At 68.4% G+C, this 55,968-nt stretch carries 53 protein-coding genes and 3 pseudogenes; 15 read left to right on the forward strand and 41 right to left on the reverse strand.

The window, feature by feature from the left end:
- Positions 1-116: 116 nt before the first annotated feature.
- From ACFY2Q_RS27705 to ACFY2Q_RS27715, 3 genes are all read right to left on the reverse strand, one after another.
- On the reverse strand, positions 117-1,241 hold the full coding sequence (locus ACFY2Q_RS27705) for a DUF4407 domain-containing protein (RefSeq protein ID WP_387135219.1): 1,125 nt from the start codon (positions 1,239-1,241) through the stop codon (positions 117-119).
- The gene (locus ACFY2Q_RS27710) at positions 1,234-1,986 is read right to left on the reverse strand and encodes a hypothetical protein (protein WP_387135221.1); all 753 of its coding nucleotides are present in this window, start codon (positions 1,984-1,986) and stop codon (positions 1,234-1,236) included. Before ACFY2Q_RS27710 ends, ACFY2Q_RS27705 begins: the two co-directional genes overlap by 8 nt.
- 334 nt (positions 1,987-2,320) lie before the next feature.
- On the reverse strand, positions 2,321-3,850 hold the full coding sequence (locus tag ACFY2Q_RS27715; RefSeq protein ID WP_387135223.1) for a hypothetical protein: 1,530 nt from the start codon (positions 3,848-3,850) through the stop codon (positions 2,321-2,323).
- Between the two features lie 694 nt (positions 3,851-4,544).
- Here ACFY2Q_RS27715 and ACFY2Q_RS27720 point away from each other — a divergent pair.
- Positions 4,545-5,045 (forward strand): GNAT family N-acetyltransferase, encoded by a 501-nt coding sequence (locus ACFY2Q_RS27720; protein ID WP_387135226.1) that lies wholly within the window; start codon positions 4,545-4,547, stop codon positions 5,043-5,045.
- Positions 5,046-5,053: 8 nt separating this feature from the next.
- Here ACFY2Q_RS27720 and ACFY2Q_RS27725 read toward each other — a convergent pair whose 3' ends face one another.
- From ACFY2Q_RS27725 to ACFY2Q_RS27750, 6 genes are all read right to left on the reverse strand, one after another.
- The gene (locus tag ACFY2Q_RS27725) at positions 5,054-6,049 is read right to left on the reverse strand and encodes a JmjC domain-containing protein (protein WP_387135228.1); all 996 of its coding nucleotides are present in this window, start codon (positions 6,047-6,049) and stop codon (positions 5,054-5,056) included.
- Positions 6,046-8,229 (reverse strand): asparagine synthetase B family protein, encoded by a 2,184-nt coding sequence (locus ACFY2Q_RS27730; RefSeq protein ID WP_387135230.1) that lies wholly within the window; start codon positions 8,227-8,229, stop codon positions 6,046-6,048. Before ACFY2Q_RS27730 ends, ACFY2Q_RS27725 begins: the two co-directional genes overlap by 4 nt.
- 62 nt (positions 8,230-8,291) lie before the next feature.
- The gene (locus ACFY2Q_RS27735) at positions 8,292-9,749 is read right to left on the reverse strand and encodes an MFS transporter (protein ID WP_387135232.1); all 1,458 of its coding nucleotides are present in this window, start codon (positions 9,747-9,749) and stop codon (positions 8,292-8,294) included.
- A gap of 9 nt (positions 9,750-9,758) precedes the next feature.
- A complete protein-coding gene (locus ACFY2Q_RS27740; RefSeq protein ID WP_387135234.1) occupies positions 9,759-10,232 on the reverse strand; it encodes a hypothetical protein in 474 nt (157 codons plus the stop codon).
- Positions 10,229-10,510, reverse strand: a complete 282-nt coding sequence (locus ACFY2Q_RS27745) for a PqqD family protein (RefSeq protein ID WP_387135236.1) — start codon at positions 10,508-10,510, stop codon at positions 10,229-10,231. The genes ACFY2Q_RS27740 and ACFY2Q_RS27745 overlap by 4 nt, the downstream gene beginning before the upstream one ends.
- 12 nt (positions 10,511-10,522) lie before the next feature.
- Complete coding sequence (locus ACFY2Q_RS27750) at positions 10,523-11,218, reverse strand: class I SAM-dependent methyltransferase (RefSeq protein ID WP_387135239.1); 696 nt, start codon at positions 11,216-11,218, stop codon at positions 10,523-10,525.
- Positions 11,219-11,966: 748 nt separating this feature from the next.
- On the opposite strand from ACFY2Q_RS27750, the gene ACFY2Q_RS27755 reads away from it, so the two are divergent.
- The 3 genes from ACFY2Q_RS27755 (at position 11,967) to ACFY2Q_RS27765 (ending at position 14,491) form a co-directional block, all read left to right on the forward strand.
- Positions 11,967-12,356: a transposase gene (locus ACFY2Q_RS27755; RefSeq protein WP_387135242.1), complete on the forward strand. Its 390-nt coding sequence runs from the start codon at positions 11,967-11,969 to the stop codon at positions 12,354-12,356.
- A 163-nt stretch (positions 12,357-12,519) separates the two neighbouring features.
- The gene (locus tag ACFY2Q_RS27760; RefSeq protein ID WP_387135245.1) at positions 12,520-13,086 is read left to right on the forward strand and encodes a hypothetical protein; all 567 of its coding nucleotides are present in this window, start codon (positions 12,520-12,522) and stop codon (positions 13,084-13,086) included.
- Positions 13,087-13,228: 142 nt separating this feature from the next.
- Positions 13,229-14,491 (forward strand): ATP-binding protein, encoded by a 1,263-nt coding sequence (locus ACFY2Q_RS27765; RefSeq protein WP_387135248.1) that lies wholly within the window; start codon positions 13,229-13,231, stop codon positions 14,489-14,491.
- A gap of 48 nt (positions 14,492-14,539) precedes the next feature.
- On the opposite strand, the gene ACFY2Q_RS27770 is transcribed toward ACFY2Q_RS27765, so the two are convergent.
- The 3 genes from ACFY2Q_RS27770 to ACFY2Q_RS27780 form a co-directional block, all read right to left on the reverse strand.
- Positions 14,540-14,800, reverse strand: a complete 261-nt coding sequence (locus ACFY2Q_RS27770; RefSeq protein WP_387135250.1) for a superoxide dismutase — start codon at positions 14,798-14,800, stop codon at positions 14,540-14,542.
- A gap of 5 nt (positions 14,801-14,805) precedes the next feature.
- Positions 14,806-15,420, reverse strand: coding sequence for a superoxide dismutase (locus ACFY2Q_RS27775; RefSeq protein ID WP_387135251.1), 615 nt, complete (start codon positions 15,418-15,420; stop codon positions 14,806-14,808).
- 522 nt (positions 15,421-15,942) lie between these two features.
- Positions 15,943-17,190 (reverse strand): IS110 family transposase, encoded by a 1,248-nt coding sequence (locus tag ACFY2Q_RS27780; protein WP_387135253.1) that lies wholly within the window; start codon positions 17,188-17,190, stop codon positions 15,943-15,945.
- 709 nt (positions 17,191-17,899) lie between these two features.
- Between ACFY2Q_RS27780 and ACFY2Q_RS27785 the strand changes: the two genes are divergently transcribed.
- The gene (locus tag ACFY2Q_RS27785) at positions 17,900-18,286 is read left to right on the forward strand and encodes a hypothetical protein (protein WP_387135255.1); all 387 of its coding nucleotides are present in this window, start codon (positions 17,900-17,902) and stop codon (positions 18,284-18,286) included.
- 57 nt (positions 18,287-18,343) lie between these two features.
- Here ACFY2Q_RS27785 and ACFY2Q_RS27790 read toward each other — a convergent pair whose 3' ends face one another.
- Positions 18,344-19,495, reverse strand: a complete 1,152-nt coding sequence (locus ACFY2Q_RS27790; protein ID WP_387135258.1) for a hypothetical protein — start codon at positions 19,493-19,495, stop codon at positions 18,344-18,346.
- A gap of 6 nt (positions 19,496-19,501) precedes the next feature.
- Positions 19,502-19,813, reverse strand: a complete 312-nt coding sequence (locus tag ACFY2Q_RS27795) for a hypothetical protein (protein ID WP_387135261.1) — start codon at positions 19,811-19,813, stop codon at positions 19,502-19,504.
- Positions 19,814-19,875: 62 nt separating this feature from the next.
- On the opposite strand from ACFY2Q_RS27795, the gene ACFY2Q_RS27800 reads away from it, so the two are divergent.
- The 4 genes and pseudogenes from ACFY2Q_RS27800 (at position 19,876) to ACFY2Q_RS27815 (ending at position 25,415) form a co-directional block, all read left to right on the forward strand.
- A complete protein-coding gene (locus ACFY2Q_RS27800; protein WP_387135263.1) occupies positions 19,876-22,224 on the forward strand; it encodes a DEAD/DEAH box helicase family protein in 2,349 nt (782 codons plus the stop codon).
- 97 nt (positions 22,225-22,321) lie between these two features.
- Positions 22,322-22,888, forward strand: a complete 567-nt coding sequence (locus ACFY2Q_RS27805; RefSeq protein ID WP_387135266.1) for a hypothetical protein — start codon at positions 22,322-22,324, stop codon at positions 22,886-22,888.
- A 2-nt stretch (positions 22,889-22,890) separates the two neighbouring features.
- A pseudogene (locus ACFY2Q_RS27810) lies at positions 22,891-23,561 on the forward strand (nucleotidyl transferase AbiEii/AbiGii toxin family protein).
- An 891-nt stretch (positions 23,562-24,452) separates the two neighbouring features.
- On the forward strand, positions 24,453-25,415 hold the full coding sequence (locus tag ACFY2Q_RS27815) for an alpha/beta hydrolase (protein WP_387135269.1): 963 nt from the start codon (positions 24,453-24,455) through the stop codon (positions 25,413-25,415).
- Between the two features lie 251 nt (positions 25,416-25,666).
- On the opposite strand, the gene ACFY2Q_RS27820 is transcribed toward ACFY2Q_RS27815, so the two are convergent.
- A complete protein-coding gene (locus tag ACFY2Q_RS27820) occupies positions 25,667-26,233 on the reverse strand; it encodes a nucleotidyltransferase family protein (RefSeq protein ID WP_387135272.1) in 567 nt (188 codons plus the stop codon).
- 315 nt (positions 26,234-26,548) lie between these two features.
- Between ACFY2Q_RS27820 and ACFY2Q_RS27825 the strand changes: the two genes are divergently transcribed.
- Positions 26,549-27,883, forward strand: a complete 1,335-nt coding sequence (locus ACFY2Q_RS27825; RefSeq protein WP_387135276.1) for an SMI1/KNR4 family protein — start codon at positions 26,549-26,551, stop codon at positions 27,881-27,883.
- Positions 27,884-28,309: 426 nt separating this feature from the next.
- Here the strand turns inward: ACFY2Q_RS27825 and ACFY2Q_RS27830 are convergent, their stop codons facing one another.
- The 8 genes and pseudogenes from ACFY2Q_RS27830 to ACFY2Q_RS27865 form a co-directional block, all read right to left on the reverse strand.
- Positions 28,310-29,221, reverse strand: coding sequence for a GNAT family N-acetyltransferase (locus ACFY2Q_RS27830; RefSeq protein WP_387135278.1), 912 nt, complete (start codon positions 29,219-29,221; stop codon positions 28,310-28,312).
- Positions 29,222-29,297: 76 nt separating this feature from the next.
- A pseudogene (locus ACFY2Q_RS27835) lies at positions 29,298-29,432 on the reverse strand (NUDIX hydrolase); the annotation flags it as partial.
- Positions 29,429-29,710, reverse strand: coding sequence for a hypothetical protein (locus tag ACFY2Q_RS27840; protein WP_387135280.1), 282 nt, complete (start codon positions 29,708-29,710; stop codon positions 29,429-29,431). The gene ACFY2Q_RS27840 and the pseudogene ACFY2Q_RS27835, both read right to left, overlap by 4 nt.
- 256 nt (positions 29,711-29,966) lie before the next feature.
- On the reverse strand, positions 29,967-30,170 hold the full coding sequence (locus ACFY2Q_RS27845; protein WP_282758621.1) for a cold-shock protein: 204 nt from the start codon (positions 30,168-30,170) through the stop codon (positions 29,967-29,969).
- 405 nt (positions 30,171-30,575) lie between these two features.
- Positions 30,576-30,872: a helix-turn-helix domain-containing protein gene (locus ACFY2Q_RS27850; protein ID WP_387135283.1), complete on the reverse strand. Its 297-nt coding sequence runs from the start codon at positions 30,870-30,872 to the stop codon at positions 30,576-30,578.
- A gap of 901 nt (positions 30,873-31,773) precedes the next feature.
- The gene (locus tag ACFY2Q_RS27855; protein WP_387135286.1) at positions 31,774-32,343 is read right to left on the reverse strand and encodes a nucleotidyltransferase family protein; all 570 of its coding nucleotides are present in this window, start codon (positions 32,341-32,343) and stop codon (positions 31,774-31,776) included.
- Between the two features lie 151 nt (positions 32,344-32,494).
- Complete coding sequence (locus ACFY2Q_RS27860; protein WP_387135289.1) at positions 32,495-33,568, reverse strand: XRE family transcriptional regulator; 1,074 nt, start codon at positions 33,566-33,568, stop codon at positions 32,495-32,497.
- A 35-nt stretch (positions 33,569-33,603) separates the two neighbouring features.
- On the reverse strand, positions 33,604-34,305 hold the full coding sequence (locus ACFY2Q_RS27865; protein ID WP_387135291.1) for a hypothetical protein: 702 nt from the start codon (positions 34,303-34,305) through the stop codon (positions 33,604-33,606).
- A gap of 314 nt (positions 34,306-34,619) precedes the next feature.
- Here ACFY2Q_RS27865 and ACFY2Q_RS27870 point away from each other — a divergent pair.
- A pseudogene (locus ACFY2Q_RS27870) lies at positions 34,620-35,330 on the forward strand (NADPH-dependent F420 reductase); the annotation flags it as partial.
- A gap of 105 nt (positions 35,331-35,435) precedes the next feature.
- On the opposite strand, the gene ACFY2Q_RS27875 reads toward ACFY2Q_RS27870, so the two are convergent.
- On the reverse strand, positions 35,436-35,903 hold the full coding sequence (locus ACFY2Q_RS27875; RefSeq protein ID WP_387135293.1) for a hypothetical protein: 468 nt from the start codon (positions 35,901-35,903) through the stop codon (positions 35,436-35,438).
- 238 nt (positions 35,904-36,141) lie between these two features.
- On the opposite strand from ACFY2Q_RS27875, the gene ACFY2Q_RS27880 reads away from it, so the two are divergent.
- Positions 36,142-36,570 (forward strand): hypothetical protein, encoded by a 429-nt coding sequence (locus tag ACFY2Q_RS27880; RefSeq protein ID WP_387135295.1) that lies wholly within the window; start codon positions 36,142-36,144, stop codon positions 36,568-36,570.
- A gap of 66 nt (positions 36,571-36,636) precedes the next feature.
- Positions 36,637-37,119 carry a hypothetical protein gene (locus tag ACFY2Q_RS27885; protein ID WP_387135296.1) on the forward strand — a complete coding sequence of 161 codons (483 nt, stop codon included), beginning with the start codon at positions 36,637-36,639 and terminating at the stop codon, positions 37,117-37,119.
- A gap of 287 nt (positions 37,120-37,406) precedes the next feature.
- Here ACFY2Q_RS27885 and ACFY2Q_RS27890 read toward each other — a convergent pair whose 3' ends face one another.
- The 12 genes from ACFY2Q_RS27890 to ACFY2Q_RS27945 all read right to left on the reverse strand — a co-directional run bounded on the left by ACFY2Q_RS27890 (position 37,407) and on the right by ACFY2Q_RS27945 (position 48,103).
- Entirely contained in the window at positions 37,407-38,798 is a 1,392-nt protein-coding gene (locus ACFY2Q_RS27890; protein WP_387135300.1) for a glycoside hydrolase family 6 protein, read from the reverse strand.
- 136 nt (positions 38,799-38,934) lie between these two features.
- Positions 38,935-39,561 carry a 4Fe-4S single cluster domain-containing protein gene (locus tag ACFY2Q_RS27895; RefSeq protein ID WP_387135302.1) on the reverse strand — a complete coding sequence of 209 codons (627 nt, stop codon included), beginning with the start codon at positions 39,559-39,561 and terminating at the stop codon, positions 38,935-38,937.
- 43 nt (positions 39,562-39,604) lie between these two features.
- Positions 39,605-40,444, reverse strand: a complete 840-nt coding sequence (locus ACFY2Q_RS27900; protein WP_387135304.1) for a ComEA family DNA-binding protein — start codon at positions 40,442-40,444, stop codon at positions 39,605-39,607.
- Positions 40,428-40,646, reverse strand: a complete 219-nt coding sequence (locus tag ACFY2Q_RS27905; RefSeq protein ID WP_387135306.1) for a DUF2997 domain-containing protein — start codon at positions 40,644-40,646, stop codon at positions 40,428-40,430. The genes ACFY2Q_RS27900 and ACFY2Q_RS27905 overlap by 17 nt, the downstream gene beginning before the upstream one ends.
- A complete protein-coding gene (locus ACFY2Q_RS27910; RefSeq protein WP_387135309.1) occupies positions 40,643-41,098 on the reverse strand; it encodes a hypothetical protein in 456 nt (151 codons plus the stop codon). Before ACFY2Q_RS27910 ends, ACFY2Q_RS27905 begins: the two co-directional genes overlap by 4 nt.
- Before the next feature lie 31 nt (positions 41,099-41,129).
- Positions 41,130-42,797 carry an AAA family ATPase gene (locus tag ACFY2Q_RS27915; protein WP_387135311.1) on the reverse strand — a complete coding sequence of 556 codons (1,668 nt, stop codon included), beginning with the start codon at positions 42,795-42,797 and terminating at the stop codon, positions 41,130-41,132.
- A 218-nt stretch (positions 42,798-43,015) separates the two neighbouring features.
- Positions 43,016-43,705 (reverse strand): LysE family translocator, encoded by a 690-nt coding sequence (locus ACFY2Q_RS27920; RefSeq protein ID WP_387135314.1) that lies wholly within the window; start codon positions 43,703-43,705, stop codon positions 43,016-43,018.
- Positions 43,698-44,078 carry a hypothetical protein gene (locus tag ACFY2Q_RS27925; protein WP_387135317.1) on the reverse strand — a complete coding sequence of 127 codons (381 nt, stop codon included), beginning with the start codon at positions 44,076-44,078 and terminating at the stop codon, positions 43,698-43,700. The genes ACFY2Q_RS27920 and ACFY2Q_RS27925 overlap by 8 nt, the downstream gene beginning before the upstream one ends.
- Before the next feature lie 5 nt (positions 44,079-44,083).
- Positions 44,084-45,343 carry a lysine N(6)-hydroxylase/L-ornithine N(5)-oxygenase family protein gene (locus ACFY2Q_RS27930; RefSeq protein WP_387135319.1) on the reverse strand — a complete coding sequence of 420 codons (1,260 nt, stop codon included), beginning with the start codon at positions 45,341-45,343 and terminating at the stop codon, positions 44,084-44,086.
- 13 nt (positions 45,344-45,356) lie between these two features.
- Complete coding sequence (locus ACFY2Q_RS27935; protein WP_387135322.1) at positions 45,357-46,400, reverse strand: NAD(P)/FAD-dependent oxidoreductase; 1,044 nt, start codon at positions 46,398-46,400, stop codon at positions 45,357-45,359.
- Positions 46,393-47,742, reverse strand: coding sequence for a class I tRNA ligase family protein (locus ACFY2Q_RS27940; protein ID WP_387135324.1), 1,350 nt, complete (start codon positions 47,740-47,742; stop codon positions 46,393-46,395). Before ACFY2Q_RS27940 ends, ACFY2Q_RS27935 begins: the two co-directional genes overlap by 8 nt.
- Positions 47,735-48,103 (reverse strand): cupin domain-containing protein, encoded by a 369-nt coding sequence (locus tag ACFY2Q_RS27945; protein WP_387135326.1) that lies wholly within the window; start codon positions 48,101-48,103, stop codon positions 47,735-47,737. Before ACFY2Q_RS27945 ends, ACFY2Q_RS27940 begins: the two co-directional genes overlap by 8 nt.
- Positions 48,104-48,416: 313 nt before the next feature.
- Here ACFY2Q_RS27945 and ACFY2Q_RS27950 point away from each other — a divergent pair, with 313 nt between their 5' ends.
- Positions 48,417-49,337, forward strand: a complete 921-nt coding sequence (locus tag ACFY2Q_RS27950) for an NB-ARC domain-containing protein (RefSeq protein ID WP_387135329.1) — start codon at positions 48,417-48,419, stop codon at positions 49,335-49,337.
- A gap of 4 nt (positions 49,338-49,341) precedes the next feature.
- On the opposite strand, the gene ACFY2Q_RS27955 is transcribed toward ACFY2Q_RS27950, so the two are convergent.
- From ACFY2Q_RS27955 to ACFY2Q_RS27965, 3 genes are all read right to left on the reverse strand, one after another.
- Positions 49,342-50,019: a pyridoxamine 5'-phosphate oxidase family protein gene (locus tag ACFY2Q_RS27955; protein WP_387135331.1), complete on the reverse strand. Its 678-nt coding sequence runs from the start codon at positions 50,017-50,019 to the stop codon at positions 49,342-49,344.
- 229 nt (positions 50,020-50,248) lie between these two features.
- Entirely contained in the window at positions 50,249-51,532 is a 1,284-nt protein-coding gene (locus ACFY2Q_RS27960; RefSeq protein ID WP_387135333.1) for a hypothetical protein, read from the reverse strand.
- Positions 51,533-51,783: 251 nt separating this feature from the next.
- Positions 51,784-52,461: a Crp/Fnr family transcriptional regulator gene (locus ACFY2Q_RS27965; RefSeq protein WP_387135335.1), complete on the reverse strand. Its 678-nt coding sequence runs from the start codon at positions 52,459-52,461 to the stop codon at positions 51,784-51,786.
- A gap of 235 nt (positions 52,462-52,696) precedes the next feature.
- Here ACFY2Q_RS27965 and ACFY2Q_RS27970 point away from each other — a divergent pair, with 235 nt between their 5' ends.
- A complete protein-coding gene (locus ACFY2Q_RS27970; RefSeq protein ID WP_387135337.1) occupies positions 52,697-53,737 on the forward strand; it encodes an LLM class F420-dependent oxidoreductase in 1,041 nt (346 codons plus the stop codon).
- Between the two features lie 28 nt (positions 53,738-53,765).
- On the opposite strand, the gene ACFY2Q_RS27975 is transcribed toward ACFY2Q_RS27970, so the two are convergent.
- Together ACFY2Q_RS27975 and ACFY2Q_RS27980 are read right to left on the reverse strand one after the other, a co-directional pair.
- Positions 53,766-54,374: a monooxygenase family protein gene (locus tag ACFY2Q_RS27975; RefSeq protein ID WP_387135340.1), complete on the reverse strand. Its 609-nt coding sequence runs from the start codon at positions 54,372-54,374 to the stop codon at positions 53,766-53,768.
- Between the two features lie 120 nt (positions 54,375-54,494).
- A complete protein-coding gene (locus tag ACFY2Q_RS27980; protein ID WP_387135343.1) occupies positions 54,495-55,823 on the reverse strand; it encodes an LLM class flavin-dependent oxidoreductase in 1,329 nt (442 codons plus the stop codon).
- Between the last annotated feature and the right edge of the window lie 145 nt (positions 55,824-55,968).

The raw sequence follows: 55,968 nt of genomic DNA on the forward strand, positions 1-55,968 counted from the left end.
CCAGTCAGGGTTGGCTGCGGTGATCACCTGCACCCAGGGATCCTGACCGACCGTCCTGACTAGACAGACACCGGGGTTACGAGACGTCCCTTAGGTTGAGCATTTCCGCGCCGTGGTCAGCTGGCCCGGCGGCGGCTCGCGATGTCGATTACTTCGGCGAACTCACGTTCCTGCTGTCTCGCGAGGCTCTCGACCAGGGCGTCCAGCCTTTCGTGAAGTGCGTCGATCTTCTGCTCCACGGTGGCCGGGTCAGCTGTGACCGCCTCCTCCGTGCCGGATTTTTCGGTGTTGGTTTCCTTCTCGAAGCTAGCTGTCCCAGTGCCAGTCGTCTCGACGTCGCATTCCTCGGTGCCCGATTCCTCGACGCCGGCGTTCCTGGTGCGAGAACGGGCGCCCGGAGCCCACTTGCGGATCTCGCTGACCTCCTCGTCGACGACGACGTAGCGCTCTTTGACCTCAAGGACCATTTCATAGGGCTGCGCTGGTCTCAGCCGGGCCAAGAGGACGAACACACTGGGCATGACCTCGATCATGAGCAACAGACCCGACACCAGCCACACCGCGAGCTGCAAGAAGTTGCTCTGCTTGCCCAGTTGATCGAGCGCCACCAGCCGATCGAGAATGCCGATCTGCTGCCCGGCGAGGTCGGGTCGAGTGAGCCCGATCTGTGCCTGGATCTCGGTTTCGAAGACACTGAGCACGAGCGGGGTTGCCGTGACCGCCCCGAGCGCGATGTTCATGAAGAGCCGCGGCAATAGCACCCAGAACCGGGAGATCGCCCGGCTGCGCTCGATCGCCGATACGACCAGGCTGCGATCGAGAGTGAGCACGAGAACACCCCAGAAAGCGGCCACTGGGATCGCCAAAGCGATCGACCCTGTCGCGAGGTGGAGGGCTACTCCCATGGACAACGCTGCGAACAACGACGTGGTAATCAGAACCAAGCCAAGCGTCTGAAATCGAGGGCGTTCGCTCGGCAGGCGCGACAGGAGTTCCTGATCAGCGCCGGCAAGGCGGGTGAGTAGCGCGCCGATACCGGTTCGGGGAGCCCGCTGACCGGTGTCGGCGACGGGGGTCTCGGATGTAGAGATCACCTGACGGTCAGGGTCTGCAGTCTTCTCGCGCGCGACCTGCACCAAGCGGGGTGAGGCACCGTATTTCATCAGGAGTGCGGCGAAGCCGGGAGAGACCTGTCCGGTGTAGGTGACGCGGCGGCGGATGCCAACCGGGTTATCAGGCATGTACACTCCACCATCCCGCCGGTGGCGGCCCTACCTGATCGAGCGTGGTCGCCAAACTGTCGATGATTTGGCCCATTTCGTCGCTGACCAGGTCGGCCTCCTTCAATGGGCCACTGATCATGATGCAACCGTTCGGTCGGCCGTTCTCGGCGAACGTCGGGCTTGCTACGGCTCCGTCGTGGCCGCCGGAGCGGCGGAGTTGGCCCCAGCTAAGCCCGTAGCGCTGCTGGTGTGCACGCTGTTTCCACGCCTGCGGGCCCTGCCGGGTCGCGGTTTGGAAGAAGTCACGCCACTGCTCGGCGATCAGCACTTGCTCGGCGAAGGCGGTGCCGACCAGGCCGACGCCGGGCCGGAAGGAGCGCCCAGCGTCGGTGAGGCGCGCGCCCGCACGCACGCCGGTCACCCGGACGAGTGTGGGTCGCAGCAGCAGACGGCGGCTGCGGTAGTACTGCACCGACACCTCGTCCCAGCGCACACCGAGGGCATCGACGATGGACGTCACCGTACTGCTGATCGCCGCGCGCAGGTCCGCGTCGTATTCGCGCATCTGACGTGCTCGAACCGCCTGGTTGGCGGCCCAGAAGGCGTCATACAGCAGGAAGAGCGTGACGACGATGACGCTGACCCACTGCACGGCCTCGAGTCGTGCCCAAAGTTCCTTGTTCGGGAGGTTGAGCTGTGCCAGTGTGACGACCGCCCCTGCGGCCGCGGTGATCGCGGCGCGCACCAGGCGGACAACGTGCATGCCAGCCATTGTGGAATGCCCGCAGCCCGAGACGCCACCGGCCATTGGGTGACTGAGCACCAGCAGTCGGCTGACATCGATGTCGCTGTAGCTCGTTGAGATCGCCCGCGAGAGTCAGCGATCCTCAGCGCAGAAGGGTCGACCGTCCCCTCGTGGACAGCAGACCGACGGTGAAGCGGGAGGGGTCGATTCTCATCCAGCCGTCCTTCGGGTAAGCGTCGCTTGTTGCGTGGTACCGGGTCGTGCTGGCGGTTCGCGCCGCGATGGCGGCAGGTCCCGGCAGGCTCGTGCGCATCCGGCCGGAGTGTGGTGACGGTTGAGGTGTCGCCGCGCTTCAGGCGCCGCGGTCGAGCAGCCCGTGTTGCCACGGTTCGGCCTGTCGGAGGATGCCGGCGTGGGCCTGCGGGTCGTGATCAGGGCGGTGCTCCTTGCGTGGTCCGTGGGGGCTCCAGTCACCGAGGAACGGGCGCAGGTCGTCGGGTCCGGGTTCGCGGTTGTAATCGATGTCGGCCAGCACACGGGGACTGCGGGTGGGGTCGATACGGTCGGCGACGGCCCTGCCCCACACGACCCAGCTGGCGAGGTACCCGCCGGCGGCCCTTCCCTCGGCCGCTTGTTCAAGGGCGGTGCAGAACGCGCGGATGTCAGCTGCGGTGGTCCACGCCTGGTAGGCGTTGCGGAAGGTTTCCGCGCGGATCTTTTCGGCGGCCCGGACGCGGGCGTCGGCCATCGCGGCGTGCCATTGCGCGAGGGTGGCCTCCTCCTGCCGTCTGCGCTCGGCCGCGGCTTCCTCCTGCCGCCGCCGGTGCTCGGCCTCGGCTGTTTCCCGCGCGGCTTCGGCTGCCCGCCGTTGCTGTTCGTCGGCGGTGACGCCAGCCTCGAACCCTTGAATGATCTGCGCGACGCGTTGTTCCAGACGTACGCGTGGGGTGTCGGTCCAGGTGTCCCGGTTGTCGTGTCCGGCCCGGGCGATCTCCAAGCGGAGTCTGCCGGAGTCGACGACGTCGAACTCCGCGGGTTTCATCCACGGCCGCAGGCGCATCACCTTCAGCTCCTCGGCGGTGGGTTCGTGCGGGACCTGGTCGCGTTCCTCGGTCAGGGTGACCGTGCGTCGGACCTGACCGGCCTGGAGGAACACCCGCGGGTGTTTCGCCTTGGTGTTGACCCCGAGCCGGTGCCCACGCCGAGCCGCCTCGCCGGCGAGCTGCCGGATCAGCAGCAACGCCCGGGGCAGTAGGTCAGGGCTGACGGCGAGGTTGGTCGGATTGGCTTCGGAAGCGCTGAACGCCAGATGCGGGTCGGTGGTGACACGTCGAGTGTTGAGCCGGATCCGATTCCAGTCGGTCTCGTCCGGACCGGCATCGTCGTAGAGGCCGATGACGATGTCCCCGGCGTCACGGCCAGTGTGGCGCAGATGGTGACCAGATGGCACAAGTCCCTGCTGCTTGACCGCGTGAATGATCCGGCGGTACCGGGCCCGCGTTCCACTGTCGGGACTCTCGATACGAACCATGCCGCCCTCGTGCTGCAGGCGGTCGAGCAGTTCACGAGCCGACCGCAGCAGCTCCGCCGACGAAGCGCCGCCGGCGATGCCGCCGGATGCCGGCGTCTCCCACCGCGGGAGGGAAGCACGGTGGTCGGGATGATCGGGATGGTGGCCATGCTCAAGGTAGAAGCGACCGGCATCGGTCGAGCACGCCCTCCACACCCCTGCCTTGCGTGTCACCGTCACCAGGTTCCGGTCCTGAAGCGCACGCGCCGACCGGCGGTACTCGACGCCGTCCGGGCCGCTGAGGTCATCGCCGCCGTGGATCCGGCGAAGCAGGTCGAGCTGCCGCTCATTTAGCGAATCCCATCGCTGCACCACCCGACAGTAAGGGGCACCGCGTACTCGATCGAGCTGGACACGGCTGTATATGGCAGCCCCGGTCCGAAGAACGGACCGAACTGTTGGCTCCGCCTGAAACTGACCCGTGGTTTCGGAGCCCGCTTGAGCAGAGGGGTCAAGGTTGAACCCGCGTTGACCACCGAATAGGATCCGGCCGTCTGCGAACTACGAGCCTGTAGGCGGATGGCCCCGCGAGTTTCTTGGCCGGGAGAAGCGGCGCGCTCGTCGTGCGCGATCAGGCTGTGGAGGGTGACGAGCGGTGCAACGCTGGTTGCGAGTGCGGCGCCAGGAAACCAACGCTCCGGCAAACCGGGGGAACCTCAGCTGCGGGGACCCGCGTTGGCACGGGTTGACCCGGGCTGGCATCCGCTGAAGAACACACCGCGCACATCATCGAAGATCGGCGACGTTGCGTCCGCTTACCGTCGGCGCCGTCACCGGAGAACCATGGGGCACTCACCGGGTTGGGGGCACCCGCCGGGAACCATGCCCAGGTGTGCCACGACCGCCGGCCTCGACCGCGACACGGACTTGGCCCGGGCCGGGCACGTCGTCAAGGACAAGGTTGGCGGCCGGTCCGCATTCGTGGAGCCGAATAGCGCTTTTCGAATGTCAGCGGCGTACCCGGCCCGAGCGAGCCGGGAAGAAGCGAGTAGGCCAGGATTTCCGCATGGACGCACCCGCACCGGACGCTCACATCACCGTCCGAGATGCCGTGACCGAGGACGCACCGTTCCTTCGCGAGGTTCTGGCCGACATGTTCGGCAGCACCATGATGGCGGTCCACGACGAACTCCTGGACGCCACCGGCGATGCTGCCGCCGTGGCCGAGCGAGACGGCCGCCGCGTCGGTCTGATCACCTACCGCCGCGACGGCACGGAGACCTGGGAAATCATCTCGCTCGCTGTCATCGAGCCAGGGATCGGCGCGGGCACCGCCCTCCTCGGCTGGCTGCGGGCTGCAGCGGTCCGTCAGAGCGTCACCCTCCTGTGGCTGGTGACCACTAACGAGAACCTCGCAGCGTTACGCTTCTATCAGCGCCGCGGCTTCGACCTGGTACGCGTCGACCGGGACGCCGTGACCCGTGCCAGACAGCTCAAGCCCAGCATCCCGCTAGAGGACGACGGCATCCCCATCCGGCATGAACTGGTGCTCGAACTGCGCCTCTAACTCGGGCGTCAACCGATTAGCCGGCGCAAAGCCAGTGACTGGCGCATACCGCCCTGCACCTCCTGGTTCTGGTCCAAGCCCCGGTTCCACTCCAACGCCAGGTCAGCGGGCGCGAGGGCACCGAGCTCCGCGCTCGCGGCAGCCAGCGCCCGGCCGAGGGTTTCCGCGACCTCAGGCGAGAACGAGCCAGACTCGTCGAGCTGCACCAGGCCTCGCCATTCGGGCAACGCGGCCAGCTTGCGACGGACGGCCCACTGCAGGAGGTCGAGCCAGGTGGGCTGACCGAGGGTGATGTTCATCGACAGCGTCTCCTCGCCCGACCGCGTGCAGTGCCATAGGCCCCTGGGCAGGAAGAGCATCGAGCCTGGCCGTAGCACGACCTGACGTCCGTCCGGCAGACCAGCCGCGGGTGGCTCCCCCCTCCAGACCGTGGTCAGGTCCTCCGGAAGGTACGGATACTGAGCGAGGTCGTAGTGCTGGATCGGCAGGTCAACGTTGGCATTGTCCTGTAACCGCCAGACCTTTTCGCCACCGAGCTGGAAGACGAAATTGACATACGCGTCGAAGTGGACCGGGAAACCGCCTCCGCTCTTGGCGGCGTAGATAATCCCCTTCGCGAGCGCGCCCGGCGGCAGGCGGAACTCCTCCCGGGCGCGTCCGACCAGGCGGGCAAGTGCGGGGATGAACTGGTGCGCGAAGTCGAACTCCAGAGCCGCACCCCGGTCGTACCAGTCCATTGCCTCGTCGCGGTCGACGAGCATCCGGTCGATGATGCCGCCACTCGCGTCGATCACCGCCTCGCCGACCACCATGACCGGGTTGTCGTAGAGCTTGATGACGTCCTCGACGGTCTCGACCTTCTGGCCGCCAGTAAGCACACTCAGCCGGTCCAGGGCTCCGTCTACCGCTACAAACCGGCCGGGCCAGTAGTCGTCGCGGAACGCGGCAAGACCCCCGAACGGCTGGAACAGGGCGTCGAAAGCATCAGTCGTGCTGCTGGTCATGCGACTTCTCCTTCGTTCTTCGCAGGTGGTGCGACGGACATCCCAGAGGCGCCCACCGGTTCGACGACGGCGAACTGGGACAGGGTCCGCACGGCGCCGCGAACGGACTCGATGCCAAGCGATGACAGCCGGCCGAGCTCAACGATCGACCGGGGCTCGCTGAACAGTCCCAGCACCTGGTGGAGGGCGGGCTCGTCCTCGTATGCGACCTCGTATGCGACGGTGCCGTCGCGGGCGACGAGGACGACCTCGGCGTCGTCGTGCGCGGGGCGCAGCACCGCGATGTCGGGCCGGAGCCCGAGGAGCACGTCGTCGTCGGGAGGGAGGCCGACACCTTCGATCCGCCGGCGTGCGTGCTGCTCCGGGTCGTCCAAAGGGCCGGAGGCCACGACGATCCGCTCCGCGGTGGATCCGGCCGGTGGCGGAGCAGCAGCGAGCAGGGTCTCCAGTGTGCCGAGCGACAGCAACCGCAGCACCTGCTCGATGCCGGTGTGCTCGGGATCGGCGGTGATCCGGGCCACTGCGGATCGAAGCGCCTCGGCGTCCAGGACCTTGGCTGACACGGGGCCGGCGGTGGCGAGGTTGATGAGTGCATCGCTGTCGTGCCGCAGGAGGTTCGCCATCGAGCGCAGGCCGATGCTGCGATCAGCAGCGTAAAAGAACGGAGCTTTGGGCCGACGTACCAACTCAGGGGGCAGAAGGCCCCTCACGGCGTCGCGAAGGATGCGCTTGTCGTCAAGCAGCCGCGCCCGCAGTGATCGCGGCACCGACAAGCAATGGTTCACCAGGTCGACATCAAGGAACACCGGGCGGCTCTCGGTACTGAAGTACGCCGTGGTTCGATCCTCATGCCAGCAGTTGAAGCGCTGAAGATCGCTTCGCTTGACCGCGATGTAGTCCCGGTAAGACTGATCGGCCGGACCATCGTCGCCGCTGATCCAGGTGGTGCGGACGCACCCTTCCGGCAGAAGATCGTCGAGCGCGGACAGTGCTCCAGGTAGCCGGTCCAGGGCCGTGCGCCGCCGACGAGCCCGTAGTGCCGCTTCGAACCCGCTCCACCCACCGTCGTCGCTGAGGTTCAGCACCGAGCTGTATCCGCCGTTGAACTCGTCGCTGCCCTGCCCGGTCAGCACGACCTTGAACCGGTCGCCGCGGGCGCGTGCCGCTTGCAGCATAAGCATCTTGTAGTACTGCTCGGGGCCGGCCAGGGGGGTTTCTGACCCGTGCAATACCCAGAGCCAGTCATCTAGGCGAAAGGCCCCCTCCAGGTCGCAAGTGTCGACCCAGGAGATGTCGATGCCAAGGTAGCTAGCGGCCTGCTGGGCTGCCCGGAAGTCACCGCTTTCCACTGTGCTGGGCGACAACACCGTCCAGGCCGCCACGTCGGTGTTCTTGGCGGCAAGCGCGGTGACAGCCACCGAGTCGATTCCTCCGCTGAGGAAAGCCGCGAGCGGCTGATCGCTGAGGCAGGCCCGGTCGACCGCCTGACGCAGCAGCGCCCCATACTCCTCGGTGTACTCCTCGGGAGTGACTGCAGTGCTGCCCGTACCGATCGTGGGCGTCCAGTACTGCCAGGTATGCACCTCACTGGTCCGCAGGTCAATGCTCACGCCGCCGCCGGGCGGCACCGTTCGCACGTGCCGGAAATAGGTCTGGTCGGGCACCGGGCTTGATCCGCCGGTCAGGTTGAATGAGCTGTCGGCGAGCGCTCCCGTCCAGTCCGGTTCGACCGTCACCGCTCCGGACGCGAATAGACCCTTCAGCTCCGAGCTGACCAGCAGGTGTGTGGCACTGAGGTGAAACAGTAGCGGCTTGATCCCGAACGGGTCGCGAATCAGGTGCACCTGCCGCGCGCGCTCGTCGTACACCAGGGCGGCAAACATGCCGCGGAGCTCGCCGATCGCGTCCCGTCCCCGCCTCGCGTACAACTCGTGAAGGACATGGCAGTCGCCGCGTGCGGCCGTCAGGCCCTGCCGGTCAGCGATCTCCCGGAAGTTGAAGATCTCACCGTTGACCACGGTGCGCAGGCCGGTGGACGGCTCAGTGAAGGGCTGCGCCGACGCCGTGTCGGCGGCGACCACCGCGAGCCGGCTGAAGCGCAGCACATGACCTTGGCCCTCGTGCCCGTGCAGGCTGTCCGGGCCGCGATGCCGGACGGCGGCGTCCATCTGGTCCGCCATCGCCCGGTCTTCAGCCGAGACTGGTGTGTCACCGATTCGGAAAACGCCTGTGATGCCACACATCAGCGGAGCACCTCCGTGCTCGTGCGATCCTGGCCTGGATCCGCGGGGCCCGGGCTAGCCGGGCCGTCCTGTTCCGGCGACGCTGATGGGTCTGGGGTGGTTCGGCCGCGGGCGGCCAGCGCGAGCAGCGTCGCGACCACGAGAAGGACGGCGCACCAACCGAGCAGCATGCGATATCCGGTGCCGCTGAAGGTGTCGCCTGGTCCGGTCACCAACGATCCGAACAGCGCTCCGGCAATGCCGCCGGGAAGGAACTGCGCCAGCTGGAAGAAGCCCGCGTAGGTGCCGGTGTCCCCGGGCGGCATCGTCTGCACGCCGAGTTTGTTGAGCCCGGGGATGAGGAGGATCGCGCCGGCCGACGAGAGCAGCAGCGCGAGCATAGTCAGGAAGACCGCATTTGCTGGACGGACGAGGGCCAGCACGCCGATCGAGGCGAGGAAGAGCAGGGACCCGATAAGCAGGGTGACAGACATCCGCCGGTCGGACTGCTTGCCGCCCCACCCACCGAAGATCACCCGGAAGATGGCCGATAGCAGCAGGAGCACGCCGACCGCCGACGCAGCCATGCCGCCGGACTCGCGCAGGTAGGACGGCAGAAAGAAGAAGACCCCGTTTGCGGCGGTGAAGACCAGGAGACCGCGCAGCATCGCGACGAGAAAGCCGCGGTGGCTGGTTAGCGCCCGGGGAACGAATCGGCGCCCGTCCGGCACAATGCGTTCATGCGCCAGTAGGGCCAGCAGCGTCACTGCGAGCACCACGCTCCAGAACAAGACGCCGGCTCCGGCGCGTTGCTCGGGCATGACCAGAGCCTGGGCGGCGACCAGAAGACCACCGAAGAGCACTGCCCCGGCCAGCGGCAGCGAGGCCCTGGTCCGCTCTAGTGGGATCACCGGTACGAGCCAGAGTGTCAGCGGCATCAGCACCACGGCGATCACAGCGAGCGTCGCGAAGATCAGCTGCCAGGGGCCGAACTGCAAAACGAGCCCGCCCAGGCCCGGGCCGGCCACGTTGGCGGCCGCGATCACTGACGACATGAGACCGAAGGCCCAGCCGGTGCGATTCTCTGGCAGGTGGTTACGGATGATAACGGACTGCGCGGGCACGATGAACGCGTCGGCAAGGCCCTGCAGCATCTGGAAGGCCAGCCAAAGCCCAAAGTTCGTAGTGAGTGCGCTGCCCGTCGTGGCCACCACGAACATGCCGAGGCCGACGAGGATGAGCGTGCGTGGCTGGACGCTGCGGGCCAGCCGGCCGAGCGTCGGCATCCCAATGCCCAGTGCGGTCCAGAAGACGACGTGCCGCCACTGCAGTGTCTCGTAGTCGACGCCGAAGGCGCGGACCAACTCGGGCTGCGCCAGGTTGAGCATCGAGGTGCTCATCACTCCAGCGAAGACGGTGGCGGAGACGACGAGCACGAGTAAGCGCTGGCGGGACACGTCCGGCGCGGTGGTGGTCACTGAGGGCTCCTAATCGGCTTTCGTGACTCGGAGGGTCGCGACCTCGAGATCTACAGTGTTGTCGAACGTGACTGTGATCCCCTGCAGGGCGAGCTGCCGGGTGGCCAGCAACGCGCCGTACTCGCGAAGGTCGGCCGGGGCGAGTCCGGTGAGGGCAAGGCTTTCCGGCGGGTGGGTGGCGTACCAGACGTGGCTGGTCACTCGCCAGCCCTCATCTACTGGGCCAAGAGTCACCTCGTCGTACAGCAGGCGGCGCCCGTTCGCGAACCGGATCGCCGCGAACCGGAGCCGTTCCGTCGGTTCCATGCGACTCAGTTCGGCGTACAGCCCGAGTTCCTCGTAAGGGCGTTGTACCCATTCCGCGAGACCGGCCAGGGACATCCTGTGGTCGCGGGCGAGCGCAACCAGCAGGGCGACATAGCTGGTGTTCGCGTACCGGCGCGCTGCCAAGATCTCCTCGGGCGATGTCGTCTCCGCGATCACGCGGTACCGGCCGGCACCGCGGACACCAGGGCACCGCTCTCCGTGAGCTGAGTCAGTAGTTCGACGACGTCCTGTCGGCACTCGTCGGCGGGTACGTCGTACTCCTGGGTCATCGCCTCGACGATGCCGGCTACCGACCGGTGGCCGTCGACCAGGCCGAATACGAAGGCTCCGACCTCGTTGAGCGACAGCCCTGGCTCGATCACCAGGCCCTTGAGATACTGGCGGGTCTCGAGATTCTCGGCCGCCGCCAGAACAGTATTGTCATCGATTATCATGAATGCTTCACCTCAAGATTGGGCCGGCGCTGGGTCGGCTTTACGGACAATCAGTTCCCAGGCCACGGCGGTGCCGTCGCCGGCTTCGCCGGGATCGGGCAAAGAGGCGCCATTTGCGAGGTCGTCGATCGCCGCCATAACGTCTTCTTCGTCGATCGAAAACGGGCCTAGGAAGGGATCAGGCAGGTGTGCTTCTGCCACCATCCCGGAGACCTCAGCCGGCGCGTAGCTTTCGTCGAAGGCCTCGGTAACGAATCGCAGGTGGGCGGGATCGCGGACGACGCGCGCGATCCTTTCGACGGCGGACTTTCGGCTTCCGTCGGTGTCCCATATTACCATCATCCCGCCGGGCCGCAGGATGCGGAAGCATTCACGTAGCCCGGTCACCGGATCGGCCCAGTGATGGAAACAAGAATACGAGACGACAAGGTCGGCGTGATTGTCCGGGTAGGGTAGACGGTGCACGTCGCATCGGTCGAACTCAACACGGTCGACGACCCCCATGCGGGTGCAGGTCGATCGGGCGAGCTCGTGCATCGCCGGGTTGATGTCGACGGCGTGCACCCGCCGAGCCAGATCACGGGCGAGATACGCCGTGAGTAGGCCAGGACCGGTTCCCATGTCGACCGCCACATCGAACGGGCCACCCGCCAACCGGGCGACCCGCGCAGCCAGCACCGGGTATAAGTACCACTGGTGCTCGTCCACGAATTCATTGTAAATCTTGCATTCTTCTGCGGTAATCAATGACGCCTCCTGGAGGGGTCGGCCGCCCAAGCCGAGGTTCGTCAACTATCGTGATCAAAATTCAGCAGCGATCAGTGACCACCATCGACGACCATGCGGCGCAGCTCCAGCGCGACCGGCTTGCGGTAAACCTTCTTCATCTTGATCACCTCCCCGTCAGTAATCGCGAACCTCGGCTTGGGCGACTGGATTCAGTTCTAGTCGATTGATCTCCGGCCGTCAACAACTCGCTAACTTGGATCCCCAAGAAGTCGGGTGCCGCTTTTTGGGCATAGAAATAGACCCGACTGGTGCGGGCTTGAGACATGCATCATTCTCGGGCGACAACCCGTCCCGAAAAACAAAAAGCGCGTCGCATCCATGACACGAGGATGCGCGCGCAAGATCACTATTCGATCTGAACAGCCATACCATCCCCCGTAGATCATCAACCGAGCGCTTATTCAGGGTTGCGGATCGATCCTGCCAGTAATCCAGGTGATCGGCAAGGGTGGTTTAATGGATGTACTGAGCGTATCGGTCCCAAACTGGCCTTCCGGATTCGGTAAGGGACCTGGGACGAGCAGGTCAGCTCATGGACCATCACCGCGGATCGGTGGCACGTCGGCTTCTGTGACCTGTCCGGCAGACAAGGGTTACTCGCCTGGGGCGTGTGTCGAAGTCCTCGGGTAGAGGCGAGGGGGAGTCCAGGCGCCAGCAGGTCTATGTGATGGCGATCGACATCTGGGCCGTGTCCAAAGTCGCCGTCCGGCAAGTCCCGCCGCATGCAGCGCTGGTCGTCGACCACTTTCACGTCGTACAGCTTGCCAACCGGGCCGTCACCGGGATCCGCCGTCGGGTCACGCTCACCCAGCGAGGGCGCAGCGGCCGTAGCAGGGACCCGGAATGGCGGATGCGCAACCGCCTGACCCGCACCGCCGCTCGCATGCTCGGCAAGCTATTCATAGACGAGACCACCTTCCAACCTGGCGACGTCGACCTGGACGCGCCCGGCGCGCTCGCCGAGGTGCAGCGGCGACTGGCCCTCGACGAGCCCCGCAACACTCAGATCGCCGATGACGTCGCCGTAGCTCTGACCCGCGCAACTGTCTCGTCCTGACACGGTGGGTCGCCCTCACTTCCACGCCGCATGCCCGGATACCGGGCCCTCGGCTTTACCAGAACATGAGTGCATCCCATCGCGATCACCATGACTGGTCCCGCCGGCTAGGGGATCTGACGAAGCGCCAAGCCTGCTTGGCCTAGCGTATTTGGCTGCGGGCATGGGCCGGTTTTCCGAGGATGAGTTGCACGCGGTTGTCTCGAGGTACGAGGCGACGCGGGCGGCCGCGTTGACGGAGCGGGACGAGCAGCTGCGGGCGTTCCGCGCGGCCGGCTGGCGGCCGGTGGATCTGCAGCGGGTCACCGGGTACAGCCGGGAAACGATCCGTCAGGCGCTACGACCGGAGGTCCGGCGGGCGGCCAACATCAGCCGGCGCCGCACATCACCCCGGCCACCGGCGGACTACCGGCCCTACGGTGACCGGAGGCCCTACGTGGTGGCCGAAACCCTTACCGCACTGCACGGCCCGACCGAAGGCACGGTGACGCTTCCGCGTCATCTTGACTGGTCCGGGCACGCCGAGTACGACCTGAACCGGCCCGCACGCCTGGCCAGCATGTATAAGGTGGTGCTCACCGAGGCCAGTACCGTCGAGGATCTGGACACCTGGCTCGATGCTGACCTCCTCCGGCGGCTCTGGTCCACCCTCTGGCTGCCGCCCCAGCTCCGCCAGCGCTGGGAGGATGCCTTCCCCGAACTCGCCGCGACCCGCAGCAATGCGGCGTAGCGGTGGACCCCTTCCACGAACGTCCCCGCCCATGTGGCCGCGCATATCGAACACCAGATCACCGCATAGCGAACGCGGCTGGTTCCGCAAATTGAAAGATTGACCCCTCGCAGATCGAAAATACGCCCGCTATCATGATGCCGTGCCCACCTCGCACCTGATCCCCCGCCGCGCCGCCGGGCAGGTCAATGCCGCTCTGGCGGACACCCGCGTCGTTTTGATCAGCGGAGCACGCCAAGCGGGCAAGAGCACTCTGGTCCGCCTCGTTGCCGGCGATCGTCTGGCCGAGCGCCGCGATCTTGATCGAGCTCAGGACCGGGCGGCGGCGATCGCTGACCCGGTCGGGTTCGTGGACTCCTCCGAACTCCTGGTCATCGACGAGATTCAGCGCGCTCCGGAGCTCCTGTTGGCCATCAAAGCATCCGTCGACGAGGATCCCCGTCCTGGCCGGTACCTGCTCACCGGCTCATCTCGCCTCTTCGGCATGGTGGCTGCCCCAGACGCATTGCCCGGCCGGATGGAAACCGTCGAACTCTGGCCGCTCTCCCAAGGCGAACTCGACGGAGCCCTGGACGGGTTCATCGACGCCGTCTTCACGCTCGGCCCGGACCTGCGACACGAGTCGGACGTGACCCGCGCCGACTACGCAGCCAGGATCGCGCGCGGCGGCCTACCCGAGGCAACCACCCGCACCGACCCACGCCGCCGCCAACGATTCCTCGACGCCTACGTCCAGGCGCTCATCGACCGCGACGTCCGACAGCTGTCCGACATCCAGCACAAAACCGAGCTCCGCAAACTGGTACGCCTGCTAGCGGCCAGATCCGCAACCATCATCGCCGCCAACTCCCTCGAATCCACCCTCGGACTGAGCCGGCCGACGATCGCCCGCTACCTCCAAGCCCTGGAAGAGACCTTCCTGATCAAACGGATTCCCGGCTGGTCCCGCAACCTCGGCACCCGCGCCACCGCCGCGCCAAAGCTGATCTTCGTCGACTCGGGCATCGCCGCCAACGAAATCGCGACCGACGCCCGGGCACTGCTCCGGCCGGGCGCACCGTTCGGCCCGCTGCTCGAGTCATTTGTCCTGTCCGAACTGTCCCGGCAGCTCACCTGGTCTGAGCAGCTCGTCGACCTGTCCCACTACCGCGACCAGAGCAGGTACGAAGTCGACGCGGTGCTCGAGAACCGAGCTGGTCAGGTGGTCGGGATCGAGGTCAAAGCCGCCACCACCGTCGGACCCGACGACTTCCGCGGCCTACGCCGACTCGCCGACCGCCTCGGCGACGACTTCATCGTCGGCATCGTCCTCTATACCGGAACCGCCACGCTGCCGTTCGGCGACAGACTCCGCGCAATGCCGGTCAGCGCCCTTTGGCAGGTTTCCGCCTCGACAGCAGACTGACCTCGCTCGCAAGCCGCTCCCCAGCCGTCAGGGGAGTGGGCATGCACCTCAGCCGGGCGAGGGCGGTGGTGTGGTGGCGACGAGCAGGGTGAGTTCCCGGACCAGGTCGTCCAGGGACTGACCGGTCTGCGCGCGGACCAGTCCGAGGGCGAGGTCGGCGAGCAGGTAGAAGCCGAGCGTGCGGGCCTGGTCGGTGTCGAACGAGGCCAGCAGCGCCTCCGCGCCGGCGAGGTCACCGCGGTGGCGGGCGGCGATGACTCCGGCGGCGCGCTGCACGAGGTCGGCGGCGACCGGATGCGGGCCGGTCACGCCGGTCAGAGCTTCGGCGCGGCGGCGCGGGCGGCCTCGAACCGGGCGGTCACGTCGGCCCAGTCGACGAGGTTCCACAGCCGATCGACGTAGTCCGGGCGTACGTTGCGGTACTGCAGGTAGTAGGCGTGCTCCCAGGCGTCGAAGACCAGCAGCGGGGTGGAGCCCTGCCCGACGTTGCCGTGGTGGTCGTAGACCTGCTCCACGATCAGCCGCTGCCCCAGCGGCTCCCAGGCGAGGACGCCCCAGCCGGAGCCCTGCACGCTCTTCGTAGCCGCGGAGAGCTGGCCGGCGAAGCCGTCGAAGGAGCCGAAGTGCTCGTCGATCGCCGAGGCGAGCTCACCGTCGGGGCGGTCGCCGCCGTGCGGGGACAGGTTGTTCCAGAAGATCGAGTGCAGTACGTGCCCGGAGAGGTTGAACGCGAACGTCTTCTCCAACCCGACCAGCGCCGCGAAGTCACCCTTGTCCCGGGCCTCGGCCAGCTGCTCCAGGGCGTCGTTGCTGCCCTTGACGTACGCGGCGTGGTGCTTGCTGTGGTGCAGCTCCAGGATCTCGCCGGACATCGCCGGCTCCAGCGCACCGTAGTCGTACGGCATGTCGGGCAGAGAGTAGACGGCCACCAGCAACTCCTCACACCATCGTCGTCGCAGAGTTGGGGGGCACCCCGGCGGTGGTTCAGATCATCGCGTTGCCGGAGCACCCGCCCACTGTTGCCAGCATTACGTAGTTGCCAAGCTTTCGCAATAAGAACGGTCCAAAGTGAGGCGCGGCCCGACGCCGGGCCGGGCGCAGCACGTCGCAGGAGACCGCCACAGCGATCGATGGAAAAGTAGAGCTGACCAGTACTTACGCACTTCGCTGAGCCTCCGCAGGCGATCACAGCGGCGCGCACGTGCGACCGGGCACAGAACCCCTGGAAAGAGAAAGCCGCAGGTCATCAGCCTGCGGACACAAATGGAGCGTCGTCTTAGGAAACCGATGCTCTATCCCCTGAGCTACGGGGGCGCGAGTGGTTAGTCTAGCGACCTGGGGTCTCACCTGGGGTGGCAGGGAGTGGCCCACGTTCACCCACGTCACCCGGACCCGTGTTCGCCCAGCCCAGGAGCACACCCGGAGTCTCCATGTGACTCCCGTTGATCTTGTCAGGCAGGGTGGAGTGCCGGTGCGATGGGGCCGCGTCGGCAGAGATCGCTGCTGATTTGGGCTGCGGCGCGGATTGCTGGTGCCGGCCGACGGAAGGTCTTGCGGTCGCGTACGAGTGCCCAGAGAACGTCGACGCGTCGTCGGGCGAGGGCGAGTATGGCTTGGCGGTGGTTCTTGCCTTCGGCGCGTTTTTTCTCGTAGTAGGCGCGGGAGGTGGGGCATTCTCGGGCGGCGGTGAATGCGGCCATCCACAGGATGTGTCGCAGCCTGCGGTGGTAGCGGCGGGGCTGCCGATGGTTCCCAGAAATCGTTCCGGAGTCGCGGGAAACGGGTGCCAGGCCGGCGTGGGCGGCGAGTTTGGCGGGGCTGTCGTACTCGGTCATGGCGGCGGTGTGGACGAGCAGTTCGGCGGTGAGCAGGTTGCCCATGCCGGGCATGCTGCCGATGATCGGCGCGAGGGGGTGCTGGTCGAGTTGGTCGGCGATGAGGTGGTCGACGGCGGCGATGCGTTGTTCGAGGGCGAGGATCTCGGTGGCCATCTGCCCGAGCACCACGGCGGCGGCGCGCTGGCCGGGCAGGGTGACGGTTTGCTGCCGGGCGGCGGCGACCAACGCCTCGGCGACCTGGACGGCGTTCTTGACGTGTCCGCGGCGGAGCAGGGCGGTGATCCGGTCGATGCCGGCGTGCCGGATCGCGGCCGGTGTCTGCCAGCAGGCGAGGACCATCATGGGCGCCTTCCGGTTCAGGTCCACGGCCCGTTCGAGGGCGGGGCTGATGCCGGTGAGTAGTTCCTGCAACCGGAAGAGGGTGGCGACACGCTGGCCGACGAGGTCGGCGCGGTAGCCGGTCAGGACGGTGAGTTCGGCGAGGAGCCGGTCGGAGGGTTCCAGGATCGGGATGTCAGGGCGCATGCGGATGGTCTGGGCGATGACCACCGCGTCGCGGGCGTCGGTCTTGTTCTCCCCGGCGAACGCAGCAGCCGTGTGAAACGCGACCGTGCCGGAGACATAGCGAACCTGCACCTGCCGCCGCCACAGCAGGGTCAGCAGCAGCGCCGATAGGCCGGTGGTGACATCGACCGCCCAGCAGACCGGCCGCCCGTGCGTCGACACCTCGGCCATGACGGTGAGCAGTGAGGTCTCGTCGTTGGCGACCCGGCGGGAGTAGACCAGCCGGCCGTCGCCGTCGACGGCGGCTACGTGGTGGTGGGTCTTGCCGATGTCCACGCCGATCCACAGCTTCGCCACCCTGGCGCTCCTTCATCTGAGTGGGATGTCTCTATCGGGCCCTCGTCTGCGGGTTCGGGTTTGCCGGCACCTTCTACCGATGCGAACGCAGGTCGCGGGTCTCCATCAGCGGTCTACCGAATCTCGCAGACGACGAAGCGGCGGGTGGCATCTCCTACCGCCAGCCAAGCAATCTCGGCGAAACACACGCAGCCATACCCACCGCTTCCGGGCATCAGGGTCTACGGCCACCAGGGCCGCGCCCGTTCAACCAACGCGCCCGCCAGGCGGGAGCGGGTGGCACCTCGAAGCTCAGCCACGATCACGGCGGAACACACACAGCCATCCCCGCTTCCCGGTCCCGCGGGGGCACGGCAGCGCCAGCCTGCCGCCGTCGCTGGTCGGCACCACGGACACGATGTGCGACCCGCGTGTCAACGCCGGCCGAAGGTTCCACACGGCGTCGACAGGCTGCCCGCTCCCCGGGCGTGGAGCGTGCAGCCGGGCAGGCGACGGGCCTCACGGAAATCGTCCGCGGACTTCGGAGGTTGGATCAGCACAAGGCCGACGCGTGCCGGCGTTCGGCGGAGCGAATGAGCCATTGCCCGACGATCTCCTGATGGGTCCTAGGCTTGCCGGTCAGGATTGACCTTTGTCCTGGCCGGTCCGCGGGCTGGCGGGCCGGGATCGGCGTGTCGGGCGGCTCGTTCTCGCATGGGAAACTCTCGCCGTGAGCTCAGGTGTTCCCCGGACGATCAAGGCAGTCGACACGTCAGAGTTGATCCGGCTCGACACCGAGGCGATTCATTACGGACTGAACCGCAATCACGGGGCAGGGTGGTTGGCCGAGTTCGCCGATCCAACAGCGGTGCACTATCTGTGGCCGGTACTGGTGCACCGGTTGGGGCACCGGCCTGAGTCTTCGCCGCACTGGCGGTGCCTGCTGCTTTTGACGGTGCGAGACGGTCAGCAGATCTTTTCCCTGCTGGATGTCCTGCCCGCCTCGTTCGAGGATCTACCTGAGACGCTGGATGCGGCCACGAAGACCAAGATCGCCCACCGGCTGGAGCATGAGGGCCTGCTGACACAGGCGCAGTGGGCCGACCTCAACCACTGATCCGGGTACTGCTTGGCGGTCATATACGGCGGCTGATATCGGGCGGCGAACCGTGCGTCAGGTGTCGAGGCCTGCGAGGTTGAGGCGTTCGAGCAGGCTGGGCTTGCGGGCGTGCACCGCCCGTAGCTCGGCCAGCCGGTGTCGGAACGATGAGGTGTCTCCGTCGCGTTCGCCGAGGTCGCGCAGGTCGACGAGGAGTTGGACGGCGGTGTCGTACTCGCGGGGTTTCTTTGTGGCGATGAGTTCGTCGACCTGCTGCCAGGCGGCGGGTTGGTCGACTGCGAGGGTGTCGAGGTGCCGTTGCCGGGCTGCTGCGGCGGACCGTTCCTGGCGAGCCTGGTCGCGTTGGCGCTGCTCGGCGTCGCGGCGTTCCCGTTCGGCGCGCAGGTCCGCGGCGGTGGCGAGCAGTTCCCCGGCGGTGCGAGCGGCTACCGCGGTGGGCGCGTCGGTGCGGTGCGCGTCGCGGTAGCGGCGCAGCAGTTGGCTGCGTAGGTGGCTGTCGCCGCCGGTGATCAGGCTGGTCAGAATGGCGTCCTTGTCCCGGACGGGTAGCTGGACGACCCAGGCGCGTAGTTGCGCAGCGGTCGGTTCGCCGGACGTGGACGGCGCCGACCCGGCCGCTGCGGCCACGATCAGGTCGGGGTCGATGCGCAGGAACTCGGCGACGGCGGTGAGGGGCGCGTCGAGGGTGCCCAGTCCGGCGGGTACGGGCGGTTCGGGCTCGTCGTCGGCGACGTCCTCGGACTGTACGCAGCGCAGCCAGGCCAGGTACAGCAGGCGCAGGTCGCCGGCGGCGAGGCCGGCCCGGACCGGAATGATCGAGGCGAGCAGACCATGACCGTCGAGGTCCCACTCGTAGCTGCCGTCCTCGTCCTCGTCGTGGAGGTCGATGATGACGTGTTTGCCGGCGATCCAGGCGGACGCACGGTCGCCCTGGCAGTACTGGGCGACCGTGGCGGGGTCGAGCACCTGTTTCGGTAGCCGCAGCATGAGCTGGCGGGTGCCCCAGTTCGCCAGGTACAGGTGCGCATCGAAGTACCGTTCCATCAGCTTTCGCGGGTCGCCCTTGAAGTTGCCCCATTCGTAGGTGTTGACGAAGCTGGTGGCGGTGATGTCGGCTCGGGTGGACAGTGACCGCAGCTCGGCTCGCTCCCGACCCGTGAGGGGCCGGTCGACGGCGGTGAACTCGTAGTACTGGTACTCGCTCATCGTGGCCTACCGTCCGGCCCAGTGCCGGTAGGCGTCGATCCACGCGGTGCCGTCCGGCGCGAGGGTGGGTAGCGGTAGGTCGAGGAGGTCGATCTTCTGCCGGTGGCGGCCACGGGTGCAGAGCGCGACGATGGTGTCGGCGGTCAGGTCTATCTTGCGCACGGTGACCTCGACGCCGAGGACGGTGGTGGTAAACGGCACCGTCAGATGCTCCTCGATCATGGCGAACAGGCCGGTGAGCTGTTCGTCGTCGCTGTACGCGTCGACGGTGGCTTCCTCGATCATCGCCTCCAGCGCGGCGTTGCCCTTCGATGCCATCGGCGGAGGATAGCGGACCGGTGGTCGAGGTGCGCGGAGCCCGATGCGCGAGGATGGTCGGCATGGGTTCGGTGGCCGAGTTCGTCGATCTTCGGCGGGAGGTGGAGCGGTTACGGGCGGAGAACGCCCGGCTGGCGCGCCTGCTGGAGTTGCGCGGCCAGGACACGACTGCGGCACCGGAGCAGTTGTCCGCGCCGGTTGAGCAACCGGGGCTGGTCACCATGGCTTCGCCGACTCGGGACAAGCTGGCGTTGTTCGCCGACCGGTTCCGGGCCCGGGCCGACGTGTACGCCGTGCGGTGGGACAACGCCCGTACCGGCGCCGCCGGGTGGATGCCCGCGGTCGCCGGGGGTTGGCGTAAAGGTATGGGCCGGCGCGGTGCCGCCTACCTGCCCCGGACGGCGGAGGTCGTCGCGGCGCATCTGGTCGGCGACGTGTTCATGGGCCTCTACCCGCTGATGCCCGGCAACACCTGCCACTTCGTCGTGGCCGACTTCGACGGGCCAACGGCGATGCTCGACGCCCTCGCCTACGTGAAGGCGGCACGAGCCAGCACGGTGCCCGCCGCGTTGGAGATCTCCCAGTCGGGTCGCGGCGCCCACGTGTGGGTCTTCTTCACCGGCGCTGTTCCCGCGGCCACCGCGCGCGCCGTCGGCACCGCTCTTCTCCGTGAGGCGATGGTGCTGCGCGGGTCAATGGACCTGCGCTCGTACGACCGGCTCTTCCCCAACCAGGACGTCCTGCCCGAAGGTGGCTTCGGCAACCTCATCGCCGCACCGCTACAGGGCCGCCGCCGCAAGGACGGACTGACCACCTTCCTCGACCTCGGCACCCTCGAGCCGCACGCGGACCAGTGGGCGTTCCTGTCGACGCTGGACCGGCTCAGCCCCGGCGACGCCGAACGGATCGCCCGGCAAGCGAAGCAAGCCGTCACCGGTGCTGACCTCGCCACGATGAGCCGGTCCGCCGCGACCCAGGTCCATCCACCGCTTCCTCCGGTGGTCCACGCGGAGGCCGGTGCCGGGCTGAGCATCGACGCCAGGCAGCTCACCCCCGCCGCGCTGGCGACATTCAAGCACGCCGCCGCCATGGCCAACCCGAAATTCTACGAGTTGCAGCGACTCCGCAAGTCCACCTGGGACACCCCACGCTTCATCCAGGGCTACGACTTCACCCTCGATGACCGCCTGGTCCTCCCGCGGGGCCTGCGGCACACCATCGCCACGATTGTCGAGCGCGCCGGGTCACGACTGGCCGTCACGGATGCACGAAACTCCGGGACCGAGATCGACACCGCGTTCACCGCCGAACTCACCAGCAGGCAGGCCGACGCGGTCGGCGCGCTTCTCGCCCACGACGACGGGATCCTGGTCGCTCCACCCGGTTCCGGCAAGACCGTCATGGCCTGCGCCGTGATCGCCGAACGCAACACCTCCACCCTTGTCCTCGTCGACCGCAAAGCCCTCGCCGACCAGTGGCGCACCCGCATCCAACAGTTCCTCGACATCAAGCCCGGCCAACTCGGCGGCGGCCGACGCAAGCTCACCGGCACGGTGGACATCGCGCTGCTGCCCTCCCTCGCCCGGCGTGACGACGTCGCCACCCTGACCCAGGGGTACGGGCACGTCATCGTCGATGAATGCCACCACCTCGGCGCCGCAGCCTACGAGCACTCGGTCAAACGGATCGCCGCGCAGTTCTGGCTCGGCCTCACCGCCACCCCCACCCGACGCGACGGCCTCGGCCAACTCGTCACCTGGCAACTCGGACCCGTCCGCCACACCCTGACCGACGAGGAACAAGGCACCCTCGCGGCAGCGATGCACGCCGACGCCGGACCCCGTCGAGCGCTGCACATCCACGAAACCACCTTCCAGCCCGGCGACGTCGACCTGGACGCGCCTGGCGCGCTCGCCGAGGTCCACCGAAGGCTGGCCCTCGACGAGCTCCGCAATGCCCAGATCGCCGATGACGTCGCCGCGGCCCTGACCCGCGGCCGCAACTGTCTCGTCCTGACCCGACGGGTCGCCCAGGTCGAGGCACTCACCGCTCTGCTCGCCGCACGCGGACACCAGCCGCTCGTGCTCCAAGGCGCGATGAGTACCCGCGAGCGGCGGATCATCGTTGACCGGCTCGACGGCGCGAAGGCCGGCGACGGCCTGCTCGTCATCGGCACCACACCGTTCATCGGTGAAGGCTTCGACGCCCCCGCCCTCGACACCCTCTTCCTCGCCGGCCCGATCTCCTACGACGGCCTACTCGTCCAATGCGCCGGCCGCGTCATCCGCGCCGCACCCGGCAAGGACCTTGCCGAGGTCCACGACTACCACGACCCAGCCACACCCATCCTCGCCGCCTCACTCCCACGCCGCATGCCCGGATACCGGGCCCTCGGCTTCACGAGAACATGAGTTCATCCGATCCCGATCACCATGCCTGGTCCGCCCAGTTGCCCCGGGGATGACGAAGAGCCAAGCGTGCTTGGCCTAGCGTAGTAGGCTGACGAGCATGAGCCAGTTCTCCGAGGATGAGCTGCATGGGGTTGTTTCCCGGTACGAGGCGACGCGCGCGGCCGCGTTGACCGAGCGGGACGAGCAGTTGCGGGCGTTTCACGCGGCCGGCTGGCGGCCGGTGGATCTGCAGCGGGTCACCGGGTACAGCCGGGAGACGATCCGGCAGGCGCTCCGACCCGAAGTCCGGAGGGCGACCAACATCAGCCGGCGCCGCACATCACCCCGACCGCCGGCGGACTACCGGCCCTACGGGGACCGGAAGCCCTACGTGGTTGCCGAAACCCTCGCCGATCTGCACGGCCCGACCGAGGGCACGGTGACGCTTCCGCGTCATCTCGACTGGTCCGGGCACGCCGAGTACGACCTTGACCGGGCTGCACGTCTGGCCAGCATGTACAAGGTGGTGCTCACCGAAGCCAGCACGGTCGAAGATCTCAACACCTGGCTTGACGCCGAACTCCTCCGGCGGCTCTGGCCCACCCTCTGGCTGCCACCCCAGCTCCGCCAGCGCTGGGAGGATGCCTTCCCCGAACTCGCCGCGACCCGCAGCAACGCGGCGTAGCGGTGGATCCCTTCCACGAACGCCTCGCCCGTACCGGGCTCGCGGCGGCCGATCGATACGGCTTCGCGCTGGCCGGCGGCTACGCGGTCCAGGCCGCCGGGCTCATCGAGCGGCCCAGCGAGGACGTCGACCTGTTCACCGCCTGGGACCGCCGCGACGAGTTCACCGCCGCGGTCACCGCCGTCGTGCACGCCTACCGCAACGACGGCCTCACCGTCGAGACCGAGCGGCAGTACGACACGTTCGCCCGGCTGACCGTCACCGACGGTGTACGGATCTCCAAGGTCGAACTCGGCGTGGACTGGCGCGCAACGAACCGATCCTCATGGCGATCGGACCGGTCCTACACCCCGACGACGCGGTCGCGAACAAGATGAGCGCACTCTACGGGCGAGCGTTCGCCCGGGACTTCATCGACATCGACGCCACGCTCCAATCCGGACGCTACACCCGCGACGCCCTCCTCACCCTCGCCCAGCGCGCCGACCGTGGCTTCGACCCGCGCATCTTCGCCGACGCCCTCGGACAAGCCACCCAGCTCGATCCCGACGACTTCGCCCAGTACGGCGTCACCGGCCCAGCGCTGGACGATCTCCGAAGCCGATTCGCCGAATGGCGCCGCGAACTACTCAGCGAAGAGGAACCCCCGCGACCTGACGGCTCCGCCAGCTGATCACGCAGCGCCCGGTAAGGAGGAATCCGCGTAGGAAGCCGCCGCCGATCACCGGCCGCGACGGTGCTCCGTTGGTGCTCGGCGAAACGGTTCTCTGCGCCGCGCCACACGCATCGGGGACACCGATCGCGGTCTCCGTTCTCCACGCTGCTCCCATGGCAGCGTGTCCCGAGCAGGACTTACGCCTGTTCTGCTGATCTTCGGCAAGCGAGCACAGCAACGGGCGCGTACAACCCACTAATCTGAAAACGAAATAGGAACCCGCAGGTCATTAACCTATGGGTACGGATAGAGCGTCGTCTTAGGAAACCGATGCTCTATCCCCTGAGCTACGAGGGCGCGAGGGCCCAGTCTAGCGACCTTGGGGTTCACCTGGGGTGGCAGGGAGTGGCCCACGTTCACCCACGTCACCCGCCTCCCGGTTCTCCCAGCCCAGGACCACACCTGGAGCACACGAAACCCGGTTTGCGACCGGCGGTAGGCCCGCGATGATCCGCGTTGGCACCGGTTCACCCGGGTTGGCTTCCGCTGGAGAGCACACACCGCGCACATCATCGAAGATCAACGACGTTCCGTCCGCATGCCCACAGTCGGCGCCGCCGTCGGAGACCGGGGAGCGCTCACCCCTGGGTCGCTCGGACCGCCGCGATTTGACTATGACGGTCACCCAAGCATCCGCACATGCCAAAGAGCGGATAGCCGGAGCGGCGCCGGGCCGGCCACGCCCGTAATCCGACCCGGGTGATGTGGGGTCACCCGTGGCCGGCTGACACTGCATGGGTTGGCGGTACCTGTGGAGGCTACGGGTGAGCAGGGCGTTCGGCCGGTAGGTGCGGTCTCGGCCGGGCATCGTCTATAGGACCGCTCGAAGGACAAACAACTGGAGGGCTTATGCCTGTATACGACCGAACTTCGATTCCGGAGTCCGTTGGCCGGGGCAGCCTGGACCCTGAGCTCGCCGCCTGGTTGCCGACCGGTCCCACGCTCGGCGCTGACGTGTCGATCGCCCAGGGTCGACGGGATCACGCCGTGTTGGGCAAGGGCCCATGGCCGCCCATCGGAGCGGTCGACACCCTGGTGCTGCCCGGCCCGCACGGGTCGCTGACCGTGCGCCGGCACACGCCGACGCACCCGACCAGCGACCCCATCGGAGCCCTGATCTATATCCACGGCGGCGGCTTCACCTACGGCATCCTGGACGAGTTCGAAAGCGCGATGCGGGTCATCGCCGAGCGCGCCGGAATCGCCACCTACGTCGTGGACTACCAGCTCGCGCCGGAGGCGAAGTACCCGGTACAGATCGAGGAGATCGAGTACTTCGTCCGCTGGCTCTTCGACCATGCCGCCGAGCAAGGGGTGGACCCAGCGAAGATCGCGCTGGGCGGCGACTCGGCCGGCGGCAACATGACGTGCGTCGTCGCGCTGAAGCTGCGCGACGAAGGCGGCCCGCAGCTGGCGCTGCAGGTCCCGCTGTTCCCCGAGGCCGCGTTCCCCGGCGACACGCTCGCCGGCAGCGAGAACCGCAGCGGCCTGTACCTGGAGACCAACGGCATCTATGAGATGGTCCGCAACTACCTCAAGAACACCGACGACGGCCGCGACCCGTACATCACCCCGATGAACGCGCCCTCGCACGCGGACCTGCCGCCCACGATCCTGGTCACCAACGGCTTCGACCCGCTGCGCGACGTCGGCCACGCCTACGCGCGCAAGCTCGCGGCGGCCGGAAACGACCTCACCTACGTCCACAACCCCGACCTGACGCACGGGTTCCCGCAGTTCACCCGCTACTCCAAGGCGTGCCACCAGGCGACCGAGGAACTGGCCGACCTCATCCACACCCGGATCGGATGACCGAGCAGCGGTTCACGCTGTCCCGCTCCTCGACGGCGCTACCCGGCTGACCACCGGGATCTCACGTCGGTATGCAAGGACCTTTACGTCAGTGCACAAACCCGATTGGCGACGGCCGCGGCAGCGCCTGGACTTCGACAGGCGTACGCGGCCGCCGCAGCCGGTGGAAGGGAACCCATCGCGCTCATGGCCGCGACGATGGGCCCCCTGCGATCAGCAGGGGGCCCGGGCAGCGGGCTTCGAACGCCGGCTCACGTCACGATGCGGACACCGGGCCAACGTTCGGTGGGGCGGTGACGGGCGAGTCGTTGCCGGGAGGTCTCCGCGCTGACCCTGGTCGGGTTGCGTCGCCACACCCCGTCGAGCAGGTCGTCGAGGCCGTGCGGCGCGCATACCGTGATCTGCTCATGCACGTGGAGTACGGCGACGGCAGTGGCGTACTCGGGCCAGGTGGCGACCGCGTCGGCGACGGTGCGTAACCGGACTACCCGGTCGCTGCCGAACTTCGCCGAATACCAGGTGTGGACGGCCGCCTGGTTCTTTGCCTCCCCCGGCGGCTCCGGCCAGGCCGCCACCAGCCGCCGGGTGGCCCGGTCGTCGTTGTCGCGGCTCAGGTCCGCCACGTCGAGGAAGACGACGTCGACGTCACGCACCGACGACGGGTCGAAACCGTCGCCGTACCGCTCGCTCCAGACCAGGTCGCGAATGGCTCCCCCTCCGATCCAGGCGTCCGGCAGTCCGGAGTCCCGGACGACGCCCAGCGCCCGCATCAGCCACGGGCTGCGCTGGACCAGGTCCCGCAGTTCCTCTTCCCGCATCGGTTCCCCCGGTTGTCGCTGTTGGGATTCCTGGTCAGTCGAACAACCGGCCCACGAGGGCGCCTTGGCCCGACTGCAGGACTCCACGCTGCCGTTCGGCGGCAGACTCCGCGCCATGCCGGTCAGTGCCCTGTGGCAGGCTCCCGCCCCGCCAGCAGACTGACCTCGCCCGCAGGTCGCTCCTCAGCCGGTCAGGGCCACCGAGGACGAAGGGCGTGGTCTGCTGATCTCCTGCAAGCGATCCCCTGAGCTACGAGGGCGCGAGGGCGCAGTCTCGCGACCCGGGTTGTCCGACCCGATGCCTACGATCAGGCGATGATCGACGCTACGTTGCTTCAGGCCGGTACCTGGCGTCCGTTCGTCACCGCGCTGCGCAGCAGCTTGCCCCCCGAGGCGGCGGAGGCCGAGTTCCGCGGCACGGTGGCCCCGGGCACGTTCGGCGGATCGATCACCTACGACGGCGACCACCGCCTCCACGGGCTGGGCCTGGAGCGAGGTGAGCGGCCGACGGACATGCTCAGATCGCTGGCCGGGCTGACCGGCGGGCAGGCAGTCGCGGTGCGCGGCGTCACGACCCGCTCCGGGGCGGCGGTAGTGAGCATCGTCCCGAGCGCGCCGCAGGTTTCGTTCGGCATGGGCAGCGATCTGCTGCAGAACGTGCACCTGGTCGCCGGAGCACACCCGGAGCCGTACCGCCGCAAGCCGATCCGCTACGACGTGGCCGTTTCCGCCGGCGCCGACGCGGCCACCGTCACCGCGCTGGTCCGACATCTGCTGCCGGACGCACGGCCGGCCGCCCCGTCGGAGGTGGCCGGGGCGGAGGCGGATCTCGGCGTAGCGCTGCCTGACGACGTCCGAGCGCTGTATCTCACCGCAGCCGAGGGCACCCTAGTCCTGCAGCCCGCCGACCAGGAACGCTTCTATGGAATGCGAATCGTGCCGCTGGCCGACGCCGCCGTCCGAGCCTACCTGGAACCGCAGGCCCGATACCTGTCCTGGACGTACGGCGCGACCGAGGTCGTCGCACCCGACCCGCACGGCAGGGTGCAGCCGCTGGCGGCCTCGCCGGCATGGTTCGTCGTCGGAGACGACGGCGGCGGCAACCTCTACGTCATCGACCTCGCCCCCGGGCCGCAGGGGACGTTCGGCCAGGTGCTGTTCGTCGACCACGAAGAGTCGGCTGGCGCCCGCTGGCTGGCGTCCTCGCTGACTGAGCTGCTCACCGAGCGGCCCGCCACCCTGGCGAACCTGGGTCCGGAAGGCGGGCTGCTCGTACGGGTCGGATCGCGCAGCAGCAAGACGCTCGCCGATGTCCGGCCGGAGACCGAGGTGCTGTACGTCAGGGCCGGAAAGGCGCCCGCTGACCTGTCCGCGCTGGCCGGCCACCGTCGGCTGCGCACTGTGGTCACCGAATCCGCCGTCGTCGCCAATCTTCCGGCCGTCAGCGAGCTGCCCGCGCTGGAATACCTGCGGCTCGACGTCGCGGGCTGGCAGCAACTGCTGCGTGCCGGGCAGGTCCCGCCGAGCCTGCTGGCTGCCGGCCTGAGTGGCCGTGCCGGCTGGACAGACACGGTCGAGGTGGTCAACGGTCTGCTGGCGGCCTGGAAGCAGGAACCGATCCAGGTGTTCGACATTGCAATGCAGCCCTAATCGCCGGCCCGGTCAGGCGAACACCAGCCGGACCGCGGGGCCGACGAGGACGGCAGCGGGATCCGGCTGAGCACCCCAATCACGTCGCTGTTCACACGGCCCTAATGGTCGGCAGCCCCAACCGAGAAGCCGCCGCAGCAGCTGATGGTCGCGGACGGTCAGACGACGCGGCCGGTCGCCCGATCGGCGTCGCCCGTCGCCACGTCGACGCCAGGAAGCCGAGGCGGCCCTACGGAAGGGACGCCGCAAGAAGCGATAAGCCTGCACACGCAGGACCCGCAACGCTCCTGCTCATGGACAGGCTATTGAAATCCCATGGATGCACCAGGCGCGCAGGTTATGAGTCCATTGGTGATGAAAATTGCCTCTCTCGCCACGGTGGCAGGCAGTGGTCGACCATGACATCCTCCGTGCGCCCCATTCCCGTCAGCGGACGATGACGAGGTTGGCCATGTCTACCACCGGCCGGTAGCCAAGAGCGGCGTAGATTTTGTTCGAGGTCGGGTTTGCTTGGTCGGTGTACAGGCACACCCGCGCACCGTCGGCCTGGATCCGCCGGGAAACCTCGGCAACCGCGTTGCTGGCCCATCCACGCCCGCGCTGGGCTGGCGGCGTGTACACCGGGCCGATGCGCGCGACCCCGAACGATGGGGGGTTGGCACCGGTTAGGTGCACTCGCTCTCCAGTCCCGTCGACCCAGAACCACAGATGCCCGGCCCGCAGCCGGCGCAGCAATTCCGCACGGTCGGGCAGCTCATGTGCGCTGGTACCGCGTCGGCGGCCCGCCTGTTCGTCAGCGTCGCCCACGAACTCGCCGAACCACTTCATGACCAGCTCGACGTCCTTCTCGACCGCTAGCTCCAGGCTGCCAGGCACTGCCGCCGGATGAGTCAGCTCGCCGAGCTCGTGCAGCCGCGTGTGCTGGTTGACCTGGACCCTGCCCCCGCCGAGCCGGGTCAACTCGGCGGCGCACAGCGCAACGGCAGGAACGGCCCCGTTGACCGCAAGGACCTCCTCCCCGCGCTCGTGCAGAGCGTAGGCCAGGGCCACGGCTGCCTCGTCGGGCATCGGCAGCAGGAACGGCGGATAGGGTGCGAACGGCGCTGCTCGCATACCGGCACCGACGACCGTGCCGGATGCACCCCTAACCACCAACCACCAATTGCGGTCGGGCTGCGCGATTCCATCGGTTTGCTGCGCCAGCAGCCGGTGCGCGACGGTGGTCACGACCGTGCTGACTACCGGGTCGGCGGCCAGATGGTCGCCAGCTACCGCGAGGAACTCGGTCGGGGTCGTGCAGAACTGCAGGCGCGGCGCGGCTACCGAGGTTGCGCTCATCTGCGCAACCTAACCGTCGCCACGGGCCATGGGCACGGGGTTTTCTGCGTCATGAAGGGGACACGCCCCTCATTGCTCAACCGATGTACGGCGTTGCCCGTTCCTTGAGGGCGTGGTCGATACGCAGCCGCATCGAGGGATGGATGTCCAAGTGGTTGAGCTGGGCGGGGTTAACCCAGCGGACCTGACGCGACTCGCTGGAGGTCGTCAGAATGGTGCGGGTCCGCGGCCTTCCAACGACACCAACACCTGCGTGGCGAGTAGCTTGCGTACGCCTGTGACGGCGACAGTCCCCAACCGATCGTAGGGCAGCTCCAACTGCAGCTCTTCGACTGTGTCGCGGAGGTCTGTCGTGATCTCGTCCGGACGGAACGTGCCGCTCCAGCCGTTAAGTCCTCCGCGCTGGTTGGTGCTGAGGGAGACCATGCCGGAGATGCAGGCGCCGTCAACCAGGATCAGCCTCGCAGGACCCGAGTATGTCGTTGTCATAGTCATCAACCCTTCAGTATGTACGCCGTGCTCCCCAGGTCCCGGCTGTCTCACAGTCACCGGGACGTAAGGCGTCGAGTCCGACCATGGTGTGCTCCACCTGAAGGAGAACACGTGGGGGCAATGCCGAGCTGGCTCCACACCGAACTGGTCGTTCTTCTGCCGATCGGGCGGTTTTCGCGATGCCGTGGCATGCGCATGGAACGCCGAACGGCGGCCCGCTGAACCAGTCGGGCCGCCGTTCACAAAACGTGGATCAGAGCGGGCGGATGTTCTCCGCCTGCGGGCCCTTCTGGCCCTGGGTGATGTCGAACTCCACCTTCTGGTTCTCGTCGAGGCTGCGGAAACCGCTCGCCGAGATCGCGGAGAAGTGGGCGAAGACGTCGGCGCCGCCGCCGTCCGGGGTGATGAAGCCGAAGCCCTTGTCGGCGTTGAACCACTTCACGGTGCCTGTAGTCATGTCTGCTCCTTCGCAGGCTGTCAGAGGCCGCACTGTGCGGACCCTTACGCCGCCGCGTTGATCACCCGCGTCGAAACGACACGAAAAACGAAAGGCGCCTAGACGGGTTTCAGATGAACCCATCAGGCGCCGAAAAACGTCTACGGAAATCAAAACTGCAACTCGGTTACGCTAGCACATGATCCGCTGTTGAGGCCATGGCGGTGAGTGGACCTGGTCACTCGCCTGCTTGCCACGCCCGCCTGCCGCAGATCCCTGGGCAACGGGGACACCCTCACCCGGAGCGCCCCTAGCCCTCGGAATCGCGCTGGTCGGGCTGATGACCGCCAGGCTGGTCGACGTAAGACGGGCGGTGCCCGCCCGCCTGTCGACGGTCCCGGTCGTCGCGCTCGGCGACGGCCCCCGCTACCGCTTTTCGTTCTGCCGTAGGGCCTCCTCGAGCTGGTCTTCCAAAATGACGATCCGGCAGGCGGCTTCCAGGGCGGTGCCCTGATCCACCATCTCGCGGGCGCGGGCGGCCAGACGCAACTGGTAGCGGGAGTAGCGGCGGTGCCCGCCGGCCGAGCGGTGCGGGTTGATCAGCCTGGCCTCGTCCAGGCGGCGCAGGAAGTCCTGCGTGGTGCCGAGCATCTCTGCGGCCTGACCGATGGTGTAGGCCGGAGTGTTCTCGTCGCCGAACATGTCGTCGGGGTTTCGCCCCATCTCACCTCCACGTCGAGGGCCCCGGCGCATAAGCGCCGGGGCCCAGGGTTACGGGTCAGAACACCATCTGCCGACAGGAACGTCGGCTTGTCGTATCCGCACCAGCCACTGAAGGCTCAGGGTGCGAGGATCGCATATGCGTGACCGGAGACCACCTCTCGTTCGATGGAAACTGCGGTGTCCGCCGAGCCTGGAATGACGGCTGTTGGCGGGCGATCCAACGGTGTACTTGCCCTCCCTTTCCTCTGCTTCTTCCCTTGCGGTCGTACGGTCTGCCGGCATCGGAGCCCACGCCACTTCATGGCCCCGACACGTGCGGCGAACAATCAGCTGGAGCCCTGAGCAAGCCTCGGCCCCACCTGCGTGCCCCATCACGCATCACGCGTTGGGGCTGACGTGCTTTCACTGCCGTTCTTGCGGAACGAATCCCGCTTCTCGCCGTCCGTCGTGACCTCACGTCCGGGCGGCCCGCCTGCGTCTTGACGGATCTTCTCTCTCGACTTGAAGAAGAGTATGCCACACCACCGAGGATGTCTAGTCGTTCCAGCCTAGATTTTTTGGTCGGCCGTCGTCAGGGTCGCCGGCGTGCCCGGCCGGTGTCTGCCAGCACGCCGCCATGATCATCGGGCCTCCGCGGCCCCTCGGTCCACGACCATGAAGTCGAGATGCATCATGATCGACGAGGTGGGGTCGGGCCAGGCGGGTGGCGTGTATCCGGACACGGTCTAGAAGTTGATCCGCCCGGCCGGGTGCTCGGCCCCCCGCACCGATACGACGACCAGCACGACGGCGCGCTCGACAACTGAACGACGTAACCCAACCCACACGTTGGTCGAGCACGCTGATCTGCCTCGATGCGGGGCGCCATGCGAGCCTCAGCCCGACCGGGCGATCGCCGAGTTCAGGTCACGACGCGGACGCCGGGCCAGCGTTCGGCGGGGCGGTAGCGGGCGAGTCGCTGCCGGGAGATCTCCGGACTGGCCCTGGTCGGGTTGCGCCGCCACACCCCGTCGAGCAGGTCGCCGAGGCCGTGCGGCGCGCACACCACGATCTGGTCGTGCGCGTCGAGGCGTACCGCCACGGCTGTGGCGTACTCGGGCCAGGTCGCGACCGCGGCGGCGATGGCACGAAACGGCGCCACGGGGCCGCCGCCGAACTTGGTCGGGTACCAGGTGTGTACGGCGGCCTGGTTCTTCGCCTCCCACGGCGGCTCTGGCCAGGCCGCCACCAGCCGTTCGGTGGCCCGGTCGTCGTTGTCGCGGCTCAGGTCCGTCGCGTCGAGGAAGACGACATCGACGTCCCGCACCGATGACGGGTCGAAGCCATCGCCGTACCGTTCGCTCCAGACCAGGTCGCGGATGACGCCCGCGCCGATCCAGGCGTCCGGCAGGCCGGAGTCCCGAACGACACCCAACGCCCGGACCAGCCACGGGCTGCGCTCGACCAGGTCTCGTAGCTCGTCCTCCCGCATCGTCTCCCCCGGTTAGGTAGTCGGATGCCTGCTCAGTCGAACCCGGGCGAACGCTGCCGCCCGGCACCTGGATGCCCACCTCCTCGTAGCCGAAATCGGTGTGCCGCAAGACGAGCAGGAATCCTTCCGGGTAGGCCGATCCTTTCCCGTGTTACATCAGGGTGAGCCGGAGATCGGGGACGCGTTCGGTGGCGGCGTTGATGACGGTCTGCGCGAGGGCTGGCGGCAGGCCCGCCGACACGGCAAGGCTTCCGGTGGTGATCCGTTGCTGGTGGAGGAGTTCGGTGGCGTTGCCGAGCAGTGCTGGTTGTTCGCGGGGGCCGAGGTCGCCGGGTTCGGGGTAGCCCCACTGGGCGAGCAGGGCCATTCCGCGTCGGTAGGTATGGTCCCGGTAGATGCCGAGGTCGTGGCTGCGGTAGACGAGGGCTTTGAGGCTGATGCCCCAGCGGCGTTTCAGTTCGTGGAGTCGGTCGAAGTCGAGTCGGGTCGGTAGTTCCTCCGCCAGCACAGTGCTGGGGGCGAGGAGCTCGGAGGCGAACGCCGTGGCTTCGCGTTCGAGGATCTGGCTGCCGGGCTCGGCGTCGTGGTGCAGCAGCAGATGGCCGAGTTCGTGGGCGGCGTCCATCCGCGAGCGGGCCTTGTCGTTCTTGGCCGGGTTGAGGAAGACGAACGGACGCTGGCCGTACCAGTGAGAGAAGGCGTCAACGCGTTCCGACACGTCGGGCAGGTCGAGCACGATCACCCCGTACGCCTCCAGCAGTCGGACGACGTGCGGGACCGGGCCGGTGTCGAGGTCGAACGCCTCCCGTGCCGCCAGCGCCGCCGCCCGGATGTCCTTGGCGCGTACCGGGTCGGGCAGGTCGAGGTGCGGTAGCCGCAACGCGGGCAGCCGCAGGTGTCGGCCGATCACCTCGACGACCCGCCAGGCGACCTCGCCGAACGCCTCGGCCTGGTCGCGTTCGGCCTGGCTGGTCGCCCGGAGGCTGCGGAAGTGCGCGTGGCCGGGTGTGGTGGGTGTCGGAAAGCCGGAGCCGAAGAACTCGGCCGGCACCGACAGAGCTAACGCCAGCCGAGCAAGCACCGCCGCCGAGGGGCGAGCCTGACCCAGTTCGTACTGACTGACCGCCGCCGCCGTCACACCGATCTGCCGGGCGAGTTCGTTCTTACGCATCCGGCGCCAACGCCGGGCCAGGCCGAGCGCGTGCGGCTCGAACGCGGCGGCCACCGCGGCTGCGGGTACCGGCGGTCGTTGCCCGCCGGTCACGCCATTCGGCCGACGACACGACCACCGGTACGACCAGCAGCGGTGCCCGGACGCAGCGTCTCGATCGCCAGCTCGGGGATCGGCAGCTCGTCGTGCCGCGCCACCGGCAGCTCCGCCGGGTTTCCGACGATCGGCAGCGGGCTTCCGACAGCGGCCGGCTCGCCGAACCAAAGCTTCACCTCGAACCAGGGTGAGCCGCCGTCGCGGTTGTCACGCGGCAGGCCGAGGTAGGCGATCGCTTCCCCGGTGGTGATGTCCCCGGTGTGCGCGATGCGGATGTGCCGCTTCGGCGGCAGGACGCCGGCGAACACCTCGGGGAACTGTTCCTCGTCGTCGAAGGCGAGTTGCCCGTCGCGGCTGTTCTCGATTGCCCCGCCGAGCCGGGCCTCGCTGCCCTCCCAGCGGATCGAATCGATCCCGCCCTGCAGCGAATACAGGCGCACGACGTAACCGGCGCAGACGATCTCCAGCGAGTTGTCCTCCAGCCGGACGCGTACGCCGTCGATGCCCTCGAAGGTGGCCTTGCCGAGGTTGGCGAGGTTGCGCCACACAGTGGTGCCGAAGCTCATCGCGTCGTCGCCGAGCTCGGGTTCGTGCCGGTCCGCGGCACGCCTGTAGACCTGCCGGATCAGGTCACCCAGTGGTTCCAGCACTCCGCGCTCGTCCAGCACCGTCACCGCGTCGTCCAGCAGACTCATGCCGCAAAACGTAGCCGATCCCACAGTTGATGTTGCGGAAATCAAGCGGTCGACACGCCACGAATCGACACCGGACCCGCATCCCGCGTGCGCCGCTCGGCGGGGGTCCTGCCCGGCCCGCCTACTTCCGTACCGATAGGTAGGTGCGTCGAAACACCATCTGTACCGAACGGTAGGATGGGCTCATGAGCATCGAGGAGCCGAGGGTCAGGCCGACCGAGGGCCCCCTCGATGAGGATGGCGCGGGCCCTCCACCCCGTCGCCGGGTGCCGCGATGCGGACATGTTGGCGCCGTGTGAGAGGCGCGGCGCGGAGCGCGATCGGGCACGTGGGCAAGGACCGCTGAGGAATTCTTTATGGAGGCATCTGTGACAACGATTGGGATCATCGGCGCCGGCGAGGTGGGGAGCCAGATCGCACGCGCGGCGATAGCGAACGGATACCAGGTCGTCATCGCCAACTCGCGAGGGCCGGAGACTCTGCGACGTCTTGTTGCCGAGTTGGGTTCGGCGGCGCGCGCGGCGGATGCGTCGGAGGCCGCGGCAGCGGCTGATTTCGCCGTCCTCGCCTTTCCGTACAAGCCCGTCGTCGACCTGCCCGTCGAGGAACTCGCAGACAAGATCGTGCTGGACACCAACAACTACATGATCTGGCGCGACGGCCATTTTCCGGTGGTTGACTCCGGTGAGAAGACAGTTCACGAGCTGCGCCAGGAGCAACTTCCGACGTCGAAGATCGCCAAGGCGTTCACCAACATCCAGGCTCCCAGCCTGCTCAGGATGGGGCGGCCGGCAGGTACTCCCGACCGGATTGCGCTCGCGGTCTCGAGCGACTATCCCGAAGCTGTTGCCGTTGTCACGCGTTTGTACGACCAGTTCGGATTCGACACGGTAGACATCAGTCCGCTGAGCGAGTCGTGGCGCTCCGCTCCCGGCACACCCGCGTGGAACCGTTCCGTGCCCGGGCAGAGCCGCGAGGAGCTGGCCCTCAACCTGAAACGAGCGCGGCCCATAGTCATGAGGTGACGGTGTGCAACCCCTGCCGTCCGCGAGGATCAAGTAGGTGCCGTCTCGCTGCGGATTAGATGACAGGCCTCGTCGAAGCGCTGGTGGGGATCGCCTGGCCCGTGCTCAGTGCCAGGACTCGTAGCTGAGGACGCGGCATACCAGCACCACCCGGCCGGTCAGTTGACCCAGCCGCACCGCGTCACGGTGCGTCCATTCAAAGGGCCAAGCCGCACCGACCATGAGGTACCTCTCTTCGGGCCCGTTCGGCGGCACGATGAGTTGATATTCCTGGTACGGGCCGACACTGCGGTGCAGAGCCTGATGCTTCCACTTACGCCGACTGCGCTCCCCGCGCGTAACCACCGCGACCCTTTCCATCAGGAGCAACGTGCTGTAGCCCATGGGGATCGCCCGTGCCAGCTCCGTGCGCTCCGGCTGCTGATCCGCCGGGAACAGCAAGGTGGGCTGCTCGTGCGCCCAGTAGAGCCGACCGGCCTGGGGAAAGCCGCGATCGAACGGGTTCACGCCTCCCGGCGGCCAGTCGAACCCCCGATGTTCAAGGTGGGGCGGCCGCTCCCGGTGATCCGTCACGGTCGCAACTATAGGGAGGCCGACAAGCCATCAACTCCTGCGGCCGCCACAGCCGGAACGGTTGCAGCAGCACGGCACCCGCGATCCGAGTCATCACGGAGCAGTCCATGGATGGCAACGAGGGTGCGCACCGCTGCCGAGATATGAGGGCGCCTGTCCCTACCTCCGAAGTGGACACGTGTCGGTGTGCCGGAGGAAGGCAGCAGGTCATCCACGGGTAAACCTAAACTGCCAGACCATGGACGACTCCCCTCGCTGGTACCGCCCGGCACCCAGCCCGCTGCTCTTGGTCGGCACCGCCACTGCCCTGCTCGGCTATCTGATCCCATGGTTTCGCGCCAGCCGCCGCCACCGGTGGTCGTACTCGGGCTGGGCCTACCTGGAGGAGTCGGACAGCTGGGCCTGGTGGGTAGTGGTATTCCTCGTGATTGCCATCGGTGCCAGCCTCTGGGCTGGCCGGTCGGTGGAGTTCGCGCTGCTCACAGCCGGTGCGACGGTGGCCGGGATGTTCATCGCCGGTGCCGTGGTCGCGGTGAGCCTGGGCATGCTGCCGGAGGGCGCCACCATCGACTGGATCGGCGGGCTGCCTTTCGGGTTGGGCATTCCGCTGATGGCCATCGGATTCGGAACCGTTATCGCCGGAGCGCTGGCTGCCGTTCGCCGTTGACGGTGGGTCCTGGGCGGTGATCGTCCGCGTCAAAGACTGTTGCGCGGGTACGACTATCGTTCTGGCATGGTGATCGATTCGTCCGCCGCCATCGCTGCCGCCTTCCTCGCGGACGGCCCCGCCGAGGGCGTCGACCTCAGCCTGTTCGGGCAGTTCGCCGGGTCCTGGTTGTTGGACTGCACCGAGTACGACCCCGAGGGCCCCTCGACCGTGCGTCGAGGCGAGTGGCATTTCGGCTACGCGTTGGGCGGGTCGGCGACCACCGACGTCTGGATCCTGCCCGGCGTCGAGCACGGCGTCAGCCTGCGTTTTCCGGACCCCACGGCGGGTGCGGGGATCTGGCGATCGACCTGGGTGGGGCCGGGCCGCCGCCGGACGCACACCTTCCTGGCCTCCCGCGTCGCCGAGGAGATCGTGCTCGACGGCGGCGATCTGCGGTGGACCTTCTCCGACATCGAGGCCGACGAGTTCCGCTGGCGCAACGAGGCACGACAGCCCGACGGAGCGTGGCGGCTTCAGCAGACCTTCCGAGTTTGGCGGCAGCGCTGACGGGACCGGCGAAGCCGGCAGCGCTGACGGGACCGGCGAAGCCGCCAACTGAGTATCGCGGGACAGGGAGCGGGGGCCCGGGGGGGGGGGGGGGGGCCCCCCCCGGCCCCCCCCGGGGGGGGGGGTTGGGGGCCCGCCCGGGGGGGGGCGCGGGGCCGGGGGGGGGGGCCGGGCCCCCCCGGGGGGGGCGGGGCCCCCGCCCCCGCCCCTTCTTGGGGGGGGGGGGGGGGGGGGGGGGGGGGGGGGGGGGGGGCCCCCCCCCCCCCCCCCCCGCCGCGGTGTGGGGGTCAGGCGGCCGCGCAGGTGGCCGCGCTAGGGCCGGTGCCGGTGCCCTGGAAGCCGAAGTTGGTCGACTGCCCCGCGCCGACCTGTCCGTTGTAGCCCACGTTGGAGAACCTGACGGTTCCGCTGGTGCCGCTCGCCTGAGCGTTCCAGGTGCTGGTGACCGCGGCGCCGCCGGGCAGCGTGATGGTCACGGTCCAGCCGTTGATGCTCGCCGAGCCGGCGGTGACGTTGACGCTCGCGGTGAAGCCGCCGGGCCACTGGTTGAGCGCCACCGACGCCGAGCAGCCGTTACCGGTCGGCGGCGGCGTGGTGGGGGGCGGCGTCGTGGGGGGTGCCGTGGTCGGAGGCGGGGTGGTGGGGGCAGCCGTGGTCGGGGGCGGGGTCGTCGGAGGAGCGGTCGTCGGCGGCGGGTTTGGCGCGCCGTTGGCCAGACTGAAGGCCAACTCGGGCTGGAACGAACCGGCCGTGAAGCGGCAGCCGTCCGCCTCTCCCGGCGGCTTCACCCAGAGGTACGCGTCGATGTTGGCGTCGCCGGTGTTTGTCGTCGGGTACATCCCGATGCGGCGGTCGGTGTTGTCGTCACCGCACCAGTCCCCACTGGCGCCCCCGTTGCGGCTGGTGTCGATGACCTGGCGCTTGCCCGAGATGCCCATGCCGTTGAGGGCGGAGATGACCGCCCGGCCGAAGTTCGCCTCGCCGGAGGTGGAGTTGAAGTTCGACACGTTCGTGAAGAAACCGTCGGCGTACTGCACGCCGGCCGCCCGGAGCCGGTTGGCCGTCTCACCCGAACTGTTCCAGGTGGAGTGGCCGCCGTCGAGGTAGACCTTGGCGTTGGGGTTGGCCGACTTGATGGTCCGGGTGGCGGTCGAGATCGCCTGGTTGCGGGCGTTGATCTCGGCGCTGCTCAGGCAGGTCAGCAGGGCGAGCGAGTCGGTCTCCAGGATGATGATGACGGTCTGGTTGCCCAGGCCTCGGGAGAAGTTGGTCACCCACGTCTGGTACTGGTTGAGGTCCGGTGCCCCACCCGCGCTGGCCCCGCCGCAGTCCCGGTTGGTGATCTCGTAGACCGCCAGCACCGGGATCTGCTGCGCCGCGTTGGCGGCGTTGATGTGCCCGGAGACCTCGGCCTGCACGGTCGACGGATTGAAGTTGGCGAACCAGCGCGCCTGCGGCTGACTCGCGATCTTGTCCCGGATGACGGCGGTGCGCGAGTCGCCGGGGTTGGCGGCGACCCAGCGGACGACTGCCGAACTCGGGTCGCGGTAGAGCGACCCGGACAGTGTGCCGGCGGAGGCTCCGCCGACGGAGAGGAAGACGCCGACGGCTGTGGCGCCCGCGACGGCCGCCGCGCTGGCGGCCACCGATCTGCGGCGGAGCGAGGAGAGGATGGCCACGACGTGTTGCCTCCTGATCACATAGATGTTACTAAGTTCATGGGAGCGTTCCCATGGACGGTAGCGGAGGCGCGCGTCCCTGCCAAGACATGAAGGCTCGTCGATAAGACCGGCGGCTGTTAGGCGGGTGGCGGTGCTACCCAGCCGGGGGCGGCCGCCGACCGGGCGAGCTGGGGCCCAGGGAGCTCAGCAGTTCGTCGAGCAGTTCCATCTCCGCCCATCCGTTGACCGCGACCTGACCGGAGGCGTCGACGCTGACCTCGATGCGGTCGTGCTCACGTCGCACATCGTCGAGCAGGTGCGGGAAGCGGTCGCTCAGCGCGATGAACTCCTGGTTCGTCGACCCGACCCAGGGCCTGACGATGTCGATACGATCCCGCAGGAACGGGCCGGCGACGAGCAGATCCGTCTGGTCGAGCAACGCGCCGACATCGTCACGACCCTCGGCGACGCTCTCCCGCAGCTGCCGGCTGGTGTAGCCAGTGAAGGTCATTACCGATCGGCCCGCTCGGCGTACGGTGCTCGCGACCTCGGCGAGCACCCCGGCCTGGTCGAACGGCTCGCCGCCCAGCAGCGTCAACCCGTCGGTGCCGGCATCGAGGATGCGGGCTGCCAGGTCGTCTGGTGCAAGCCGCTCGCCACCCCGGAAGGCCCACATGTGGGGGTTGAAGCAGCCGGCGCATCGGATCGTGCAGCCCTGCACCCAGACCGCCGTGCGGTCGCCCGGCCCTTCGGCCCGAGTCGACGCGAGGATCCGTGCCACTGACACCGACCCCGATGTGGGAGGAAGAGGGCGGGGACCGCCTTCAGACATCGAGTACGCGGCCGTAGGGAAGCGGCGGCGACTGACCGGGCGATCCCAGGTGCGGCGGTGCGCAGGTCAGCAGGGCCCTGATGCGGGCGAACTCGTGGGGGGCAAGATTCGCCGCTGCGGCGAACTCCTCCACGCTGCCGAAGCCCTGACGTGCCTGCCGCTCGGTCATCACTTGGTGCACACGGTCGGGGTGGAAGTGCGGGAGTGCGGCGAGCTGCTCGGATGTCGCGGCATTGACGTCGATCGCCGACGGGGGCGACGCTTCGGGGGCCGAGAGCTGCGGTGTCGTTGCTTGTGGCTGCTGCTGCGCCGCCGCAGGGCCTGGACCGAAGTAGGTGCCGGGGTTCGGGAGCATGCCCGCCACCGCCGGCGGTGCGGACGTCGGCGGGTAGGACGGTGGCCCCGTCGGCGCCGGAGTGTAGGGGCCGCCTGTCCAGACAGGCGGCGGTGCCGCTTGCTGCGCGTACCAGGGCACGTGGTTCGCCTGCCACCGCAGCCAGGCCGAGTTGATGAGGCAGGCGTGGAAGATGCTCGCCACCCACATCGCGAGAAGCGTGCCGGCGGCCCAGCCGCCCACTGTGGTCCGCTTGCCCGAGCCGTCCAGGAACGCGAACGCGGCGACACTGACAGCGGTATAGACGATGCCCGGTATCCACCAACTCGCGCGCCGGGCGCGAAGCCCGACGTAGAGGAAGCCCGCTCCGCCCAGGCAGCCCATGCCGACGAGAGGAAGCAGCAACCACCAGCTGTGCAGGATCCGCCACCACAGGCTCGCGCCCGGGTTCGTCGGTGGCGGTGGGGCGGCCCACGCCCCGTCAGGCACGTTCGACATCGAGATCTTCCTGGAGGTTCTGCCTGGTCACGGTGGCCCTGGTGTAGTCGGCGGTATAGGCGCTCTCCACGGTGCGGGCGTCGAGTAGGTCTTCCAACACGCTTATGTAGTCGAGGCAGCCGCTACCCGCCACACCCCTGGTCTCGGCGCTCACCATGCCGTCGCTCGCCACTGTCAACACGATCTGCGGCTTCTCCGTCATGACTGCCGCCCCTCGACCGCGAAGACCATCCGTACGCTCGAATCGTCGGCGACGGTCTCGGACTCCAGCCGAAGCCCTGCGGCCGGGGCGCGCTCGCGGAGCCGGTCGAGGACAGCGCGCTGGACCTGCCGCCCGTATCCGGCGTCGACGGCACGGATGATGTCGACGGCCTTGTGCTCGTCGACATCGCCGGTCAGGTGCGCCGACCACACCTCGTCCTCTCCGCGCCGGAAGTTCGCCTGCGCGCGGTCCCAGACCGCGACGATCTCCTGGTCCTCGGCAGTGACGACGGCGTTGGTCTCGCGCAGGGCGGCGGTCAGCAACGCCTCGTCCCGCATCCGTGTCTGCACCTGGCAGATGACGCGGCCGCGTTCGTCGCGGTCCGCGGTGGCACCGCGAACGGCGGCGACGGTGGCCACGGCCAGTGGCACGAGCACCAGTGAGACGCTCAACGGTCCAGTCCTTTCGTTCGCGTCGGGGGCATCAGAACTCGACGGATCTTTGACCGCCGTTGCGCGGTGGCGGATCGCCGGGCCGGTTGGTGACTGTGGGCGGATCGGGCGTGCCGGCACGGCCACGCAGGTCCCAGTCCTCGGCGGCGGTGGCCGCCACCGTGCGTTCCTCGGCCCAGGCCCGTATGGCGGTGATCCGCTCCGCCTGGGTCACGCTCAGCGGCACCATGTTCGTCACGCCACGTACGAGGTCGTCCTTGCGCAACGGGCGTCGTTCCGAGAACGCGTCGAAGAGACCGGCGATCACCGCCTGCTCGATCTCCGCTCCCGAATAGCCCTCACTCAGCACGGAGAGTTCCTTGAGCAGGGCGTCCTCGACGGCGAGGCCGCCGGCGACAGCCCGGCGTGTCAGGCGCTTTGCGATGTGAACGGACCAGATGGCGACGCGTTCGGTGCTTGTCGGGAGGTCGACGAAGAAGATCTCATCGAAGCGTCCCTTGCGCAGCATCTCCGGTGGCAGGCTCTCGATGTTGTTGGCGGTCGCGATGACGAAGACCGGCTTCGTCTTCTCCTGGAGCCAGGTGAGGAAGGTGCCGAAGACGCGTGACGAGGTGCCCGAGTCGCCGCCGCTGGCACCGCCCGCCGGAAAGCCCTTCTCGATCTCGTCGACCCAGAGGACGCACGGTGAGGTCGCCTCCGCCGTCCGAATGGCGTTGCGCAGGTTCTGCTCACTCGATCCGACAAGCCCCGAGAAGATCCGGCCGACGTCCAACCGGAGCAGCGGCAGCCCCCAGGTCGCGGCGACGGCCTTCGCGGTCAACGACTTCCCACAGCCGGGTACGCCCGTGATCAGCACTCCCCGGGGCGCGGGAAGCCCGTACTCCGCAGCGTCCGCCAACCAGGAGCTGTCCCGCTTGGCGAGCCACCGCTTCAGATTCTCCAGTCCGCCCACGTCGGCCAGGTCGACGTTGACGTCAACGAACTCCAGCAGCCCTGACTTGCGTACCGTCTGTCGCTTCTCCTCGAGCACTACCGCGATGTCGTCGAGATCGAGCACACCGTCGTTGACCATCGCGCGGGCAAAGGCATTCTCGGCCTCCTGAAGCGTGAGGCCGAGGGCCGCCTTGGCCAGCCGTTCCCGGCCGATGTCGTCCAACCCCATGCGGATCCGGCCGTTGGCACAGTTGGCTGCGATCATCCCTTCGAGCACCGCCCGGATCTCCGCGTCGCTCGGGAGCGAGAAGTCGACGATGGTGATGTCTTTCTCCAGCTCGACAGGTATCCGCAGCACGGGAGAGACGAGCACGAGCGCACGAGCGACAGGGCCCGACTTGAAAGCCGCCGCCACGTCCCGCAGCCGCCGGACCACCCCGGGGGCACCGGGCCGATCGCCACCGCCGTGGGCGGGGTGCATGTCCTTGAAGATGAGCACGCTCGGCTCGTCGATCCGAAGCGCCGCGTCGAGCGCATCCTCCGGGTCCGTCGTGCCCTTGCGTGGGGTGCCGTCCGGTTGGACCAGCCCTTCCGTGGCCGACCAGGTCCAGACCGCTCGGGGGGTACGAACGAGGCCCGCGTCGCGCGCCACCGCCGTCACTTCCTGAATGACCCGGTGCTCCTCGTACGACTCGACGTAGAGGATGGGGAAGCGCGCCTTGAGCAACTGCGAGAGCGCGTCGCGGAACGTTGTCGCCATCGCCATCGCCGACTCCCCCTCATCACCTCAGGCCAGCCGACCCTAGCAGTGCTCGTAAAGACCTCGATCAACGGAACCGGACGTGGACTTCGCCGAGCGTGAAGCCCATGTCGGTGACAATTGCCGTGGCCTGGGCGCCTCTGGAGAGCAAGGATCTGTCGATCCCGGCGGTATGACGGACCGCACGTCGCGCGCTCGACGCCGCGCGGCCCGTCAACACCGGTTCAGGCGCTCAGTGCGATCCGGATGGCGAGGACGATCAGGATCAGTCCGGTCAGCCGCTCGATCACCTTGAGCACGGCGGGTCGGGTCAACCAGGGATGCAGCCGGTCGATGAGCAGGATGTAGCAGGCCCACCAGAGCACCGCGAGGCCGATGAACGTCGCGGCGAGCACCGCCGTACGAGCCGCCGCCCCGTCACCGGGCTTGACGAACTGCGGGACGAACGACACGTAGAAGATGACCACCTTGATGTTCAGCAGCTGGCTGGTGATCCCCATGATGAACGACCGCCGCGCCACGTGCGGTTCCTCGTCCGCGGGGGGTTCCACGACAGTCGTACCCGTGCCGTTGCCGCCCGACCCCGCGCCAACCGTGACCGGCTGCTCGGCCGGGGCCACCCGCCGTGGTCGGGTGGCCCAGAGGATGGTGCCGCCCAGGTAGATGAGGTAGAGGGCGCCGGCGATGCGCAGCACCGTGTAGAGCACCGGCGAGGAGAGCAGCAACGCGGACAGACCGGCCGTGGCGAGCGAGGCGTGCACCAGGGCGGCCACGACGAGCCCGCCCAGCACCACGAAGCCAGCCCGCCGGCCGTAGCGGACGGTCTGCCTTGTGACAAGCGCGAAGTCGACCCCCGGCACGATGATGATCAAAAGGCTGGCGGCGATGAAGGCGACGATCTGGATGTCAGACATGCTGCGGGTTCTTTCTCTGAGCGGCGAAGGCTGGTGCGACCTCCTCGATGACGGACACGCCGCTGTCCGGACGTGGACCGTGTCGGCGCCACTCCTCGCGTAGCCGGATGCGGCCGTCCGGAAGGCGCTCCGGATGGGAGACACACTCGCCGACCACGATGGCGCCGTCGGCGAGCACCTCCAGGTAGGCGAACCGCACCACGCCGTCGACGTCGCAGGTCCCGGCCAGCGAGCCGTGTCGAACGCCGCCGCCGGTGATTTCCCCCCACACCAGGTCGCCACGCTGGTGGTAGTGGCCGGACAGGGGTACGCCGCCGGCTTCGGCGTGGTCCACCGAGACGAAGATCTTGTCGTCGTAGTCGAATCTGGTCATCGCGCTCACGCCCACTGCGTGCTCAGGTAGTCGTCGCGGAACGGGCAGACGACGCGGCCCGCGATCGAGTTGAGGATCATGGCGCTGCGGATCGGCAGGATGCTCAGGTTGGAGTCGACGAGCCCCTGCACGTATCGCCCCCGGTTCAGCACGAAGATCTTGTGGTCGTCGGCGTGCTTCCACCGGATCGAGTAGTCCGACTCGATGATCGGCTCGCCGCGCTCGTCGACGTCGACGAGCGCCGACAGTTCCGGGTCGAAGGGCAGCGGCGCGAGCCGCCGTCCCGCCGCGACGACAACGTTCGCCGCACGGTGCCGCTCCTCGCCGCTGCCGGCGGTGAGGCACTCCAGCTCGATCTCGCCGTCCAACTGCCGGGCACCAGTGACGGTCCGGCTGGGCATGATCGTGACCGGGAACCGCCCAGCCCGCAGCCGCTCCTCGTAGTTGTGCTGGTAGATGCCGCGCAGCGTGCCGGGCGAGATGCCGTCGCTTGTGAGGATCTGACCGGAGACGAGGCGTTCGCGGACGTCCCGGGAGAGGTTGAGGAACGCCTCCTGGTACGCGGGCCGGTACAGGTCGTTTGCGGAAGGGGAATCCTCCAACGGCGCGAACCACGACCGGCGGCCGATCCACTTGATGTCGCGGCACCCACGGCCGAGCAACGCCGCGACGCACTCGGCGCTGGTCTGGCCGCTGCCGATCACGATCCACGGCAGGTCGGGTTCGTCGGGCACGGCGGCGAGGCGCTTGTGCAGTTCGTCGGCGACGAAGACGCGTCGGGGGTCGAGGGCGCCCAGGAACTCCGGCACGTAGGGCATGGTCCCGGTGCCGATCACCAGGTGCTGGGATCGGGCGACGGCTTCCCCGCCGCTGCGGCTCACCAGGGAGCTGTCGAACTCGACGCGGTCGATCCGAGTGCCGTAGGTGATGTGCGGCAACTGGCTCGCCGCCCACACCAGGTACTGCTGGTACTCCACCCGCGGGATCGTGTCGAAACCCGCGCCCAGCAGGGCGTAGACCCGGCCCGTGGTGACCAGGTAGTTGAGGAACGACAGCGGATGGGTCGGGTCGTACAGCGAGACCAGGTCCTTGACCCAGCCGGTCTGCATCCGTACGCCGCTGTGCAGCATCCCGTCGTGCCAGCCCGGCTGGTCACGCGCCTCGAACAGGGCGATCTGGTGTGGCGCGAGCACGTCGTACATGGCCGCGAGGCTCAGGTTGGCTGGCCCGGCACCAATTCCGACTGCATGGTATGTCTGCGTCATCTTCTACCTCTGTCTAACCCGTTGGGAGATTGACGGCGGATCGGTTGTCAAGCAGGGCGGCGGCGGCGAGCCGGCTGGCGGCCAGCGCGGTCTTGGCGGCGCCTCCGCTCCCGCCGGTGAAGGTGTGCACGGTTCCCGCGACGGCTCGCAACGCCAGACCGGCGGGCTCGCTGTAGCAGTCGACCGCGCTGACCGGTGGGCCCAGCGGCCGCGGGTCCAGGCCCGGCAGCCGCCGCAGGGCGGTCGCCAGTACCCGCTCCGACAGTTCGGTGTCGGGCTCGGGCGTCGGCGGTTCGACGTCCCAGCGTCCACTGGGAAGGCCGAGCAGAAGACGTCCCGGCCCGGCCGGGCGGCCATACAGACCACTCGTCTCGTCGACGAAACACGGCAGGTCGTTCCGAGCCACGGCGTAGTAGGCGTACTGGATGTGTTTGGTGTGCAGGGTGGTGGCGAACCCGGCGGTACGCAGCAGGCCCGGAGTCCACGGGCCGGCGGCGACGACCACGAGGTCTCCGACGAGTCGTCGGCCGTCGCGCAGCTCGACCGTGCCGCCGTCGAGCCGGGCCATCGGCGTGACCTCGGTGTGGTCCAGGCCACGCAGGGCCGCTCGGCGCAGCAGGTCCGGGACGATGTATCCGGCGTGCCGCTCCCAGACGGCCACACTGCGCTCCGGCAGCGAGCCGAAGCCGAACCGGCTGGCGACCTGCCGACCGGTTAACACTTCGACGCCGGCCCCCTCGACGCCGGCCCCGATGCCGGGGTCGTCGGCGTCCAGCAGGTAGAGCGAGCCGCTCCGCCGCCAGCCGGCATGCTCGGCCAGAGCCGTGTCGGCAAGCAACTCGGCGAGGCTGGCGGTGGCCAGGGATCGGGCGGCCGGGTCCGGTTCGAAGGCCCGTACCAGCCCACCGGAGGCCGCCGTGGCGTCGGCGTACGCACCCGTCGGGCCGTCGACTCCCGTGCCGATCAGCACCACCTCGGCGCCCGCGTCCTGCAACCGCCGAGCCAGCAGGGCCCCGCTCAGGCCGGCGCCGACGACGAGTACCCGTGGCTCAGCCACCGGACTCCGCCGGAAGGGTGCCGCCGACAAGATCCAGGAGCCGGGCCGCCCGATCGGGACGACTGCGATGCGCGACAAGTGCCGCGCGGACCGCAGCGGCGGGATCGAAGTGCTCCAGGCGCAGCGCCTGCTCGCCCCGCGTCAGCTCGATGTCCGCAAGAGCCGCGTCGAGGCCGGGTCCGGCCGGGTCGCGGGCCTCGGCGTATCGCGCCTTGAAAGCCTGGTACGCCTCCGGCTGGAAGTCGGACTCGTAGCTGTCCGGCCGGTCCCAGCAGACGAACGCCCGCACCACCGCCGGATCCTCGCTGGACAGGAACTCGTGCGCCCAGATGGCGTGCTGCCGGCTGGTGGAGAACTTCGAGCCGGTGAGCCGATAGAACTCGTTGACCACCAGACCGGTGGGCCGGTCGGGCAGCCCGGCGGCGAGGTGCAGGGCCGGGATGAGGACGGCGTAGTAGAAGGCGTTGTCGACCCCGAGGAAGATCCACTGCTCGTCGATGCCCTGCCACGCGTCGAGGTAGCCGGCCAGGGTGTCCGCGTCCGGACGCAGGTGGCGGGCGGGCAGGATCAGGTTGGCCAGGGCCATCTCGGCCCACACGTCGATCCGCAGGCCGTCGTCCCACTCGATGCCCCAGTCGGTCGGGTACGCCAGCGGCACCTCCGGCAGCCCGTCATCGAGGTACGCCGCGACGAGCCGACGCAGTCGCGGTGGCAGCACCGCCCGGGACCAGAACTCGGCCAGCCGCTCCCGGTGCTCGGCCAGGCGGAGCACCGGGACCGTGTGGGTGACCGGCTCGGGAACAGCGGAGCAGCAGGTCGACAGCGCCCCGACCAGGGTCGCTGCGGTGCAGAGGCTGCCGCAGCCCTCACACGTGCCGCCGGCCGCTCCGGCACCGCAGACCGGGCAGGTCCCGGCGACCCGGACGTGGTGCAGGACGCGGTGGCAGGTGGCGCACGCGCGCAGCGACACCGGGGCGACCTCGACGACCTTCGCGTCGACAAGTTCACTGAGCAGATCGGCCACGGCACGGCGGTAGCCCTCGTCGGCCAGTGGGTCGACCATGATGTCGTACCGGATGCGAGCCGCGTCCAGGGCAGCACCGATCGACGCCTGGTAGCGGGCGGCGGTGTCCGTGACGGATTCCCCGTGCGCCTCGGCCCTGGCCAGCACGTAGTTCTGGTGGGCGTCCAGGCCGCACTGGGTAACCACCCGGCGACCATCGGCGCGCAGCGCGCGGGCCGCGATGTCCCCGGCGACGTACGGGCCGGAGAGGTGGCCGACGTGCAGTGGCCCGTTCGGTGTCGGTGGCGGGGTCACCACGAGCACCGCACCCTCAGTCACGGTCCACACCATCGGCTTCGGCGCTGTCGACCGGGGGCATCCAGTAGATGCTCAGGATCGTCAGCGACTGTTCCGGTGACGGGTTGTGGATGATGTGCCGCTGCTCCGGATCGAGCAGGATGACGCCCCCGGTGGGCACCTCGACCTTCTGTCCGCCCGCCTCGTAGACGGCCGTGCCGCGGGTCACCACAGCGAACTCGACCTCCGGGTGCACGTCCTCCGCGCTGCTGCCGCCGGGCGGGATCACGCACCACATCGCGTCGAACGGCAACGGCCCCAGGTCCCGGTACTGCGCCCAGCGGCCGATCTGAATGCCGTATTCCTCGGTGAGTTCCGCAACGTCGCTGACATATCTACGCATGGCCATCCTCCCTGGTCGGTTGGGACCTGAAATTTCGCGGAGCAATTACTTCCGGCGATGTCGCGTTGGGGATAAATCGGGCGGTCGTGTGCGTACGAGGCGGGCGGATAACGCCGCCATCCCATTTCGGCTACTTCCACGGCCACCAATGGCGACATGGCCACTGTGGACATAGAGTGATCACGCCAACAGGAATCGAACCGGCAGATCACCGGCAAAGTCGCCGCTGCCACCCAGCCAGCGACGCAAATCCGGCGGTACAGACGGCACATTCAGCCAAATTCGTACGGGGCCGACGAGTGAGGACGGCGTTGTGATCGGCTTCATCGAAACCCTGAGTGACGAGATAATTGCAGCCCGACAACGAGCCAACCTCACCCAGGAGGAGTTGGCCGCCAGAACCGGGCTGAGCGTCCGCAGCATCCGCAACCTGGAGTCCGCGCGGGTGACCCAACCCCGGCCGGCGACCGTCCGACTGCTCCGCGACGCGCTCGACCTGCCTGCCCGTCCGTCGGCATCGGCGCGGATACGTCCGATGCAACTACCACTGGAGACTCCCGGCTTCGTCGGCCGCTCAGCGCAGCTCGCCCAGCTCGACCGGCTGCTCGACGGCGGGCCGCGGCGGATGTCGGCGGTGGTGATCTGCGTCCTCACCGGGCAGAGCGGGATCGGCAAGACGGCGTTGGCCCTGCACTGGGCACACCGGGTCGCCGCGCGCTTCGCCGACGGCGTGCTCCACCTCGACCTGCGCGGCAGCCGCACGGATGAGCAGGCGGTGTCCGCGTCCGACGCGCTGGGCAGCCTCATCCAGGCTCTTGACGTACCCGGAGAGATTCCGTGCGACCTGGCCGCGCGGGCTGGGCTCTACCGAAGCGCCCTGGCCGGACGGCGGATGCTCATCGTGCTCGACGACGCGCGGGACGCCGAGCAGGTGCGCCCGCTGCTGCCCGGCGTGGCGGGATGCATGGTCGTGGTGACCAGCCGGGACCGCCTGTGCTGCCTGGTCGCGGGCGAGGCCGCGCGACCCGTCGTGGTCGACGAGATCGGCCCGGCGGAGGCGTGGGAACTGCTCCGGTCCCGTCTCGGTGAGCGGCGCCTCGCGGCCGAGCGTGAGGCGGTCCAGCGGATCATCGCCCACTGCGCGGGCATCCCCCGGGCGCTGACACTTGTGGCCGCCTCCGCGGCCACCGCTCCCCGACTCTCCCTTGACGAGCTGGCCGCGCAGCTGAGATAGGCGGTCACCGTCGCCCGTCGACGCGGGCTCCGGCGCGGGCGGCCACGTGCGCCGGCACCGGCACGGTCGCGGGCAGCGCAGGGTCGGTCAACGGCTGCTGCCACCTGGCTACCAGGGGCAACTCCCCGGCCCAGTGGCCACGCGCGGCGTCCGGGCTGTCACCGTCGTCCGGCGGGCCGCTGCGGGTCTTGACCGACGCCTCGCTGAGCGGGAGCGCCAACAGGGCGGTGGCCGCCAACTCCTTGCGGTTCGGCTGACGGGCATAGTCCCACTGACCGGGGGCGACATGTTCGGTGAGCGTCCGGAGACCATGCAGCACCTCGTCGGGGTCGGTCACCCAACGCGGACTGCCGTAGATCATCGCGCTGCGGTAGTTGATCCCGTGTTCGAAGACCGAGCGCGCCAGGACCAGGCCGTCGACGACGGTCACCGTCACACAGACCTCCGCGCCTGTGGTGAGGCTCCGGCTGGCCACCGATCCGTGCAGGTAGAGGTGCTGGTCGTCGAAACCGTAGACGGTCGGGACCACCATCGGACAACCGTCCACGAGGACGCCGAGATGGCAGACGAAGCTGGCCCGCAGAACGTCGAACAGGGCACTCCGGTCCCGGTGCCCCTTCTCCTTCATGCGATGCAACGCGGTTCGGGGCGTCGCGGACAACGGCAGGTCGGCGTCGCTCATCACTTGTCTCCCGTCGGTAACCTGTCTCGGCAGCCCCGACCGGCCAGGGGTCGATCGGGTGCTGGCCGGCCCGAGGCTGGAGTGTAGGAGCGCCGCGACGAGACTCGCACGTCCAGAAGTGGGCAGAGGGCCGGGCCGGCGGTGCGGGACGGGACCGGTGTCCGTCGCCCGACCGCAGACGCACCGACGCCAGACCCGCACCGCGGGCCTGGCGTCCGTGGCTACGACGTCAGCTGGTCGCGGCCTGTCGGGCGAGCGTCCGGGCGTCCTCGGCCTGCCGGCGGCGCCAGCCGCGCCACAGGTTCCGACCCCACATCGCCAGGCCGCCTCCGTTGAGCAGCGCGGCGAGCACGGCGACAGTGGCGAAGTCGGCCGACGAGAACCGCGTCGGCTCCCCCAGCGCCAGCAGCACGAACTGCTCCAGATAGAGCCACAGCACCGGCAGGATCGTGAACACCAGGGCGAACAGCGAGAAGATCCGGCCGAACACCCACGCCGCCGCGTACACCCGCACCTTGCGCATCTCTTTGCGCGGGATGCCCTCCTGCGAGACCACCTTGTGCCGGCGGAAGGTCATCCGCCTGATCCCGTTGGCCAGGAACCGCTCGGTGTCCGACATCAGGTTGCGGCAGTTCAGGGCGGTCGCGATCACGTAGTAGACGTCGGTCCGCAGGTAGAAGAAGAACTGGAATCCGATGCGAACCAGGAAGGTGAGCAGGGCCGCGCTGGCCAGCAGGGACATCCAGTTGGGCACGTCGAAGACGTTGCGCCGGGTGGCGAACAGGAACGCGACCAGCAGGGATCCGGCGAACGCGTCGACGAAGAATCCGGCGAGGAATGCCTTGAACCGCGCACGCTTGGACGCCATCCAGATGCCACTGATGTCCGTCTGGGCGACCAGGATGTACATGAGGTTGCTGATGCCGAGCGTCGCCGACACACCCACCGAGCGAGCCGCCAGGGCGTGCGCGAGTTCGTGCAGCGACAGCCCGAGCATCGCCAGTGTGACGCTGATGATGGTGAGGATGGCGAAGTTCCCACCCTCGAACAGCAGCGCCCGGGGGCCGGGCACCAGGCCCGGATCGCTGATCGCCATCGCCACGCCGGCGAGGATGACCGCGAGGCCCGGAACGATCACGGCAGCACCGGTGAGTCGGCGCGCGGTGGCCGGGGAGATCCAGTCGAAGCTCCAGCGCTTGATCGTCCGATGCGCGTGTTCGTGGGCCGGTTCGGTGGCGGCGCTGGGCTCGCCGCCGCGGGTGACGAAGCCCTCGTCGGCCAGCACGGCGACGAAATCCTCGACGTCCACGCTCTCGCCGTGCTTGCGCTCGTAGATCCGGGCGGTTTCGGCGATGGTGCGGCCCTCGGCGAGCGCCTGCAGAATGTCCAGCCCCTCGGCCGGAATGGCGAGATAGACCTTGCGGTCGGTGTCGCCGATGATGACGTCCGCGCCGTCAGTGGTCGAGACGAAGGGACGGACGGTGACGACGGACTCAGCCGTGTTGACGGCCATGGGGCGATTCCTTCCACTTCCGCAGTACAGACGGCGCTCGGCGGGAACCGGAGCGATCACTCACGCCGGTCCCCGCCGATCATGAACCCTTTGTCACAGTGCCGCAGGCACGCAGTCCGCGTTGGCGCTGGTCTTGATCGGCTCGAGCTTGCGAACGACAAGCTTCTTCATGGGGTACCTCCCAGATAGTGGGGTTACTTGGTAATCATCATTCACTGTCGACAGTCGCCGGTCTGCTCACTAATGAGCAGTCAATGCGTTGCGGCGGAAATCCACGAAGAAAGTCGATCCTCGTGGACGGTCAGGTGCGACCGGGGGGTGAATTCCACCATTTCCAGCTCACGGAATCGCTTGAGGAACTGGCCGATGCGGGTCCGTGTGGTGCCCACCATCTCGGACAGGTCCTCCTGGGTGAAGGCGATGTCCACACGGGTGCCACCCGGGCCACGCCGGCCGAAGCGTTCGGCCAGATCCTGGAGTCGCACCGCGAGGCGCAGCTCGCTCGGCATCGTCACCATGTCCGCCACCACCTGCTGCTGGTGCCGCAGACGGATGCCCAACTGACGCGCGAGCACGTCACCGGAGCCGTCCGCGGCCAGCACGGCAGCGGCCCGCGCTGCCGGGATCCGCAGCAGCACGGTACGGGTCAACGCGATCGCCGATTCCAGCCGCTCCATGCCGAGCAGGGCGGTCTCGCCGAACAGGTCGCCTACGACGTACACCGAGAGCAGGCACCGTTTGCCGCTCGCGGCCACTATCTGCGTCTTCACCTGGCCACGCTCCACGACATAGACGTGGTCGTCGCGCGTCCCGCCTCGATAGACAGGGTTGTTACGGGAGATCTCGATGAGCGACGTCCCTGTCACCCGCCCCGCAAGCGCCCGGAAATCCGGGATGTCGAGCCTCTGCAGGGGATTGGCATGTGTCACGTCGGCCTACCTTCCGCCCGGCACAGCACAGCACACATAGAAGGAAACCACATCCTCGCCGTAGACACTAGGCAAGGCTCATGAACACCTGGAAAGGCGAGGAAGCAGCCGAGGTGAGCCAGATGGTCGGCACCCGCCTCACGCTGCGGTGGAGCGTTCCAGCCTTGTGGAGAACCTTTGCGATGACGTAAAAAGGCTTGCACATACGACACATACGATCTCGGGAGCGTCGGCGATGCGACTGGGCATGCCTCTCAACTACCGCGCAGGGGTCATCGACGTCGCCGACGAGTTGGTCGACTTCGAGCAGGCAGGCCTGGACCTGGTGCTGGTGGCCGAGCTGTACACGTTCGACGCCGTGAGCCAGTTGGGATTCATCGCGGGGCGAACCCAGCGGCTGGGCATCGCGTCCGGGGTGATGCAGCTGTACACGCGTACGCCGACTTTGATCGCCACCACGGCCGCCGGGCTCGACCACGTCTCGGCGGGCCGGTTCACACTCGGCCTGGGCGCCTCGGGCCCGCAGGTCATCGAGGGGTTCCACGGCGTGCCGTTCGACGCGCCCCTCGCCCGCACACGCGAGGTGATCGACGTGTGCCGGCGTGTGTGGCGCCAGGAGAAGCTGGTCCACCAGGGCACCCACTACCACATTCCGCTCCCCGCCGAGCAGGGCACGGGACTTGGCCGGCCGCTCAAGATGATCAACAAGCCGGTCCGGGAGCGCATCCCGATCACCCTCGCCGCCATCGGGCCGCGCAACGTCGAACTGGCCGCCGAGTTGGCGGAGGGATGGCACCCCGCCTTCTTCTATCCCGAGCGGGCCGCCGCCGTGTGGGGCGAGAGCCTGGCCCGTGGCGCCGAGCGGCGGGACCCGTCGCTCGGGCCGCTCGACGTAGGCGTCAACACCCTGCTGGCGATCGGCGACGACGTCACACACCTGCGCCGGCTCGCCCGGCAGGAGTTGGCGCTCTATCTCGGAGGCATGGGGGCGGTGGGCGCGAACTTCTACAACACGCTCGCCGAGCGGTACGGGTTCGGTGCGGCGGCTCGCACCGTGCAGGAGTTGTACCTGGCCGGACGACGGGACGCCGCGGCCGAGGCGGTGCCGGAGGAACTGGTGAACGGCACCTGCCTGATCGGCCCCGCCGCCTGGGTGGCCGAGCGGCTGGCCGCCTACCGGGAGGCGGGCGCGACCACCCTCAACGTGACCCCGCTGGCCCGCACACACCGGGACCGACTGCGACTCGTCGAGCGGCTGCGCGGTCTGCTCGACTGAGCGGTGGGCCAGCGGATGGTACGGATCGTCAGGCGACGCTGCGGTCGGCGGCGGGGTCCGCGACGATTCCCGGGAAGATCTCGTCCACGACCGGTGCCAACGGATCCACGTCGCGGCCCGACGCGGCAGCCGCCTCGGCTGCGGCGCGCGCCCCGGCGGCCCGGCGGGCCGACGCGCTGTTGCCCCGGTGGCTGATCGGCACGCACTCCCCAGCCGCGGCGAGGCCGGTCGCCACCGGCAGGTGGTTGTAGGCGGCCTCATACTCACCGTTGCGGACCACGTAGGACTCGTGCCAGATGCCGACGGCGGAGTTGTCCTTCATGCGCCGGAAGTAGTCCTGCAAAGCCTTGGAGTGCGCCAACTCGCGATTGTTGGCGAACCGTTCGAGGTGCTCGATGCTGCGGAAATAGGCGATCATGACCGCCCCTCGATTGCCCCAGTACGCGTGCGCGTGCAGTGCCCCGGTCGCCTCCTGATCGGCGAACATGGTCTTGAGCACACCACCCATCGACCAGAAGGTCGGCAGCCAACGGTTGACCTTGAAGAAGTTGTTGATCCGCATACCCGTCATGAAAACAGCGAAATCGCCCTCGATCTCGGCGGTCATCCTCGGGCCTACGACTGGCTTCCTGCCCATGCCCGGACACCCTTTCCAATGCTGGGTCGAATACCAGCGAACACTAGCAATGACATTCGCAACCCAACAAGATGCTTCAACATACTGCGAAAGTGTCGGTGGGTCGCTGGGCGCGTACGATCAGGCGTCCGGTCCGAAGTAGCGCTGCCGGAGGGTTTCGCCCGGCCGGTACGCGGTGCGGAACATGCCGCGCCGTTGCAACTCGGGGATGAGCAGGTCGCAGATGTCGCCGAGACCGTCCGAAGGGCTGCACGGGATCAGGTTGAAGCCGTCGACGTCGGCGACCTCCAGCCACTGCTCCATCCGGTCGGCGATCTCCTCGGCCGTGCCGAACAAGGTCATCGGCGCGTCTCGACGGGCCCGCCGGGGGCGGGACACCAGATACCGAACGTCGCCGATGGTCCACGACCGCTCGGGGCTCAGCCCACGCAGGAAGCCCAGGAAGGATTGACTGCCCTGATTCTTCACCTCGTCGACAGGGGTCTCATCCGGATACGCGGCCAGGTCCATGTCCATCCAGCCACACCACTTCGCCAGCTGCCCCTCCGGGCTCCACAGCTCGTGGTATTGCGCGGCCTTGCGCTTCGCGTCGGCGCGGTCGGCGCCGACCATCACCATTGTGCCCTGAAGGGCGCGTACGCCCCGCGGGTCGCGTCCCGCCTCGGACACCCGCTGGCGCAACCGCCGGACCGTCTCGGCCCCGCTCGCCGGATCGGCCATCGTCAGGAAGATCACCTCCGCGTGCCGGGCGGCGAACGCCAGGCCCCGACCCGACGCGCCCGCCTGGTAGAGCACAGGTGTGCGCTGCGGGGACGGCTCACACTGGTGCGGACCCCGCACGGTGAACCACTGGCCCTGGTGGTCGATCGCGCGTACCCGGGACGGGTCGGTGAAGACGTCGCCGGCGGTGTCACGCACCACCGCGCCGTCGTCCCAGCTGCGCTCCCAGAGCGCGCGGGTCACGTCGAGGTATTCGTCGGCCCTGTCGTAGCGCAGGTCGTGGTCGAGATACTCGCCGAGCCCGTTGTCGGTGGCCGAGCGCAGGTACGAGGTGACGATGTTCCAGCCGATCCGGCCCCGGGTGAGGTGGTCGAGCGTGGAGAACAGCCGGGCGCACTCGTACGGCTGGTGGTAGGTGGTGGAGTAGGTGACCGCGAAGCCGAGGTCGGTTGTCGCCATCGCCGCCGCGGCGACGACAGGCACCGGGTCGATCGAGGGGATCTGCACGGCGTGCCGGACGGCGGTCGCCCACGACCCCTTGTAGACGTCGTAGGTGCCGTGGATGTCGGCGAAGAACAGCGCGTCGACGCAGGCCGCCTCCAGCCGCCGGGCGACAGCGGCCCAGTAGTCCAGCGACCGGTAGCCGGTGGCTGTGGCGTCGCCGGGCGCTCGCCACATTCCGACGAACTGGGGCGACGGCGAGCATTCGGTGAACACGTTCAGGTGCATGTTTCCCCCTTCCCGAGGGTCGGGGGGGGGGCCCCCCGGGGGGGGGGGGCGCGGCCGCCCCCGGGGGGCGGGGGGGGCCGCCCGCCCCGCCCCCCCCCGCCCCGCGGGGGGGGCGCGGGGGGGCGGGCGCCCCCCGCCCCCGGGC

Source organism: Micromonospora sp. NPDC000316 (assembly GCF_042898885.1).
In the GTDB taxonomy this organism is placed as follows: domain Bacteria; phylum Actinomycetota; class Actinomycetes; order Mycobacteriales; family Micromonosporaceae; genus Micromonospora.

Bases quoted from the DNA above. Each gene is read 5' to 3' on its own strand.
- ACFY2Q_RS27830 (WP_387135278.1), bottom strand. From the start codon at position 29,221: ATGAGCGCAACCTCGGTAGCCGCGCCGCGCCTGCAGTTCTGCACGACC.
- ACFY2Q_RS27710 (WP_387135221.1), bottom strand. From the start codon at position 1,986: ATGCACGTTGTCCGCCTGGTGCGCGCCGCGATCACCGCGGCCGCAGGG.
- ACFY2Q_RS27815 (WP_387135269.1), top strand. From the start codon at position 24,453: ATGCCTGTATACGACCGAACTTCGATTCCGGAGTCCGTTGGCCGGGGC.
- ACFY2Q_RS27790 (WP_387135258.1), bottom strand. From the start codon at position 19,495: ATGAGCGAGTACCAGTACTACGAGTTCACCGCCGTCGACCGGCCCCTC.
- ACFY2Q_RS27825 (WP_387135276.1), top strand. From the start codon at position 26,549: ATGATCGACGCTACGTTGCTTCAGGCCGGTACCTGGCGTCCGTTCGTC.
- ACFY2Q_RS27705 (WP_387135219.1), bottom strand. From the start codon at position 1,241: ATGCCTGATAACCCGGTTGGCATCCGCCGCCGCGTCACCTACACCGGA.
- ACFY2Q_RS27855 (WP_387135286.1), bottom strand. From the start codon at position 32,343: ATGCGGGAGGACGAGCTACGAGACCTGGTCGAGCGCAGCCCGTGGCTG.
- ACFY2Q_RS27800 (WP_387135263.1), top strand. From the start codon at position 19,876: ATGGGTTCGGTGGCCGAGTTCGTCGATCTTCGGCGGGAGGTGGAGCGG.
- ACFY2Q_RS27850 (WP_387135283.1), bottom strand. From the start codon at position 30,872: ATGGGGCGAAACCCCGACGACATGTTCGGCGACGAGAACACTCCGGCC.
- ACFY2Q_RS27920 (WP_387135314.1), bottom strand. From the start codon at position 43,705: ATGTCTGACATCCAGATCGTCGCCTTCATCGCCGCCAGCCTTTTGATC.
- ACFY2Q_RS27795 (WP_387135261.1), bottom strand. From the start codon at position 19,813: ATGGCATCGAAGGGCAACGCCGCGCTGGAGGCGATGATCGAGGAAGCC.
- ACFY2Q_RS27805 (WP_387135266.1), top strand. From the start codon at position 22,322: ATGAGCCAGTTCTCCGAGGATGAGCTGCATGGGGTTGTTTCCCGGTAC.
- ACFY2Q_RS27880 (WP_387135295.1), top strand. From the start codon at position 36,142: ATGGACGACTCCCCTCGCTGGTACCGCCCGGCACCCAGCCCGCTGCTC.
- ACFY2Q_RS27720 (WP_387135226.1), top strand. From the start codon at position 4,545: ATGGACGCACCCGCACCGGACGCTCACATCACCGTCCGAGATGCCGTG.
- ACFY2Q_RS27725 (WP_387135228.1), bottom strand. From the start codon at position 6,049: ATGACCAGCAGCACGACTGATGCTTTCGACGCCCTGTTCCAGCCGTTC.
- ACFY2Q_RS27840 (WP_387135280.1), bottom strand. From the start codon at position 29,710: ATGACAACGACATACTCGGGTCCTGCGAGGCTGATCCTGGTTGACGGC.
- ACFY2Q_RS27955 (WP_387135331.1), bottom strand. From the start codon at position 50,019: ATGAGCGACGCCGACCTGCCGTTGTCCGCGACGCCCCGAACCGCGTTG.
- ACFY2Q_RS27905 (WP_387135306.1), bottom strand. From the start codon at position 40,646: ATGACGGAGAAGCCGCAGATCGTGTTGACAGTGGCGAGCGACGGCATG.
- ACFY2Q_RS27980 (WP_387135343.1), bottom strand. From the start codon at position 55,823: ATGCACCTGAACGTGTTCACCGAATGCTCGCCGTCGCCCCAGTTCGTC.
- ACFY2Q_RS27755 (WP_387135242.1), top strand. From the start codon at position 11,967: ATGGCGATCGACATCTGGGCCGTGTCCAAAGTCGCCGTCCGGCAAGTC.
- ACFY2Q_RS27745 (WP_387135236.1), bottom strand. From the start codon at position 10,510: ATGATAATCGATGACAATACTGTTCTGGCGGCGGCCGAGAATCTCGAG.
- ACFY2Q_RS27970 (WP_387135337.1), top strand. From the start codon at position 52,697: ATGCGACTGGGCATGCCTCTCAACTACCGCGCAGGGGTCATCGACGTC.
- ACFY2Q_RS27915 (WP_387135311.1), bottom strand. From the start codon at position 42,797: ATGGCGATGGCGACAACGTTCCGCGACGCGCTCTCGCAGTTGCTCAAG.
- ACFY2Q_RS27925 (WP_387135317.1), bottom strand. From the start codon at position 44,078: ATGACCAGATTCGACTACGACGACAAGATCTTCGTCTCGGTGGACCAC.
- ACFY2Q_RS27900 (WP_387135304.1), bottom strand. From the start codon at position 40,444: ATGTCGAACGTGCCTGACGGGGCGTGGGCCGCCCCACCGCCACCGACG.
- ACFY2Q_RS27845 (WP_282758621.1), bottom strand. From the start codon at position 30,170: ATGACTACAGGCACCGTGAAGTGGTTCAACGCCGACAAGGGCTTCGGC.
- ACFY2Q_RS27930 (WP_387135319.1), bottom strand. From the start codon at position 45,343: ATGACGCAGACATACCATGCAGTCGGAATTGGTGCCGGGCCAGCCAAC.
- ACFY2Q_RS27820 (WP_387135272.1), bottom strand. From the start codon at position 26,233: ATGCGGGAAGAGGAACTGCGGGACCTGGTCCAGCGCAGCCCGTGGCTG.
- ACFY2Q_RS27760 (WP_387135245.1), top strand. From the start codon at position 12,520: ATGGGCCGGTTTTCCGAGGATGAGTTGCACGCGGTTGTCTCGAGGTAC.
- ACFY2Q_RS27885 (WP_387135296.1), top strand. From the start codon at position 36,637: ATGGTGATCGATTCGTCCGCCGCCATCGCTGCCGCCTTCCTCGCGGAC.
- ACFY2Q_RS27975 (WP_387135340.1), bottom strand. From the start codon at position 54,374: ATGGGCAGGAAGCCAGTCGTAGGCCCGAGGATGACCGCCGAGATCGAG.
- ACFY2Q_RS27945 (WP_387135326.1), bottom strand. From the start codon at position 48,103: ATGCGTAGATATGTCAGCGACGTTGCGGAACTCACCGAGGAATACGGC.
- ACFY2Q_RS27865 (WP_387135291.1), bottom strand. From the start codon at position 34,305: ATGAGTCTGCTGGACGACGCGGTGACGGTGCTGGACGAGCGCGGAGTG.
- ACFY2Q_RS27960 (WP_387135333.1), bottom strand. From the start codon at position 51,532: ATGGCCGTCAACACGGCTGAGTCCGTCGTCACCGTCCGTCCCTTCGTC.
- ACFY2Q_RS27730 (WP_387135230.1), bottom strand. From the start codon at position 8,229: ATGGCGGACCAGATGGACGCCGCCGTCCGGCATCGCGGCCCGGACAGC.